The sequence below is a fragment of the Desulfomonile tiedjei genome (assembly GCA_016212925.1).
Lineage (GTDB): Bacteria > Desulfobacterota > Desulfomonilia > Desulfomonilales > Desulfomonilaceae > JACRDF01.
Genome location: JACRDF010000013.1, coordinates 1 through 57671, shown reverse-complemented (window position 1 = coordinate 57671; position 57671 = coordinate 1). Strand labels below are relative to the sequence as shown.

General features: G+C 54.3%; 48 protein-coding genes (1 of these 48 running past the window's edge). 11 read left to right on the top strand and 37 right to left on the bottom strand.

Annotated features, from left to right (window positions below):
- The 11 genes from nagZ to HY913_06770 all read right to left on the bottom strand — a co-directional run.
- Positions 1-250, bottom strand: the 5' end (the start) of a protein-coding gene (gene nagZ, locus HY913_06820; GenBank protein ID MBI4962968.1) for a beta-N-acetylhexosaminidase. Its footprint begins 806 nt before the window's first position; 250 of the gene's 1056 nt are visible here — the first part of the coding sequence; the start codon lies at positions 248-250; its stop codon lies off the left edge, out of view.
- A 147-nt stretch (positions 251-397) separates the two neighbouring features.
- The gene (gene ccsB, locus HY913_06815; protein ID MBI4962967.1) at positions 398-1216 is read right to left on the bottom strand and encodes a c-type cytochrome biogenesis protein CcsB; all 819 of its coding nucleotides are present in this window, start codon (positions 1214-1216) and stop codon (positions 398-400) included.
- Between the two features lie 46 nt (positions 1217-1262).
- Complete coding sequence (locus HY913_06810; protein MBI4962966.1) at positions 1263-2612, bottom strand: cytochrome c biogenesis protein ResB; 1350 nt, start codon at positions 2610-2612, stop codon at positions 1263-1265.
- A 288-nt stretch (positions 2613-2900) separates the two neighbouring features.
- Positions 2901-3347: a hypothetical protein gene (locus tag HY913_06805; GenBank protein ID MBI4962965.1), complete on the bottom strand. Its 447-nt coding sequence runs from the start codon at positions 3345-3347 to the stop codon at positions 2901-2903.
- 116 nt (positions 3348-3463) lie between these two features.
- The gene (locus tag HY913_06800) at positions 3464-5125 is read right to left on the bottom strand and encodes a methylmalonyl-CoA mutase family protein (protein MBI4962964.1); all 1662 of its coding nucleotides are present in this window, start codon (positions 5123-5125) and stop codon (positions 3464-3466) included.
- A 351-nt stretch (positions 5126-5476) separates the two neighbouring features.
- Positions 5477-6625: an NADH:flavin oxidoreductase gene (locus tag HY913_06795; GenBank protein ID MBI4962963.1), complete on the bottom strand. Its 1149-nt coding sequence runs from the start codon at positions 6623-6625 to the stop codon at positions 5477-5479.
- 267 nt (positions 6626-6892) lie between these two features.
- Entirely contained in the window at positions 6893-7105 is a 213-nt protein-coding gene (locus HY913_06790; protein ID MBI4962962.1) for an acetyl-CoA carboxylase biotin carboxyl carrier protein subunit, read from the bottom strand.
- Between the two features lie 347 nt (positions 7106-7452).
- The gene (mce, locus tag HY913_06785) at positions 7453-7863 is read right to left on the bottom strand and encodes a methylmalonyl-CoA epimerase (protein ID MBI4962961.1); all 411 of its coding nucleotides are present in this window, start codon (positions 7861-7863) and stop codon (positions 7453-7455) included.
- Between the two features lie 30 nt (positions 7864-7893).
- On the bottom strand, positions 7894-8181 hold the full coding sequence (locus HY913_06780) for a zinc ribbon domain-containing protein (protein ID MBI4962960.1): 288 nt from the start codon (positions 8179-8181) through the stop codon (positions 7894-7896).
- A 31-nt stretch (positions 8182-8212) separates the two neighbouring features.
- Entirely contained in the window at positions 8213-8731 is a 519-nt protein-coding gene (locus HY913_06775; protein ID MBI4962959.1) for a hypothetical protein, read from the bottom strand.
- 10 nt (positions 8732-8741) lie between these two features.
- Positions 8742-8831, bottom strand: coding sequence for an AURKAIP1/COX24 domain-containing protein (locus HY913_06770; GenBank protein MBI4962958.1), 90 nt, complete (start codon positions 8829-8831; stop codon positions 8742-8744).
- 630 nt (positions 8832-9461) lie between these two features.
- Between HY913_06770 and HY913_06765 the strand changes: the two genes are divergently transcribed.
- The 3 genes from HY913_06765 (at position 9462) to HY913_06755 (ending at position 12535) form a co-directional block, all read left to right on the top strand.
- Positions 9462-9929 (top strand): RrF2 family transcriptional regulator, encoded by a 468-nt coding sequence (locus HY913_06765; GenBank protein MBI4962957.1) that lies wholly within the window; start codon positions 9462-9464, stop codon positions 9927-9929.
- Positions 9930-9949: 20 nt separating this feature from the next.
- The gene (gene cysK / locus HY913_06760; protein ID MBI4962956.1) at positions 9950-10861 is read left to right on the top strand and encodes a cysteine synthase A; all 912 of its coding nucleotides are present in this window, start codon (positions 9950-9952) and stop codon (positions 10859-10861) included.
- A gap of 315 nt (positions 10862-11176) precedes the next feature.
- Positions 11177-12535, top strand: a complete 1359-nt coding sequence (locus HY913_06755) for a VCBS repeat-containing protein (protein MBI4962955.1) — start codon at positions 11177-11179, stop codon at positions 12533-12535.
- 16 nt (positions 12536-12551) lie between these two features.
- Here the strand turns inward: HY913_06755 and HY913_06750 are convergent, their stop codons facing one another.
- From HY913_06750 to HY913_06740, 3 genes are all read right to left on the bottom strand, one after another.
- A complete protein-coding gene (locus HY913_06750; protein MBI4962954.1) occupies positions 12552-13184 on the bottom strand; it encodes a flavodoxin family protein in 633 nt (210 codons plus the stop codon).
- Between the two features lie 160 nt (positions 13185-13344).
- A complete protein-coding gene (locus HY913_06745; GenBank protein ID MBI4962953.1) occupies positions 13345-14400 on the bottom strand; it encodes a polysaccharide biosynthesis/export family protein in 1056 nt (351 codons plus the stop codon).
- 443 nt (positions 14401-14843) lie between these two features.
- On the bottom strand, positions 14844-16247 hold the full coding sequence (locus HY913_06740; protein ID MBI4962952.1) for a hypothetical protein: 1404 nt from the start codon (positions 16245-16247) through the stop codon (positions 14844-14846).
- 397 nt (positions 16248-16644) lie between these two features.
- Between HY913_06740 and HY913_06735 the strand changes: the two genes are divergently transcribed.
- The gene (locus tag HY913_06735) at positions 16645-16884 is read left to right on the top strand and encodes a hypothetical protein (GenBank protein ID MBI4962951.1); all 240 of its coding nucleotides are present in this window, start codon (positions 16645-16647) and stop codon (positions 16882-16884) included.
- A 202-nt stretch (positions 16885-17086) separates the two neighbouring features.
- Here HY913_06735 and HY913_06730 read toward each other — a convergent pair whose 3' ends face one another.
- The 6 genes from HY913_06730 to HY913_06705 all read right to left on the bottom strand — a co-directional run bounded on the left by HY913_06730 (position 17087) and on the right by HY913_06705 (position 25664).
- The gene (locus HY913_06730) at positions 17087-17536 is read right to left on the bottom strand and encodes a transposase (GenBank protein ID MBI4962950.1); all 450 of its coding nucleotides are present in this window, start codon (positions 17534-17536) and stop codon (positions 17087-17089) included.
- A 144-nt stretch (positions 17537-17680) separates the two neighbouring features.
- Positions 17681-19522 carry a GAF domain-containing protein gene (locus HY913_06725; protein ID MBI4962949.1) on the bottom strand — a complete coding sequence of 614 codons (1842 nt, stop codon included), beginning with the start codon at positions 19520-19522 and terminating at the stop codon, positions 17681-17683.
- A gap of 359 nt (positions 19523-19881) precedes the next feature.
- Positions 19882-20337: a transposase gene (locus tag HY913_06720; GenBank protein MBI4962948.1), complete on the bottom strand. Its 456-nt coding sequence runs from the start codon at positions 20335-20337 to the stop codon at positions 19882-19884.
- A gap of 349 nt (positions 20338-20686) precedes the next feature.
- Positions 20687-23755, bottom strand: a complete 3069-nt coding sequence (locus tag HY913_06715; protein ID MBI4962947.1) for a PAS domain-containing protein — start codon at positions 23753-23755, stop codon at positions 20687-20689.
- Positions 23756-24459: 704 nt separating this feature from the next.
- Complete coding sequence (locus HY913_06710) at positions 24460-24900, bottom strand: response regulator (protein ID MBI4962946.1); 441 nt, start codon at positions 24898-24900, stop codon at positions 24460-24462.
- A 101-nt stretch (positions 24901-25001) separates the two neighbouring features.
- Positions 25002-25664, bottom strand: a complete 663-nt coding sequence (locus tag HY913_06705; GenBank protein ID MBI4962945.1) for a PAS domain-containing protein — start codon at positions 25662-25664, stop codon at positions 25002-25004.
- Between the two features lie 862 nt (positions 25665-26526).
- Here HY913_06705 and HY913_06700 point away from each other — a divergent pair.
- Together HY913_06700 and HY913_06695 are read left to right on the top strand one after the other, a co-directional pair.
- Positions 26527-27462 carry a 2-dehydropantoate 2-reductase gene (locus HY913_06700; GenBank protein ID MBI4962944.1) on the top strand — a complete coding sequence of 312 codons (936 nt, stop codon included), beginning with the start codon at positions 26527-26529 and terminating at the stop codon, positions 27460-27462.
- A gap of 359 nt (positions 27463-27821) precedes the next feature.
- Complete coding sequence (locus HY913_06695) at positions 27822-28328, top strand: transposase (GenBank protein ID MBI4962943.1); 507 nt, start codon at positions 27822-27824, stop codon at positions 28326-28328.
- A 466-nt stretch (positions 28329-28794) separates the two neighbouring features.
- On the opposite strand, the gene glnE is transcribed toward HY913_06695, so the two are convergent.
- The 5 genes from glnE to HY913_06670 all read right to left on the bottom strand — a co-directional run bounded on the left by glnE (position 28795) and on the right by HY913_06670 (position 35764).
- On the bottom strand, positions 28795-31824 hold the full coding sequence (glnE, locus tag HY913_06690) for a bifunctional [glutamate--ammonia ligase]-adenylyl-L-tyrosine phosphorylase/[glutamate--ammonia-ligase] adenylyltransferase (GenBank protein ID MBI4962942.1): 3030 nt from the start codon (positions 31822-31824) through the stop codon (positions 28795-28797).
- Positions 31825-31875: 51 nt separating this feature from the next.
- Complete coding sequence (locus tag HY913_06685) at positions 31876-32349, bottom strand: DUF523 domain-containing protein (protein MBI4962941.1); 474 nt, start codon at positions 32347-32349, stop codon at positions 31876-31878.
- A gap of 55 nt (positions 32350-32404) precedes the next feature.
- Positions 32405-33448 (bottom strand): phosphoribosylformylglycinamidine cyclo-ligase, encoded by a 1044-nt coding sequence (locus HY913_06680; protein ID MBI4962940.1) that lies wholly within the window; start codon positions 33446-33448, stop codon positions 32405-32407.
- Positions 33441-34802, bottom strand: a complete 1362-nt coding sequence (locus HY913_06675; GenBank protein ID MBI4962939.1) for an amidohydrolase — start codon at positions 34800-34802, stop codon at positions 33441-33443. The genes HY913_06680 and HY913_06675 overlap by 8 nt, the downstream gene beginning before the upstream one ends.
- A gap of 125 nt (positions 34803-34927) precedes the next feature.
- Positions 34928-35764 (bottom strand): purine-nucleoside phosphorylase, encoded by an 837-nt coding sequence (locus HY913_06670; GenBank protein MBI4962938.1) that lies wholly within the window; start codon positions 35762-35764, stop codon positions 34928-34930.
- 212 nt (positions 35765-35976) lie between these two features.
- Between HY913_06670 and HY913_06665 the strand changes: the two genes are divergently transcribed.
- The gene (locus tag HY913_06665; GenBank protein ID MBI4962937.1) at positions 35977-37644 is read left to right on the top strand and encodes a fatty acid--CoA ligase; all 1668 of its coding nucleotides are present in this window, start codon (positions 35977-35979) and stop codon (positions 37642-37644) included.
- Positions 37645-37978: 334 nt separating this feature from the next.
- Positions 37979-38512 (top strand): transposase, encoded by a 534-nt coding sequence (locus HY913_06660; protein ID MBI4962936.1) that lies wholly within the window; start codon positions 37979-37981, stop codon positions 38510-38512.
- Positions 38513-39000: 488 nt separating this feature from the next.
- On the opposite strand, the gene HY913_06655 is transcribed toward HY913_06660, so the two are convergent.
- The 5 genes from HY913_06655 to HY913_06635 all read right to left on the bottom strand — a co-directional run bounded on the left by HY913_06655 (position 39001) and on the right by HY913_06635 (position 45444).
- Positions 39001-39978 carry an electron transfer flavoprotein subunit alpha/FixB family protein gene (locus HY913_06655; protein MBI4962935.1) on the bottom strand — a complete coding sequence of 326 codons (978 nt, stop codon included), beginning with the start codon at positions 39976-39978 and terminating at the stop codon, positions 39001-39003.
- Positions 39978-40769: an electron transfer flavoprotein subunit beta/FixA family protein gene (locus HY913_06650; GenBank protein MBI4962934.1), complete on the bottom strand. Its 792-nt coding sequence runs from the start codon at positions 40767-40769 to the stop codon at positions 39978-39980. The genes HY913_06655 and HY913_06650 overlap by 1 nt, the downstream gene beginning before the upstream one ends.
- Positions 40770-41288: 519 nt before the next feature.
- Complete coding sequence (locus tag HY913_06645) at positions 41289-43325, bottom strand: (Fe-S)-binding protein (GenBank protein ID MBI4962933.1); 2037 nt, start codon at positions 43323-43325, stop codon at positions 41289-41291.
- A gap of 206 nt (positions 43326-43531) precedes the next feature.
- A complete protein-coding gene (locus HY913_06640) occupies positions 43532-44218 on the bottom strand; it encodes a helix-turn-helix transcriptional regulator (protein ID MBI4962932.1) in 687 nt (228 codons plus the stop codon).
- Between the two features lie 62 nt (positions 44219-44280).
- Positions 44281-45444, bottom strand: a complete 1164-nt coding sequence (locus HY913_06635) for an acyl-CoA dehydrogenase family protein (protein MBI4962931.1) — start codon at positions 45442-45444, stop codon at positions 44281-44283.
- Positions 45445-46341: 897 nt separating this feature from the next.
- On the opposite strand from HY913_06635, the gene HY913_06630 reads away from it, so the two are divergent.
- The gene (locus tag HY913_06630) at positions 46342-47394 is read left to right on the top strand and encodes a hypothetical protein (GenBank protein MBI4962930.1); all 1053 of its coding nucleotides are present in this window, start codon (positions 46342-46344) and stop codon (positions 47392-47394) included.
- Between the two features lie 268 nt (positions 47395-47662).
- Here the strand turns inward: HY913_06630 and HY913_06625 are convergent, their stop codons facing one another.
- The 7 genes from HY913_06625 to rho all read right to left on the bottom strand — a co-directional run bounded on the left by HY913_06625 (position 47663) and on the right by rho (position 54587).
- Positions 47663-48178 carry a transposase gene (locus HY913_06625; GenBank protein MBI4962929.1) on the bottom strand — a complete coding sequence of 172 codons (516 nt, stop codon included), beginning with the start codon at positions 48176-48178 and terminating at the stop codon, positions 47663-47665.
- A 208-nt stretch (positions 48179-48386) separates the two neighbouring features.
- Positions 48387-48575 (bottom strand): hypothetical protein, encoded by a 189-nt coding sequence (locus HY913_06620; protein MBI4962928.1) that lies wholly within the window; start codon positions 48573-48575, stop codon positions 48387-48389.
- A 594-nt stretch (positions 48576-49169) separates the two neighbouring features.
- Positions 49170-50600: a radical SAM protein gene (locus HY913_06615; GenBank protein MBI4962927.1), complete on the bottom strand. Its 1431-nt coding sequence runs from the start codon at positions 50598-50600 to the stop codon at positions 49170-49172.
- Between the two features lie 12 nt (positions 50601-50612).
- Positions 50613-51692: a peptide chain release factor 1 gene (gene prfA, locus HY913_06610; GenBank protein MBI4962926.1), complete on the bottom strand. Its 1080-nt coding sequence runs from the start codon at positions 51690-51692 to the stop codon at positions 50613-50615.
- A gap of 14 nt (positions 51693-51706) precedes the next feature.
- Entirely contained in the window at positions 51707-52681 is a 975-nt protein-coding gene (locus HY913_06605; GenBank protein ID MBI4962925.1) for a DUF1385 domain-containing protein, read from the bottom strand.
- Between the two features lie 124 nt (positions 52682-52805).
- Positions 52806-53111 carry a 50S ribosomal protein L31 gene (rpmE, locus tag HY913_06600; protein MBI4962924.1) on the bottom strand — a complete coding sequence of 102 codons (306 nt, stop codon included), beginning with the start codon at positions 53109-53111 and terminating at the stop codon, positions 52806-52808.
- 222 nt (positions 53112-53333) lie between these two features.
- Positions 53334-54587: a transcription termination factor Rho gene (rho, locus tag HY913_06595; GenBank protein ID MBI4962923.1), complete on the bottom strand. Its 1254-nt coding sequence runs from the start codon at positions 54585-54587 to the stop codon at positions 53334-53336.
- A gap of 441 nt (positions 54588-55028) precedes the next feature.
- On the opposite strand from rho, the gene HY913_06590 reads away from it, so the two are divergent.
- A complete protein-coding gene (locus HY913_06590) occupies positions 55029-55799 on the top strand; it encodes a hypothetical protein (GenBank protein ID MBI4962922.1) in 771 nt (256 codons plus the stop codon).
- Positions 55800-55995: 196 nt separating this feature from the next.
- Positions 55996-57261 carry a PAS domain S-box protein gene (locus HY913_06585; GenBank protein ID MBI4962921.1) on the top strand — a complete coding sequence of 422 codons (1266 nt, stop codon included), beginning with the start codon at positions 55996-55998 and terminating at the stop codon, positions 57259-57261.
- The last annotated feature ends 410 nt before the right edge of the window (positions 57262-57671 follow it).

The following is a 57671-nucleotide window of genomic DNA, read 5'->3' as shown; positions in this document are numbered from 1 at the left end:
GGTCTTTCAGCCGACACACTCGCCCGCCCTCCTGGTCTACTCCGATAAGAAGTCCACCCAGTCCTTGATTTATATGATGACGCTGAAGATCGCGGTTGAGGTTGGCAAGTTGAACAGGATCTTCGATGTTTCTCGAAAAAAGAATGATGCCGTTGGGATTGAGATCATCAATCAGCTCGCGGAGTTCAGGGGTGAAGCGAGTGCCCTGGAATCCGATCATGAAGAGACTGCCTATGTCTCGTGAGTCCACTGCTTCCTCATATTCAGCGCATTTGGCGGGTGCAATCCTCCCGGCCTATTTTGGAGCAATCTTTCTTGTAGTGGAGGCTGTGCCCCGCCAAATAATCGAGGTTTAGTCCTAGGGCGGGCTTTGCCCGCCAAGGGATCGGCATCCGCGCTAAAAGTAACTGTGAAGCCCAGGGAGGTAGTTCACGCCGAAATAAGTAAACAGAACCGCGGCGAAGCCCAGCACGGAGAGCAGAGCAGATCTGCGGCCTGACCAGCCTCGCGCCAATCTTGCATGTAGAAATGCGGAATACACCAACCATGTGACCAGCGACCAGGTTTCCTTGGGGTCCCACGACCAATAGGTGCCCCAGGCGTAGTCAGCCCACGCGGCGCCTGTGATTATGCCGACCGTCAGGAGGGGGAAACCCACGAGAACGGAACGATAGACGATTTCGTCGAGAATTTGGACGCGTGGCAGGTGATCTCCCAAGTAGTCCGACCCTCGGGCCAGAAGTAACAACAATGCGGCCACGAACGAGACGGCAAATCCCGCGTAACCCAAGAAGCACGTTATGACGTGGGCAACCAGCCAGTTGGACTGCAGCGCCGGGATCAGAGGCTTGATTGTATGGTCGAGAAGAAAGGTGGACGCCATGGTCAGAAACACTAGAGGTAGGCCCAGCAATACCACAAGGTCGGTTCCGAACCTGAGCCGCACTATGATGAGTGCCAGCGCCATGGTCCATGCAAAAAAGATCAATGATTCGTATAAGTTGGACAGAGGAGCGTGACCGATGCCCATCCAATACGATTCGGCCCATCGCAGCCCTATGGCAGTTGTGTGCAGGACCCAAACCAGTACCAGCAGCCCCAAAGCCAATTTAGGAACAGACGAATCTTTGGATGCTACGACGTAGGTTATAAGGTACACCACCACGCACGCCAGGTACCCGAAAGTCACATAAGTGTTCAGATCTGTGCTTGTCATCGGAAACGTCCAAGGAATTCGCTAGTTGCCTCAAAAGCGCGCACGGCTATTTGCCCTTCTCTTTCACGATACCATAAATCTGTTGTTCCACACTCTTGCGGAATTCCCCGCGAAGACGCCGGCTGCGTCCTGAGATCCGGATTTGCGTCGATCCGGCCTTGGTCTTCATCTCAATCGTCAGGCGCCTGTGATTCGTGAACAAGGTCAGGAAGAACCCCAGAATCAGCGAACCGCATCCTACCCAAACGACTATCGAACCGGGATCGTGTGCGACCTGAAGCCCGGTTGCATACAACGGGGTATAATCGACAAACTGCAGTTCGGAGTCACCCAGCTTTGCCGGTTCATTGCGAAACACACTGAAGGTTTTCGTCTCGTCACCCGGGCCTTCCACACTGATCTCCGCGCCTTGGCCTTTTTTTGTGGTGCCGGGATCGAGACTGACCAGCCTTACTTTGTAGGGAGTGCCGGTAACCTCGGAGGTTTCCCGCGGACGGACCCTAACATCAGCTTTTTGATCTCCGGGTCCCACTAAGGCGAAGCTGACCTCTTTGATCCCCAGAAGCCGGTAGTCGGATTGATAAAGGGACAGGCCTTCGAAAGTCATTGGGGAATTCACCACAATGGAGCCTTTGAGCACTTCCTTGTCGTCTCTTATAAGTCTGACGTCGCTGCGAAATTCCTTGGGCTGGCCGGTCGGGTAACGGGTGAGCGTAAATTGGTCCACGGCTATTTGAAATGGGAGTGCCCGCTTCTCACCGGAGGGAAACAGACGGAACTCCTTCCCTGTACCACCTTCCTCGATCTGGATGTTGCCTTTGAAACCGTAGAAAAGGCCTATGAGGCCTCCGAGCAGAATCACTACGATCCCCGCGTGAATGAAAGGGAAGCCGAGCAAGTACACTCGGTGTTTTGTCCACACAAGGTCGTGACCTTCTTGGCCGGTTACCACGACGGCTTTGGCGCCCATGACCTTCCTGAAGGCCTGCTGGAACATACCTTTCAAGTCACTGGCCGACCTGGCATCGGAAACGGTAAAACTGAAGCTATTCCCTTGAGAATCGCCTTTCCATTCATCCGGAATTGCCGACAGCCTTCGAACAAGACACGCCAGGAGATTTAGCGCAAGCAAGACGAGCAGGAGTATAAACCACCAACTCCGGTACACGGTACCGAGGTCCAAAATGATCATAATCCTGTAGACCAACGGTGCCACCGTCTGTTTTAGCTGATCCAGACCCGTGTCTTGAGGGATCACGGTGCCGATGATGGAGGCCGAGGCAAGGACAAAAAGCAGTGTTATGGTAGTTTTGACGGACGTGAAAAACGTCGTAATGTCTGAGAATATCGAGGACCGTTCAGGTGAGACGGGTTCCGTTTTTGGGGTGCCGGCCATTTATCGCTTTCTCTGAGGCTTTCTCTAATAGGTTTTTAACGACGATGCCATTTGCTTGGTGTTCAATTTCATTACCATCCAAGAGAATGGCGTCGCTCAAGAACAATCGCAAATTAAGCCGCCTCTGCCGACGCGACAGTGCGCCACTCTATAATATTTCCGAGCCCATTTCAACTGCGTCTGGTGGATATTGGTAACCATTCAGTCTTCATTGGGGGCAATGCTTTTGTGGGGCCTGGGTGTCACTTTTGGAATGCTCATCGGCAATACTTTTCCTCCGGAAACACCTCACCCCAAATCTTGGTTAACAGCCGTATAATCGGTGATGAAATTATCAAGATACCCGCTCACCGAGTCCCGAATCTTCGGTGGAAGGCTCTCAGTTTGGACATACCCGACGGATCCGACCTCCCAGGTAGCTGAGCTTGTTACGATGGATGGCTGGCGAGGCAGACTCACATCCTGTTTCAACTGCACGTCTATGGAGAAGAAATAGCTCCCCAGATGCTTAATAGTGTTTACGCTTACATAAAGCCAAGGGCGGCCGGGAGTGACCTGCCATTCGTCATGCGCCAAAACTCTTATTCCGGCCCGGACCAGCTTGAGTTCCACATCCGTCTGAAGGTCGGTGACCTTCAGGCCCGCCAGTTCCGCATCGTCTTTTATGTTCTCGATTACAACCAATACGCCGGGCAAGCCGCGAAGAGTTTCTCGGGTGTAGTCCGTAAAGTCCATTATCCGGTCCTCCTACCTATTACGACTTCTGCAGCAGGCCTCTCATCCGGTTCCAAAAAAACGAAACCCGGGGCCAGGCCCGGGCGGTTAAGAGTTGTTTCACACCTCGAAGCGTCCTAACACTGGGAAGCGTGGGTGTACTCGCCAAAGACCTCTCTCAAAACGCCGCAAATTTCGCCCAACGTAACTCGTTTCTTCACCGCATCCAGGATCGGAGGCATCAAGTTGTCAGTGCCCTCGGCACATTGCTTCAACCGGGCCAACGCGGACGCCACTGCCGAGGAATCGCGCTTGGACCGCAATTCTTTCAGCCGTTGAATCTGAGTTTCGCGCACGCTAGGGTCTACTCTCAAGAGGTTGGAGGGGAGTTTCTCCTCCGTTTGGAATCTATTCATCCCTACGATGACCCGGTCTCCTGATTCCACGGCCTTCTGGAAGCGGTATGCGGAATCCTGAATTTCACTTTCAATGAACCCGCATTCCACGGCCCTCACGGCGCCGCCCATTTCATCAATTTTTCTAATGTATTCCTTGGCTCCGTGCTCGATTTCGTTGGTCAGGGCCTCGACAAAATACGAGCCGGCGAGCGGGTCTACTGTGTCGGCGGCTCCTGTTTCGTGGGCGATAATCTGCTGAGTGCGCAAGGCTATCTGGACGGACTCCTGGCTGGGAAGCGCCAGGGCCTCGTCTCTGGAGTTGGTGTGCAGGGATTGTGTGCCCCCTAAGACCGCTGCCAAAGCCTGGAAAGCAACCCTCACCACGTTGTTGTCCGGCTGTTGAGCAGTCAGAGTGCATCCTGCTGTCTGAGTGTGGAACCTCAACATCATGGCTCGAGGATTTGTAGCTTGAAAGCGTTCTTTCATCAGCCGCGCCCACAAACGGCGGGCAGCCCTGAACTTTGCTATCTCTTCCAAAAAGTCCTGATGGGAATTGAAAAAAAAGCTCAGTCTTTCCCCGAAGCTGTTCACATCCAGGCCCGCATCTATCGCGGCCTGCACGTACGCTATACCGTTCGCCAGGGTAAAAGCCACCTCTTGAACCGCGGTGGAACCGGCTTCCCGGATATGATATCCACTGATGCTTATAGTGTTCCACAGAGGGACACGCTCGTTGCAGAAAGCGAATATGTCGGTGATTATCCGCATGGACGGCGAGGGCGGGAAGATGTACGTTCCGCGTGCCGGGTACTCCTTGAGTATGTCGTTCTGGATCGTTCCCCTGATTTTGGAGATGTCCGCGCCCTGTTCTTCGGCTACAGCCAGATACATGGCCAGAAGGACTGCTGCCGGAGCATTGATGGTCATGGACGTACTCACCGCCGCGAGGTCGATGCCGGCGAAGAGCCGCCCCAGATCTTCCACGCTGTCTATGGCGACGCCGACCTTGCCGACCTCACCCGCGGCCAGCTCGTGGTCGGAATCGTAACCTATCTGCGTTGGGAGGTCGAACGCCACAGAGAGCCCTGTCTGCCCCTGTTCGATCAGGTACTTGAAACGCTTGTTAGTCTCGTCTGCGCTTCCAAAACCGGCATACTGGCGCATTGTCCAGAAGCGGCCACGATACATGTTGGGCTGAACTCCGCGAGTGAAAGGATAGGCCCCGGGAGAACCGAGGTCCGTCTCGGGATCCAAGTCACCCGCATCCCACGGCCAGTAAACGGTCTTGACCGGCAGTTCCGACACCGTAGTAAATGCGGCCCTTCGTTCAGGCCTTTTGACCACGGTCTCTCGGAGCTTTTCCTCCCATTTCAAAGTTTTGTCCTTGAAATCGTCTGCCACGGCAACCTCCAAAAACTACTCGGGGAGCGCAAACGCGAAACCGGAAAGCGAACCTGCATTCTGTGGGGAGACCTCTTTTGCGAGGCCGGCCCTGCTACAAGGCAAGATTGTGGACTTAAGCAGTCAGCGTCCGATGTGGCCTCTCTCGCCGTCATTCCGGCGAAGCCCTAGTTTACCCCGGTGAAAACCGGGGCCGGACTCCCGCCCTTCATTATTTCCTGGACCCCGGCGCCTGCCCCGGACCCCGATCCGGGGTTCGCCGGGGTGACGATCACGCCTGTGCGTGACCAACGGGATTCTCCTCAAGTCAACAGCATTGCCGCGACCGGTACCCTATTTTCACTTATGGCTTTACTCTTTTTCTTGTTTCTTCTTAAGGTCTTGCTTTTCCCTGCGCTCTCTTTCGACTTTGCAACTGATTCCAAGCCCTTTCAGGCCGGTCTCAAAGCACCCATTGCATGATATACAGGACGCCCTTTTGGTATCCCCACTTTTCCAGCGACGGATGAGGTGCGGTTCTCGAATGAACGGCCTCGACATCGCGACGTAGTCGGCTTTGCGCTCAGAAAGGATGTCGTTGATCTTTTTGAGAGATCTTATTCCCCCGACGGTCATCACCGGAACACCGGCCACCTCTCTGATTCTCGTCGCGAAGTCACAGAAGTAGGCCTCGTCCTCTTCCTTGCGGATATTTTCGCGAGAAGGGGTCAGTCCTTTCGGAGCATATGGCGAACCTCCACTGACCTCGATAGCGTCTATTCCGTCATCTGCCAGATAACGGGCTATTTCCAAGGCCTCTTCAGGGACCAGCCCGCCCTCGATAAAGTCGTGGGCGTTGAGTTTTATCATAACGGGGAATTCGTCTCCCACGGCCCCGCGGACCGCCTCAAGCGCTTCCGCCAGAATCCGGTACCTGTTCTTGACGCTTCCGCCGTAAGCATCACCACGCTTGTTCCAGACGGCCGAAAGGAATTGGTTCATGCCGTAACCGTGAGCCCCGTGAAGTTGCACCCCGTCGAATCCCGCGGCTTTGGACCTGGCCGCGGCAGCGGCATACGCCTCCACGAGCTGTCCAATATCTTGGCGAGTGGCTTCTTTAGCAGTGTGTCCGGTCACCGGGTCCGAAATCGCCGACGGCCCCCAAGCTTCGAGTCCCGGCGGGAAAAGCTTCGGGTTGGCGCGTATTCCGGCGTGTACGATCTGAGAGACAATCTTGCCACCTTCCTCATGAACAACCGCGGCCAAACGGCTCAAACCCTCAAGGTGCTCATCTTGGGAATTGCCGATCATGTAGGCGATTGCAATTCCGTTGGGCATAACGTACTGGAAGCCGGTAATGATGAGGCCAATTCCGCCGCGACCCAGCTCTCTGTAGAACTCCAACGCTTTGTCGGTTACATGACCCTTTAGGTCACCTACGCCGCTCCAGGTAGCTGAGCGTACTGCTCGATTATCCAGTTCCAGCGATTTTATCCAGGTTTTTTCGAAAAGTTCAGGCATCAGGATGACCCCGACGAGGTGAGATGAAGAGAGTTATTTTGGAGCAACAAAACCAGCCGAGTCTCTTGAAAACACTTTGAGATCTTCCGGCTGGTTTACGCTCATGATCACGGTAAACCGAGTAGGCTCAAACCGGGGACTCCGGCAGCTCGCGCATTCGGAATAAATGACCCCTTTCCGAGCCTGTCCGGCAGACCAAAGAGTTCGCGCGAAACAAGGCCTTTGCGAGGTCTCCGACACCCCGTACAAAGGCCGTTCGTCCAATTTTCACCCGATGACAGCCAGTACGTCGCCAACCTGATAAGATTCGCCTACCTTGGCTTTCATCTCTTTCACGGTTCCGTTGGCCGTGGCAACCACGGGCAATTCCATTTTCATGGCTTCAATAATGACCATTTCGTCATCTTCAGCAACATTCTGGCCTACTTCAACCTTTACGGCGATTACTTTGCCGTTCATGGGCATAGTCACTTCCGCCATCTCCAAAACCTCCTCGAAGTTTCGCATGTTATAAATACAACAGGCGCCGGCAGGCGCTGCGTAAGAGCACCTCGTGGAGCCTGAGTTGCATTCGTATCGGGCGGTTTCCGGTCCGGCCCGCCTTAAGTGCGCATTACATGAATGTGAAGCCTCTGCCGTGACACCACACGAGAGAGTCCTACCTCGGACCGATGACAGGGCAGGGTTGCGATGCAACGGAGGGGACTACGGCCGGTTAGAGTCTGGCCTGGAGGTCCCTCGCCTGCATTGCCGCTTCCGGCATTCCGCCGCTGGAGAGTCCTTGACCCGTGATCTTGTCGAGCCGGCCGGGAATCTCCAAGGCCTTCTCAGTGAGAGTCCTCCGCGGGCTGAACCAGTTCCATCAGAATCCCATGAGTCCCTTTCGGGTGCATGAAAGCTATGGCCATGCCGTGGGCGCCGGGCCGTGGGGTCTCGTCTATCAGTTTGATTCCACGTTCTTTGAGTTCCGCAACGGCCTGGTGAATGTCCTCCACTTCGAACGCGATATGATGAATGCCCTCGCCGTTCTTATCCAGGAACTTCCTTATAGCCGAGGACCCTGATACATCCTGTAAGAGTTCGATGGAGCTGTCCCCCACAGGGAGGAACCCTATTTTCATGCCCTGATAGTCCTCGGTGTGCGTCACTTCAAGAGGGAGTCCCTGGGTGAAAAATTTTACCGCTGCATCCAGATCGTTCACCGCGACTCCCAGGTGGGCGATTCTCTTAATTTTCATCTGAGGCTGCTCCTTCGCCGAGGCAGGATCTCACGAGTCGGTGGACGTGGTGGACGAGCCGGAGTCGGTTGTCTTGCTCTCTGCACAAGTCGTCGTGTCGGTTTTACTCTTGGCGGGCTTTTTGCCCGAAGCAGTATCTTTTCGGCCGTAATCGGTTACGTACCAGCCGGTGCCTTTGAGATGGAACGAGGACTGGGAGATCAGACGATGCGTCTGGCCGCCGCATTTATGGCATTTCTCAACCGGAGCGTCGGAAAACTTTTGCCATTCCTCGAATTCTCGACCGCATTTCTGGCACTGGTACTCGTAAATCGGCATTTGTAAAAACCTCCAGCCTGTCTGGTTGAACCTAAGCGTTGTGTAACAACTCAGCCTGCTTTTCGTACAGGCTGAGCACATGATCTGTGTTAGCCACGCCTGCAAGGATTTCTTTGGTCACGCTGTGCACGAATTTCTCCTCTTTGTCACGAGAATCCGCGCCTGCAAAAAAATCCACGTTGTATTTTGTGAATCGAACGATGTGAGTCAATTCGTGAGTCAGGATAAATAGCCCCAATGTCCACAGATCATGGCTGCCGGAGCGCAATAGGGCCAGCAGGATATTGGGGTCCTGCAACACAATGCCGTGCCGGTATCGCTGCTGATCGCCACCGACCTCAGTTCTGGGCCGGTATCGGATGACATGTGCGAAAACGTCCGGCTCGTAGAATCGTGCGCCGCCTTCCTTACAGGTGAAAATGCCGTATGGACTTCGCTCCCACTCACGCTGGGAAACACCAAAGTATTGTTGCGTCAGTTTCTCGGCCAAAGTAGCCGCTTTACTGATAGTGGAGCGATCGGAACTTGTAAAAGTTCCAGCGAATACCATGGAACACCGTCTACTTGTTCTTGTGGCGCTGCTTCGCGCGAAGTTTCTTGTGCTTATGCTTTCGCATTTTTTTCCGTCGTTTCTTTATTATGCTCCCCATTAACACCTCTCAGGCCTTTGTGAAGTATTCACCTGTATCATGTCCAGCCTGCTGTGTCAATTCTTTCAAAGTAACCCAAAAGCACACGGCTTGCCCGTGCCGCGCTCCATTCAGCTCGACGGGCAAATCGGAAATGAAACGTTAGTGCATTCGTTTCTTTAAGAAAGAATCACGCCAAACGAGCAATTATAATGTCGTGTGCCGTTGTTCCAGTATAACTCTCGGGAATAGTCCCGCAAAAGCCTTTAAAATATTGTTAACTACGGAGCGCCTCTTGTCAAGTGGCCCATGCCTGAAATCCGGTCCTGGAACCGGCAAACCCGGCATCGAATTCCAATCCGAGTTCCCCGCGGCAATGTGTAAACGGCTAACTGAGACCCGCTGAATGCCTCCGAGCACAGGTCAAGCTTGCCGTCGGCAGTGGGGGAATTGTGCCGCCGGATACGGCGAAGCCGCTTGTTCGCAGGGGCATTGGCATAAGCCGGAACGGCTTGACAGTCCCAGGGCGCTGTCCATGAGACGGACCGGCAATTTTCTTGACATTGATAGTAAAGTTAAATATAAAATAACTCAGATATTCTTCACACCCGAAACGTCTTTTTATAGAATCGCCGTTTACGAGGAAACGAGATGCGTATTACTACCACAAGCAGATATGGAGTCAGGGCGCTTTTCGATGTCGCCTACCACGGGGGAGGGCAACCAACCCAGATCAAAGACATTTCCAGACGACAAAAAATCTCCCAAAGATACTTAGAGCAGATATTCAACAAGCTCCTCAAGGCGGGCCTCCTCAAGAGCAGGAGAGGACCGCGTGGTGGATACATGTTGTCCAGGGACCCGGCCGAAATAAGCATCGGAGATATTATCGGAGCGGCTCAGGGGCCTATTATTCCTGTCAAGTGCCTGTCGGAAAACAATTGTCGTGGCAAAACCTGCGAGATTTTACCCGGGTGCATCACAAGGCACGTCTGGAAAGAGACGCAAAGACTTCTCGTGGATTACTACAAATCCGTCTCGATTGCCGACCTTTGCGCTCTGGCCCGCAAAAAGGGTGTTTCAAGGGACCTGGACCACAAGTACATGTATTTCATCTGATGGCATATCGGAAACCTTTTATGAGCCGCAAGGAAGGGTTACTTTCGTGCATAGGGGGAACTCCGCTCGTTCGACTGAGATTACCGGCAACGGACGGAGGCGCACAGGTTTGGTGCAAACTGGAGTTCATGAATCCAGGCGGTTCTTGCAAGGACCGAATGTGCTTGGCCATCGTGGAGGACATGGAGGCCAAGAGAATCATCAAGCCCGGAGACTGTCTGGTGGAGGCCTCGGCAGGGAACACCGCCATCAGCCTGGCCATGATCGCTGCAGCAAAAGGCTATTCCTTGGTATTGGTCATGCCGGAGACCGTTCCGGTTGAGCGCAGAAATCTTCTTGCCGCTTATGGGGCCCGGATAGTCCTTACTACTCCTTCGAACGGTATGAAAGGATCCATTTCTCGCGCTACGGAGATCCTTGATTCGAAGAGGCGCACCGTCATGATCAACCAGTTTGAGAATCCGCTCAATCCCGAGGCTCACCGACGCACCACCGCTGTGGAGATCTTGAATGACCTCGGGAGAGTCCCGGACGTGTTCGTCGCCGGTGTTGGAACGGGAGGGACATTTACCGGAGTGGGAGAGACCTTGAAAAAGGCGAACCCCGCCGTCAAATTGGTTGCAGTGGAGCCGGCGGAATCCTCCATCCTGTCGGGAGGAAACCCTGGACCCCACAGGATCTCGGGCATAGGCGCCGGGTTCATCCCCCGGAATCTGAACACGGATATTATTGACGAGGTGGCTGCCGTGAGCTACGAAGAAGCCGCCGCGACCGTCAAGATAATGGCGGAACAGGCCGGAGTCTACGCGGGACTTTCTTCAGGGGCTGCCGTCCATGAAGCTCTTCGCCGGGCTGAACGACTGAGTCCGGATAAGGTTGTCCTAACCATCTGTTGTGATACCGGAGAGAGATACGCCTGCTTCGGTCAATGACCGGCTGTTTACCATCAACAGTGCGTGGAGAGCCGGCTCGCGCGAGTCACCCCTTCCGACCGGTTCCTTTCTCACCAATACCACCGTTCCTTTGTCGATCCTTATGCACCGAGTTTTGTAGGGGCGCATGGCCGTGCGGCCCTGCCGGTGCAGCCTCTTGCGCGGTGAAACGGCAGACCGTGCCGGAAGGCCCAACTCCGGAATCCCCCTTGGATTTCGCGGCGTCTTGTGTCATACATCACAAAGGTGGCACGAGATCCAAAAGATGGGGTCCGGAAATCCTCGTATTCGTATCCTTTTGGTAAGGAATTTGGGATGAATCGTTTGAGAAAGATCTGCGTCATAACGTGCGCGATGAGTTGCCTGCTTTTGTCAGGCCCCATCATTGTGAGTCGAGGTCTCGCGGAAGATCGTGCGACTGCTGTCCGCGACGGCGCAGTAGGTTCCGTGAGCCGGTTCCTCGCTGCAAAAGTGACAAACAATGGTGAATCGCCGGCTGGCCGGCGGTCTTCAGACCCAGCGTTTTCGGCCGAACGAGAAGTAAGTCAGGCCCGAGTAATTCTTGCACAGAGGACCGAGCAACCAGATTCCAAAAAGAAACGCGGCGAACCTCAAACAACCTGGAAAAGCGGAGAATTGAAGATACTCGGTATCGGGATGGCAATCGGCGATGTTGACGGTGACGGAAAAAACGAAATAGTGGTCATCGATCCATCCAGAGTCTACTTGTATCGTCTGGAAGACGACAAGCTGAAACTGGTTACCGAGTATTCCGCAGGCAGTATGGAGCTGAAAACCGTTGATGTTGCGAAAATCCGCAAGCAAGGTCCGGCCAGGATCTACGTGAGCGCCCAAAACCGGGGATCCGTGGCGTCGTTCGTTTTGGAGTACCGAAACGGAGCTTTGGTCCCGGTTACGCAAGACTTCGGTTATTTCTTGCGAGTAATCAACTATCCCACCAAAGGACCAATCCTTCTCGGCCAACAGAAAGGGCCCAGGCGAATGTACGACGGCCCGATTTATCAGTTGACGGACAAAGGGGACGCCCTGGAGGTCCAAGGACGATTCGGGGTTCCGCTGAAGATACCGATCTTCGGTTTTGCGGTAGGCGATTTTGAGGGCAACCGAACACCCCTCATAGCTGTGTACGACAAGAGTGATCACCTTCGCATTTATGACCATTCCGGAAAGAGGCGCTATCTATCTAAGGAGTACTACGGAGGGTCGGACCTAATTCTGAGGTGGGGTGGTCCCGAGAGCAAGCGCGATGTGGATGAGGCCTTGCAGGAAGAGGACCTAGTTTTCTTGCGGCCCCGTATAATGGCGTTTGCTCCGACCGGAAGTTCAGTGTATCAAATTCTTGCAATCAACCACCACTCGAAAACCATGAGGCTTCTAGGCAGGACAAAGATGCTCGAAGAAGGGCAAGTAGTGGGGCTGGTCTGGAATGGCGACGCAGTAGAGGACAAATGGACCACCCCCAAGATTCAGGGAATGATCACGGATTTTGCCGTTGACACTCTGCCGGGTCTTCCTGGCGAGAGGCTGATAACGTTGGAACGCATGAAGACGGATTGGCTTGCGTTCTTGAGTTCCAGAAGCCAAATCCGAGCCTACGACCTGCAATCCCTTGTCCGAGAGGGAAGGAGATCCACATCATCCGGCACCGATTGACAGCGGAGGCCGCCCCCTAGTGGTCCGGCTGAAGGCCTTTCCTGATTTCCTCGCACAGGTTACGGCCTGTCTGACGAGCTTGCTCCAGGTACTCCGGGTGCTGCAGGACATCGCCTTCAAAATCCAGCCCTCTGTACAAGAGTGCCTGCCAGAGTTCCATGTCCAAAGGATCAAGAAAGTATTTCACCGTGAGGAGCGCCCCTTCGAAGAGCCTGCTTCCCTTAGTGGCGCCCACGGAAATAAACATCCCCTTGCGCTTTGGTGCGGATTTTTCCGACAATCGCTTTTCAATCCAATATTTTTTGACCCACAAAGACTGGCATCGATCCATCAAGATCTTGGTCTGTGCGCTCACGGTATAGAAGAAAATCGGTGACGCCAAAATGAGTCCGTGACAGGCCAGGAGTTGGTCGTAAACCTTCTGAAAGTCGTCTCTTATTACGCAGCGGCCGGATTCCTTGCAGCCATAGATTTCCAAGCAAGGCGAAATCTTCAGGTCGCGAAGAACCACCTCTTCTACTATTGCGCCGGCGTCTCTTGCTCCTCGGACAGCTTGTTCCAGGAGCAAGGAGGTGTTTCCCCTGCGCCGTGGACTCCCATAGATGGCCACGACCCGGATCGGTTCTTTCTCCTCATCGGCTTCTGACATGAAGAGCCACCCTTTCCGGAAAATGGAGGAATTCCTGCTTTGTCGGGGAATTAAGGAGAAGGATGTTTTACCAATTCGCCTTCATACAAGTGAGCATTGCGGGCATCCCGCGTCCCTGCCGGCCTTCATCAATGTTACATGATTGACCGCGAAATTGGCATTACCGCGGCCTCAACGTGTCGCCCAGGGAGACGAAGTCTCTTACAACCGAAAGGTACTGATCCATGAAGATTCGCAGGTCGCGGATGTACGTCTTGGGAACGAAAATCACGTCATAAGGCTTGACCAAAATCGCCTGGCCCATGTCACCCACATCAAGAATTCTTTTCAGGTCCACCCGGCGCCCAATAGGCTTGCCGTGGATGTCCTTGGAAACGAGAATTACGCTTGTCAGATCGGCAGTATCTGGCCTGGGGCCCCCGGCCATGGCCAGCGCGTGAAGAATCGTGATGGGCTGAGTAATGTCGAATGCCCCCTGAGATCCAACTTCACCCAAAACGTAAAACTTTCGGGATCTGGCTGCCGAGAGCTTCATGGATGCCACTACATGCTCAAGGGTGCCGTTCCTGTAAAGCCTGTTGACGGTTCTCTCCACATCCGGGACAGTGTGTCCTGCGCAGAGTATCCTTTCTTTCAAAAGAGGCAAATCAATGGTGCCGTCAGGCTTCACTATGAAAGAGGTTTGGCTGCCGCCCGTTAGAGTGGTCAGACCGCCAACCAGCTTGTTGATCTTTTCATAGAAATTGAGCACGTGGACCGTTACGAGCCTATAGTTTTTCAAGTCTCCGCGCGATTCGTCTTTGCTAAAGATCTTGGCCTCCACGAACCGCTGCTCTATCCTCTTGGCCAGCTCTTGCGGAGTGAGACCTGCTGCCTGGATTTCACCGATAGCCTGAAGGGTTATCATGCCGTCCGGACGAATGGTCACATCTTCATTCAACTGAGGGTCAAGGATGAACTTGATCGAGATCTTGTCCAAAGTGTCGAGCTTGTAGGTGCCGGTAGGTATGTTCCATTCAGTCAGAAACAGAAGGGTGAGTTCGTCACCGGGTCCCAGGCGGTAGTTCCGGCAAACGATATCAAACGCCTCTGCCAGGTCGTTGAGCTGAGGACTCTTCTGCGGCCCGGGCGATGGATTGAAAGGAGACGGTATCAGTCCGATACAGCCTGGGACGAGCAGGAGGGCGCAGAGGCAGGCCGTTGCGGCCAGGGTCATCCGTTTTGTAATATATTTGAACGACATCAAGTAGTTATCTCAATTATTTCCAAGATGAGATCTAAAACTTTGCATATCTTACCATAAATATAGGCTAAATGTAAATCTATTAATTTGCCGGACCGTGATCTTTCAGTTATCCGGGGCAACTGGTCTTTGTCCCGCTCAAAACGCGGGACTGGCTTAAGGAGAGTCCCATCAGTCACGCCGCAGGGTGATCGTCACCGGCGAACGCCGGGGACCATCCCGCGTTCATCGCGGGACTGGATTCCGGCTTTCGCCGGAATGACGGCAGCTTCTACCGAATCAAGGGAGGGCACCTGAATTCAACCACACTGCCCCCTATGGGGGCCGACGGCAAAGCCCTGTGCTATGCGGCTGGATGTTTACAAATAGGTATGATGCGGTGAGATTAGGCGGGTGGTCTCAACGGCACCCGAACATCAGTTCTCGCAATCCTTGTGTTCCTGACGCGCAGCATGAAAGACGGATTCCAAAATAATATCTGCGAACGTGTCGCACTCTTCCTTAGTTAACAGGTCGGCGGCTGAGGAAAGCACCAGGTGTAGTTGTCTGCAATAGATGAAGGCATACAGATTTATGTACGCATTTCCCGCAAGTTTGTATCCTGTGCCATAAACGTCGAAAACGTTTGCATCGCCGAGTTTTTTCAAGCAGGAATCCGGGCCCATTTTTTCATCCTTGAATTCCGGCCAGACAACCCCCAGGAATCCAACAGCGACGGAATATCGTTGAAATTCCATAAAGGTGCGGGCTACCGTGCGCCGAATTCCGAGAGGAAACAGCGAAAAGAACTTGGCGCCCCTTGCTATGGACTTCCGCAAGCTCAAATCGGCCTGCCTGCCGAGCTGTCTGAGGCGGGCTTGAGCCACCGAGCGCACAAATTCCGGATAATCGCTTCTCTGCTCAGGCGGAGAGTTAAAGAAGATGGCGGAACTGTAGTTTTTTTCCTCTGCTCCACCAAACCGTTCCCGCATATTGACAGTCATGACACTCGAAGCAAAGCCCGGTGCAACCTGCCGCGCCGCGTTCCATTTGTCCAAGGAAATATTGGCACATGCCACCAGATGGTCCACTACGTGAAGCCCGCTTGTTGAAAGGCCCTTGAGAATTCGGTCGGTGTCCTCCGTAGACACAAGCCTTTGCACCTGCCATTCTCTCGGATCGCCCTTCCTGCCGTTCCCCTGGGGTTTTTGGGGCTTTCTTTTGCGGTAGGCCAAGTCTCGCTTTAGCTGCGACCAAAGGCCTTTCCAGCCCGCTTTCCTGGGGCTTGATGCTTTTTTCCTCGACGTTGAAAGCACGTAACGAGGTGTGGCCCAGGAAGGGGTCTCGCCAGTGGTCATGTTATGGTACTGCCCCAAAATCTCGCTGACGACCTTGACCACCATAGCCGCATCACCGGCCACATGATGCGCTAGGAACGTCAGAACGCGATGGTTGTGACCAATATTCAGGATATGAACTTCCAGGGGAGGCACGTTCCAATGGTCCCACTGCTTGTCGAGGGCCGGGGTCAGGTGTGACACAACATCGTCGAAGGTTGTAGGCGAATCAGTTGAAACCCTAAGGGGGGTCGAGAAAATAGGGATGTCCAGGTCCTGTTTGTAATCGCGGGTAAGGTAGAACGCCCGCCCTTCGTGTATTTCACGCAGGACGCTCTTATAATTGCGACAAATCGAGGCCCCTTTATTCACGGCCAATTTGAAGGCAGCTTCATCAAACGGGCCTCCCGTTTCCACGGCCATCAGCATTATGTTCTTTGTGTTGCCATAGCTCGTCAAGGCCATAATATCTGTTATGATGTCCACTGGTTCTTTTTGCTGCATAAAACCTCGCACCCTGGTTGAATTGTCTGAATCCTATTAGTTTTACCCGGACATGGCAGCAAGTCAACGAGAAGTGTCCTCGGCCGTAAGAATTCAGTATGGGATGGATAAGTATCCTCCGTGGTGATGTCAATGATTCGTGGGTCAGGCTTTCCAGCCTGCCATCATTGGGATCTCAGAACAGGCAGGCTGGAAAGCCTGGCCCACAAAAGCAGTGTCTCACCCTAAAGAAAATATATGTCGCGCCCCAGCCTTGAAACTTTCCGCCGCGATACGCATCACATTCAATAACGCGTAGACTCCATTAAGAAAGGGATACGCAATTATTGCGGGTATACGTTTCACTTATTGGTTTTCAAGGGAATTGCATTTGTTTACCCCTTGAGGGGGGATTATCATGGGCAGGAGAAAAATTGATTTGAGGGACTTTCTCGCCGACCTCAGGTGCGGATCGAGCGCTCAGCATCTCATGGCCAAGTACAATCTCGACGCCATAATGATTGAAGGCATCTGCCGGAAACTTAACCGGCCGGACTTGACCGCCGCTCTTGAACTTTGGGAGTCCGGGAAGCTCACGGAAGCAGAGTTTAGTAGGGCTTTCTCAGAAGTGCAGGCTTGTTTCGATGGGGATGAATGATCCGATCACTCAGGATCATTGGTTTAGAGTGACCTACCAATTCTTTGTCGCTGCCTCATGCTGATTCGCTTTCGAACAAGTGGCGCCAAGGTCCCGGTGGGACAGGCATCTTGCCTGTCTCTTGCAGGCAGGCGGGCCGCACGCCCCATCATTCCTTGTCTAGTTTTGTCAACTGTTTGATGCCGCGTTGGTATCAGACTTTCTACGATCCAAACCACGACCAGGGATATTCTTCAATGTCGGGCCATCGTTTCAACGGGTTGCCAAGAATATATTCTGCTTTCTCCATCAGATCTGCATCATCTCTAACGATCCGGTCAAAGTATTCATCCTGCCAAACTGGAGTAGGTCTTTTCCGAAGTCTTCGCAGTCCCTTGGCAGTAAACGACTTCCACGAATGAAGTATCTGGTGCAGGGCATGTGTGGACAACGGAAGCACCAGCACATGCACATGATCATCCATGACGACATAGGCAAGCAGTTCGTACCGCAGGCCATCGAAATGTCTGATCGTGTCGACCACTAAAGTCTTTTCGTCGGGATGGAGAGGAGGCTGGGGCTTTGCAAGACGCCAGGTAACAAAGTAAACACAACCTTGCATTCGCCAATGCGGGAGTTTCCGCCGGCAAGTTGTGAATTCAGGTGTCTCCATATGGGAAGAGCCCCTTTTTTAAGACGTGACAGGCAAGATGCCTGTCCCACCATAATACCTCTCGAACCGGCAAGCCCTCAAAAACGCAGTCGAAGGGCTAACACCGGCGGGACAGGTCCTGGTGGGACAGGCCCTCCCGGCCGACTATTGGTCGATGGCTTGAGCCGGTATGGTGAAGTAAAAGGTGGAGCCCTTACCGTATTCGGATTCGACCCAGATCCGCCCTCCGTGACGTTGCACAATCTTCTTGGCGATAGCCAATCCGATTCCGGTTCCCTCGTATTCCGTTCGTGTGTGCAAGCGCTGGAAGATACTGAAAATGCGATCCGCATATTCCTTCTCGAATCCGATGCCGTTGTCTTCGATGGAAAACACCCATTCGCCTTCATGTTCGGCCGCGGACACATGGATTTTCGGCGGCTTATCAGCCCGGAATTTGATGGCATTGCCGAGCAGGTTCTGAAATAGTTGGGTCAATTGCATCTCGTCGGCCGTTAATCTTGGTAGCGGATCATAGGTTACGACGGCCTGACTCTCGGAGATCGCGGTACGGAGATTCGCGAGGCTTGATTCGATGACTTTTTGGCAATCTACGAGCTTGAAAGGCTTGGCAAGGGTCCCTATACGCGAGTAGGCCAGCAATGCCTCTATAAGGGCCTGCATCCTTGCAGCGGAATCCACCGCGTACCCAATGTACTTATCGGCCTCGGATCCGAGCCGATCTTTGAATTTCTTGTCCAGCAGTTGAACGCAACTGATGAGGTTGCGCAAAGGCTCCTGGAGGTCATGTGAAGCCACGTACGCGAATTGTTTCAACTCTAGATTTGACCGTGCCAACTCCTCGGCCTGAAGTGCCAGGGCTTCCTCGGTCTCTTCCCTTTTGGCTCGCGACCTCAAAGCCCCAATCCCGAAACTCAAATCCTCGGCCAATTGTTCCAGAAGATCTACTTCTTCCCCGTCAAAAGCATCCGGATTCGTCGACCAGACGGCCAGCCCTCCTATGACCTGGCCCTCCACGAACAGAGGCAACGCCATAAGCGACACATAACCTCGTTTGGATGTCTCAGGCCAGTACGCCGCGAGGGGAGGGCATTCTGACAAGTCCCTCAAAATACTGCTTTTACCGGTTCGTATCGCCTGTCCCATAGGTCCTTGGCCGCTTGGCTTGTTTTCATCCCATGTCACTCCGGCTGCCCGCAAATATCCATTCTCAAATCCTGCATGCGCGACCGGCTGCACGGTCTTGGCCCGGTCATCTACCGCAAACCCTGCCCAGGCCATGCGATAGCCGCCGGCCTGAACAATGACGCGACAGGCTGCGTCCAACAGGGATGATTCGTCTGTGGCGCGTGCGAGGGCTCGACCGAACTCGCTCAGAGTTCTCAGGGCCCTGGTGGTACGGAGCAGCGTCTCCTCCCCGCGTTTGCGATCCGTTATGTCCGACGCCGCAATTCGAACTTCGCTGGTACGGCCCTCAAGAGTCTTGACGGCCAGGGAGTCCAGGTGGGCATCGAAAACCGATCCGCTGAGGCTGACAAACCTGAGGTCGCAACTCTCGGCGTCTACGTCCTCGGCCATCCTCTTAAAACACATGAAATACGCGTTGCGGTCGTCTTCGTGGACAAAGCGCGACAACGGCTGTTTTATCAGAGAGCTTGCATCCGCCCCCAAGAGGCCGGCTCCGACGATGTTGGCCTCCATTATCAGGCCCTTAGGATCGAGAGTAAAGTATCCGACAGGCGCAGAGTCGAAGAGATCCCGGTACTTGTCCCGTGCCTCCGCAAGTTCCAACTCTGCCCGAAGAAGCTCCTCGTTTTGCATCCGGAGTTCGATCTCATGGACCTGCAACTCGTGGATCACCTCTCGCATGTGCTCTGGGGATAAGTTCGATGGATCTACGTCTAGCGCGGAAGTTTGATGTAGTTTATTCTCTGCGTATTCCCTGAGAGTCGCGGGCTTCTTCTCTGGATCGTCACGATGTTTCATTATTCACCGGTCGGCTTCTAACACTAATTCTTGTGGCATTCGCTTTAGTCCTGCCGGAATCAAACGGAAACTGGGTCGGCTCCTAATAAGTCGAGCTAAACAGGAAATTAATAATTTAAACTAGTATATACAATAAATTATAGCTCCTCGCAAGATCAATGTAAAGGCGAAAGGGCGGTTGTCCCTGCCGGCCTAGCTCGAAGCCAGGTTGGTTTGTTTGCTCAGGCTACCGGCACGGAGGCCGGTAGCTACGAATATGGAGGATTCTTCATAGTCGGGCATTGGTTTTAGCGCTTGCCATGGTGTGGATGCGCGGCTTCCCAATTCCTATCGTAGGGCCGGCGTCCCTGCCGGCCTCCTCACCACGAGACATCACACCAGGCCCACTCGTATTCCTCAAGTTCAGGCCACCTTCTTGCAGGGTTCTGCGAAATATAATTGACCTTGGCTGTAAGTTCTTCTTCGTCTCTAACAATCCTATCAAAGTACTCGTTCTGCCAAATCCTTCCGGTTCTCCCAAAATTTCTTTGCAGTCTATTGGCTGTAAAGGATTTCCAGGTGTGGACAATTTCCTCCAATGAGAATTTCTCGATGGGCGCCGCCAGAACATGCATGTGGTCATCCATCACAACGTATGCCAACAAATCGTATCGCACCCCGGCGAAGTCCTTTACCGCATCTGCTACAAGGTTTCTTTCCTCGGGTTGGAGCGGGGGCTGCGAAGCGGCCAAACGCCAAGTGATAAAATAAATGGAACCGTCCAATCGCCAGTGCGGAAGCCTTCTCTTGTATATAGTCAGGATCGGGGTCTTCATGAAATGCCGATGGTCCTTATTGATTGGTTTGTTTGTTCATAGACTACCGGCACGGAGGCCGGTAGCTACGAATATTTAAGATTGTTGGTCGAAATCAAGCGATGGTTTGAGCAATTCTCCTCGTAGGGCCGGCGTCCCTGCCGGCCATGCCCGAAGGCAGGTTGGGATGTTTTTTTCATACTACCGGCACGGAGGCCGGTAGCTACGACGGAGGCCGGTAGCTACGACGGAGGCCGGTAGCTACGAATATTTAAGATTGCCGGTCGGAATCAAGTTAGTGATTTGAGCAATGGTCCTCGTAGGGCTGGCGTCCCTGCCGGTCCATCTAGAACAGATACCCAATTTACCGTCATTCAGATGCGGCATTAGATTTCTTCTCGGAAATATCTTCCAGAGCCATCAGGATCATTTGCGGGAACTCAGGGGAGATTTCGAGACACCTGGCGTTAACCAGCATTACCCGTTTCCCTATTGTCTCAAACTCGTGCTCCACTCTGAAGTCCTCTACTACGGTCTTCTTAGGAAGGATTTTTTCCAGCAAATCTCGCAACGCCGGAATGTCCCATTGACGGTTGCCCAAATCGTAAAGCCGCTTTCCTTCCGTTTCTTTCGCTGTTACCTGAAAGCTCCGGTAAAACCAATGGTTGGCTGAAATAACCCTCAAGTCTTCATCCAGGACCAGCAGAGGCTCATGCACAGTGTTGACAATGGCTTCGGACATTTCGCGCCCGCACTGCGCGGCCTGCTCCATTTCCTTGAGCGCGGTGATATCCGTAAAAGTAACCACAATGCCGTCTATCACGTCGTCCAGGGTGCGGTAAGGCATGATTCGCATCAGATGCCATTTACCGTCCTTTGCTTTGACTTGCGCTTCTTTGGGGACAAGGGTGTTGAGGACATTTTCCGCATCCTCGACAAGATCGCCATAATTTAGATTGGAGGCAATGTGGCTGACCGGGCGGCCAACGTCTGTCGGGATCAGGTTGATAATCTTCTTTATGGTAGGGGTGAAACGTCGAATATTAAAGTTGATGTCCAAAAATATGGTGCCTATTCCCGTGCTCGCCAAGAGGTTGGCCATATCGCCGCTGGCCTCTGACAGCTCATCTATCTTCTGCTGCAATTCCGCGTTTACCGTCACCAGCTCTTCGTTTAGGGATTGCAGCTCTTCCTTGGAGGTCTCCAACTCTTCGTTGGTGCTCTGAAGCTCCTCATTGGAAGACTGAAGCTCTTCGTTCGTTGACTTGAGTTCCTCGTTTGAGGATTCCAGCTCTTCGATAGTCGTCTGAAGATATTCTCTGGTGGACCTGAGTTCGTGCTCCAGCTCCTGGATCCGTTTCCGGCCGCGACCTCGCAAGGCCGCGCCCGTTTTGCCGCCCTCTTCTTCGGTTGTTTCGGGTCTCAGATCTTCAAAGACCACCATCAATAGCCCTTTCATGGGAGGAGGCTCTTCGATACGCTTCACCACCAAATTGATCAATTGCTGTACGCCGTTTGTTTTTACCCGCAAACCTGCGCAGCGCACCTCATTTCCTTCAGACGCGGCTTTTCGCATAGCATGGGCAAGCTCCAATTTCAGGCCTTCACGGGCCATGTCGACCACGTTGCCGCGGAATTGCCCGGAGGCCGGTTCCAGATATTTTCCCGTCCTGCCGTGGACATATACGATGTCGCTCTTCTCGTCGACGATCACTCCCGCTGGGGAGTAGTTTTCCAGCATCGTCTTTTCCACCCACTCGCGATAGCTGATCTTCTCGACAACCTGAGCGGGTGCCTCCTCCCGCGACGACCGGGCAACTCCAATCACGGGGGGGACCTCAAACTCAATCATTACCCGGCGTGACGGTGAGTAACTGTGCCGGAAGATCTTTGACTTTCTATCCACGGCAGGAAATACGTTCACCAACCCGTCGACGGATTCCGAACCGCCAAGAAAAAGAAGGCCTTCTTGTATCAGGGAGTAATGAAACCGCCAGAGGACTTTTTTCTGCAGCTCCTGCTCAAAGTATATCAGGAGGTTTCTACAGCTTATAAGATCTATTTTGGAAAAGGGCGGGTCTTTGGTCACGTCTTGCACGGCAAACACGATCATGTCGCGAATATCTTTGCTCACTCGATACGAATTGTCCTCCATCACAAAAAACCGCTTCAGGCGCTCGGGCGGGACATCAATACTAATATTGCCCAGATACATGGCTCTACGAGCTGTTTCTACGGCTGTCGCACTGATGTCGGTGGCGAAAATCTGGACCGCGAAGTTCTTCTTGAGCTTGTCCATGACCTCCCGAAGGATCATGGCAATTGAATAGGCCTCCTCGCCTGTAGCGCACCCCGGAACCCAAATTCTCACCGGCTGGCCGCTCCCACGTTTCTTAAGCAAAGAAGTCAGGGGGTTCTTGAGGACTTCAAATGCGTCCGGGTCTCGGAAGAAATTTGTCACCCCGATGAGAAACTCTCTGAAGAGAGTTTCTGATTCCTGGGGGTTATTCTGTACGTAAGAGAGGTAGTCCTTCAGATTGTCAAGTTGATGGACAGCCAGCCTTCTCTGAATGCGTCGGAGCACAGCGCTGCGCTTGTAGTCCGAGAAGTCATGCCCTGTGCGAGTTCTGACGGCAATGAATATTTTTTCGAGCAAGTCCGGTGCGTGTGGAAGACGAATGACGCGCTTTCGGCGGCCCGGGCCGAACGCGTGTTCGACGTACGCGGCGAGCTGCCTGGGCATCTTGTCCGGCGGCAGTATGTAGTCTACCATGCCCGTGGATATGGCGCTTCTGGGCATCCCGTCGTACTTGGCCGATTCCGGTTCCTGAACCATGCACATACCGCCCTCGCCTTTGACGGCCCGCAACCCGAGGGTCCCTTCGGTTCCCGTTCCGGACAGCACCACGCAAATCGCCCGCTCCTTCTGATCCTCCGCGAGGGACCGGAAAAAGAAGTCTATCGGCATTCGGTGGCCAGTGGGAGCCGGGGGTTCAAAGAGATGGAGCTTCCCATTCAATGTTGCCATGTACGAGTTGGGAGGAATGACGAAGACAGTGTCAGGCGTCACCTTCATACCATCTTCGACCTCGACCACCTTCATGCGGGTATAGCGTCTTATCAGCTCCACCAGGATACTCTTCCGCGTTGGGTCCAAATGCTGAACCAGGACAAAGGCCATGCCGGTGTCCGGCGGCATGTTGTTGAACAACAGTTGGAAGGCCTCCAAGCCACCCGCGGAAGCTCCGACGCCGACGATGGGGAAGTTGGCGGCGCTTTCTGCAACCGCCGCGTTCCGCAGCTTCTTGGGCCGCTTCGCAGCCGGTCGTACCACGGGAAGATTAGCCTTCGCTGCCTTCTTCTTGGGAGAGGCGGCCGTTTTGGTTTTCTTTGCAGCGGATTGCGCTTTGGGGGGAGGGCTAGTCGCGCGCTTAGCCATGTCGGCCTCCGTGGTTTGTCCCGAGGGATCTTGGTGGCTCACGTTCCGGCTGTTCACCTGGACCGATTCTACTCCGATAGACGGGAATTGTCCTAAGAAAGAATGTGGTGGAGTGGTTCGGTTGGTAAGAATGAGCCTCCACCAGTCTGGCGTCCCGCAATTAGTTTTCAAATCCCTGATTTGGCCAGTACGCGAGTCAATGTCATTGCTAGTAGCGAAGTCCCGCGTTCCGCGGGAAAGCAATCTCCCGCCCTTGTTCTACAATTCCTTGGAATTGCTGCGCTGCGCTCGCAATTGACACAAAGCCGGTCCTCCTCCGCCTCGTCAGAGTTCACAGAGAGGCTCGAATGGCCGGTTATAGCAGTTTTCAAAAGTAATGACGCTTTGAATTGTGGGTGCCACTGCTGGCTCGTCCAGCAGTGCGATCCCGGTGAGAAATACCTTCTGAGACTCACTATATGTAAGTTATTTGCGGGTCCGTCTCGTTCCCAGGCTCCAGCCTGCGAATGCGTGTCGTCCGGGCTCTTGCCCGGACATCCTCCGGCCCGCGTAGGATGCGGTGATCGCCCGGAACGGTCTCGCGAAACGCGGGATTCGCCTTGTCCAACTCTGTTTCCCCGAGCGGTGCGGTTCCCCCGGCTTCCGCACGGGGTCGCCACATCCAACTCCGACTTATGCCCTCGTAGGGCGGGCGCCAGGCGCCATCATTTCGGCGGGAGTTTTACGATCTCGAACCAAAAGCCCTCGATTGTCTTTATCACCTTGGTAAACTGATCGAGATCTACCGGCTTCGTAATGAAACAGTTCGCGTGCAACTGATAGCTGTCCAGAACGTCTTCCTCCGCTTTTGAAGTGGTCAGTACGATTACGGGTATGTCCTGTAGCGCGGGGTCGTTCTTGATTTCCGAGAGGACCTCACGGCCGCCTTTTCTCGGCAAGTTCAGGTCCAGGAGAATCACATCGGGCCGCGGCGCATCGGCATAGTCCCCTTTGCGGCGGAGAAACTCGATCGCTTCTTCGCCGTCTTGTACCACGCTCAAATTGTTGCAGACCTTTCCTTCTTTTAGGGCCTCGCGAGTAACTATTACGTCCATAGGATTGTCTTCGACCAATAAGATCTCCACCGGTTTGGGGTTCAAACGCATGTTGTAGGCTCGCTCCTTTCAGGATTTTGCAGAATAAGAAGTTGAACCTTTACTCTGTTACGATCTCAACCAAATCCCCCGTCAGCTTGATTCACAGCATCCTACCCAGGCTCTCCGGCTCTGGGAGCCGCCAAGTCTATGGCGGACACCAGAACCATCTTCAATGACTCTTCGTGGCCCGGGACAGCACACCACCTGAGCCACGCGTAGACTTCGCCGCCATCCAGCGCGTGGAGCATTACTTGTCGCTGCCCTGAAACCTTGCCGTCTGCTATTCCTGTGAGGAATTGCACCAAGCAGTTACGGGCCCTCTCGCCGAAAACCCGGGCGAAATCCGCGAAAAACGTTTCCTTGCTCTGGGCCCTGAATAGTTTCAAAGCAGCGGCATTTGCGTCGACGAACCGTATCTTCCGGGCGGATTGGGCTAAACCTTCCGGATGATCCTTGAAGTACGCCCGCAAATCCGCAATCCCGGAAACCTTCAATGCATCCACGTACGCCTTTAACTCTGAGGAGTCGTGACACCACAAGGCGACGGGTGAGTGCTCAAAGAAGGACCGGTACATTTCCAGGCTTTTGGGGGCGTCCGGGGATGGGCCAACGCTGTCGGCAGGTATTCCGCCCAGTTGTTCCCCTCCACTGGAGAACTCATCGCTCGGTTCCTCAGCGAAACCTCCGAGTTGGTCCTGGATCTCCGACACACTCCTGCGGAGGGCCGTCAGCTCATCGATCAGCCATCTTTTGGAATCTTCCCCGTCGGCCATGGCGAGGACCTTCCTGTTATCTTGGTATTCGATCGGTAATGGGGTAGTTTAAGTCCAAGGCAACCTTTCAGCACGGCCATCGCGGTAGCAACGGGAAATTCCGAACTACGCGCAAATGGGGTACGGCGCATCACGCGGAACGTGATGTCCTCCTGAGGCGCGGCACGCCTCACACCGTACAAGAAGACCGAAGATGGCTTCCTTTCGCTGAACGGTTACATCTCAAGGCAATGGGGTGAAACAGTTGTAAACAAATTGGGACTGGAAATCAACGTAAGAATGATTTGGATCTGCAAATGCACGCGGAATGCCACGGTCCGATAATAACAATTCCCAAACGAACGTGGCTCGGGGCAAGCTCGGTGACTTGTGTGGACAAGCGGAGCTGCTGGGCTTCGGCGATGCCCCAACTGTAGGGGCAGGCCCCCGGAAACTGTCTCAAAATTAGTGACCGGAGGATTTCTTATGTAGGGGCGCTTCGAGAAGCGCCCTGATGTCGGGCGGTTCACGAACCGCCCCTACCGGTGCCATCGCAGAATCCTCGATTCTGAGACGGTTTCCCCGTGCCTGCCCAGGGCGGGCGTGGGAGCCCGCCCCTACCGAACCTGGCGTCATCGGTCACGAATGCAATTCTGGTGTCACCATAGTCGGGAATTTGAGTAATAGGAAACGGAATCATGCACTTGGCAAATAAGAGGCTGCTAGCTGGTCATCATCCAGAGCTGCATCTCTAATTCCTGTACGGCGCGCATGGCGTGCGCCCGTATTAGGGCGACCACCGGTCGCCCCTACTATGATTTCCGCGAAAGTGGGCATTATTTGCAAAGTGAACAATTCTGATAAGAAATAGAGGGAGAAAAGCATGCGAATCGCAATGTACGGAGTTGGCGGTGTGGGGGGATACTTCGGCTGGCGACTGGCTCAGGCTGGAGAAGATGTGGTGTTTGTAGCGCGCGGAGACCAGTTGAAAGCCCTGAAAAGCACTGGGCTCAGGGTGGACACGCCCGATGGGAATTCTTCGATGCTGCCGGTCAAGGCGGAGGAAGACCCTGCCGGGATAGGGCAAGTAGATGCTGTGATCCTAGGAGTCAAGGCCTGGCAGGTCAGTGATGCCGCTCATGCGATACGTCCTATGATCGGCCCCGACACCTTTGTGGTACCGCTGCAAAACGGAGTGGACGCTCCGGCTGAGTTGGCCAAGGTGCTGGGACCGGAGCATGTTTTCGGCGGCCTGTGCTATATCGTGGCGCTTAGAGTAGGTCTCGGGCACATTCGCCACGCGGGTATGGAACCTCAAGTAATCTTCGGTGAATTGGACAACAGCTTGACCGAACGAGCGAAACGGCTCCGAACTGCATTCTCAAATGCTGGAGTAAAGGCCGAAATCCCGCCGGACATCCGTATGGCCATGTGGCAGAAGTTTCTGTTTATAGCCACATTGAGCGGCGTGGCCGCGGTGACCCGCGCCCCCGCCGGCATCGTACGAAGCGTTCCTGAAACGAGGCGCATGCTGGAACGCGTAGCAAAAGAAGTTACCGCGGTTGCCAAAGGGCTCAGCGTGGAACTGAGTCCAGACGCGGTGGCACTGACAATGACCTTGATCGACAACCTGCCTGCGGGGGGAACAGCCTCCATGCAGAGAGACATTATGGAAGGCCGACCCTCCGAGCTTGCGTCCCAAAGCGGCGCTGTAGCCCGCCTCGGCTTGGAAGCGGGAGTCCCCACGCCCATGAATTCCTTCATTTACAGTGCATTACTCCCTCTGGAGATGCGCGCCAGGGGAGAGATTGAGTTTTGATGCTGATTTCGCGGGACCGCGGCCACGGGCCGCCCTACGGGACAAGAGTGCTTGAAAGAGGCGGATTTGTAGGGCGGGCCGTGCCCGCCGCAAAGGTGTACGCCCTGTCGGGGCCAAGACGGCGGCCACGGGCCGCCCTACGGGAAAAGAGTGCTTGAAGGAGGCGGATTTGTAGGGCGGGCCGTGCCCGCCGCAAAGGTGCACGCCCTGTTTGGGCGAAGATGGCGGCCACGGGCCGCCCTACGGGAAAAGATGCTTGAAAGAGGCGGATTCGTAGGGCGGGCCGTGCCCGCCGCAAAGGTGCACGCCCTGTTTGGGCGAAGATGGCGGCCATAGGCCGCTCCACGAGTGAGAACCCAATGCCAAACTATAGACGACAATATTTTGGTACCGCCTGGTTTTTCACGGTCGTCACTTTCAGGCGAAGTCCCCTCTTTGGTAATGAGACGGCGCGTGCTTGCCTGCTCGAAGCTGTTGATTACTGCCGGGAAAGATACCCATTTGTCATCGGGGGCTGGGTGTTGTTGCCGGATCATATGCACTGCATCTGGCACCTCGAAGATCGGGATACTGATTTCTCGCGGCGGTGGAGCATTATCAAACGCAAGTTCACGAAGGCTTTTCGTGAGCGAGGTAACCAGGAACCACCCTTTTGGCAAAAGCGTTTTTGGGAGCATTGCATCCGTGATGAGCGAGATTACGAGAACCATTTGAATTACATTCACTTCAACCCGGTAAAGCACGGATATGTGCGGTGCCCTAATGAATGGCAATGGACGTCTTTTCACAGTTATGTCGAGAAAGGCGTATATCTCGCGGATTGGGGCTCGTGCGTCGAGATTCCCCTCGATATTGGCAATGAGTAGCGCCATGCCCGCCGCAAAGGTGTGAGGCCTGTTGGGGCCAAGACGGCGGCCACGGGCCGCCCTACGGGAAAAGATGCTTGAAGGAGGCGGATTTGTAGGGCGGGCCGTGCCCGCCGCAAAGGTGTGAGGCCTGTTGAGGCGCAGAGGGCGGCCACGGGCCGCCCTACGGGAAAAGATGCTTGAAAGAGGCGGATTTGTAGGGCGGGCCGTGCCCGCCGCAAAGGTGTGAGGCCTGTTTGGGAGCAGATGGCGGCCACGGGCCGCCCTACGGGAAAAGAGTGCTCGAAGGAAGCGGATTTGCAGGGAGGGCCGTGCCCGCCGCAAAGGTGTAAGCCCTGCTGAGGCGAAGATGGCGGCCACAGGCCGCCCTACGGGAAGAGAGTGCTTGAAGGAAGCGGATTTGTAGGGCGGGCCGTGCCCGCCGCAAAGGTGTACGCCCTGTTTGGGCGAAGATGGCGGCCACGGGCTACGATTGAAGGTGGTCCGCGTCTTCCCCGAAAAACGAATCATATATCTTCCGAATTGAGTCGGTGACCTCGAAGTAGTCCTGCAAAAATAGGCCTTCCCCATTCTCTCCGTACCCGAGCCGTCGGGCCAGCCCTTTGAGCTTTTCGCCTCTCAGCGGCAGACTGTTCACGCTGCGTTGTTCCATGATGCGCAGGCGATCTTCCAGGTTGCTCAGGAAGCGGTAACCTGAATCGAGTGTTCGGAAAGTCCCGCGGTCTATCAAGCCGGCGGCATAGAACTCGGCCAAGGCCTCCAGAGTGTTGTTGACGAGAATCGAGGGACTGACGCAAGCATGCTTCAATATGTTAGCTTGAACGAAAAACTCCACGTCCACCAATCCGCCGTGGCCTGTTTTCAGATCCACGCGCAGTTCATCCTCGACGGCCAGTTCGCTTTGCATCCTTTTTCGCAACCGATCGATCTCCCGAATGTCCTCGGAGGAGATCCGTGTGCGCATTATGCAATCCCGGATAATTTGTTCTACCTCTCCGGCGAGTTCAACCGGTCCGGTCACGGGACGAGCCTTTGTCAGGGCCTGCTTCTCCCACAGTTCCGATGTGGTCTTGTGATAATCCCTGAAGGAGGACAATGAGGAAACCAGAGGTCCTTTGTTTCCGGAGGGTCTCAGCCTGGTGTCTATGGCAAAGACGGTCCCTTCCGCCGTGGGCACGGTGAGGATGGAAATTATGCGGCTGGCAAGCCTGGTAAACCATTCATGAGCCGAGAAGCGCCCGATCTGCGCAGAGGGGAAGTCGTACACGAAAATGACATCCAGGTCCGAAAGGTATGTCATTTCCATTCCGCCAAGCTTGCCCATACCAATGATTACGAACGGAAGTGACTCGACCGCATCGAATCCGCCGAATTTCCGAGTCATCTCCTCGAACGCGATCCGCACTGCGGCCTCCAGGCAGGCTTCAGCAAGCTCGGTCACCAGCCATCGAGCCGCCGGAGATTCGATTTCCCCTGATAAGTGCCGAACGCCTATATTGAGCATCTGTTCGTGTTTGAACCGGCGCAGAACATCCAGCGCGGATTCAAGGTCTTCACAATATGCAAGCCGTTCGGACAGCTCCGCCTCCAGATCTGCCTTTTCCAGGGGATGCTTTTGTGCCCCGCGAGCGATGAGGGAATCAAGGGCCTGGGGATGATGGATAAGAAGCTCCGTAAAGAACTTGCTCTCTCCCAGAATGTTTATCAGAAACCCGACCGTCGGCGGGTTTTCCAGCAAGGTCGAAAAATAGGCCGCGTGTGCGGTTAGGGAATCTATGAAACTATCGAGAGCGATCAAGGCCTGTCTTGGTTCGGGCATTTTTGCAATTTCTTCGAGGAAGAGGGGGGCGAGGCGCTCAAGGAGCCTGCGTCCCTTTTCGGACGGGATCTTGCTTTCCGGAGGAACGATCAGATTCCTGAGGATGGGATAAGATCCGGCCAGTCCTTCCAGCCCGTACTCGGCCAGCATGGCCTCAGTTGCTTTCTCGTCCTCAATATTTTCCGCTATGGCCTTTGTTCTGGCCGACACCTGCTGGAATGTTTCATCGCCTGCATGATAGAACAGCGTGGAAAATAACTCCTCCACGATTTTCCGATGCCTGTCCAGGTCGGATAGAAACGTCTCCAGCGCCCCATCTTTGTAACCCATTCTCCTGGCCAACTCTTCCTGATCTTCCCGAGTTCTGGGCAGTTCATGGGTCTGGAGCTGATGGTTGATCTGGATGCAGTGTTCGGTCTTGCGAAAAAAGAGATATGCGGCCTTCAGATTCGCGACGGTTTGCTCTTCGAGAAGGTCGGTCTCCTCGAGCAGATCAAGGGCCTTGAGCGTGCTCGGTGAGCGCACGCGGCCGGTCCTTCCGGCATTAATCAACTGCAACGTCTGGACAAAGAATTCGATCTCCCTGATACCACCTTGTCCAAGCTTGATGTTGACCACGGGTTTTCTTCGGAGTTGGCTCTCTATGCCCAGCTTCATCACCCGCATATCCTCGAGGGTCGAATAATCCAGGTACTTTCGGTAAAGGAACGGCTCCAGCTCAGCAATGAACTCCTGTCCCAAGTCCACGTCCCCCGCGATCGGGACCGCCTTCATAAGAGCAGCCCTTTCCCAGGTCCTGCCCCAACCCAGATAGTAATCCAAGGCGTTGTTGACCGATGGGACAAGTTCCCCCTTTTCACCTTCAGGCCTCAACCGCAAATCCACTCGGAAAACGAATCCGTCCTCCGTGACTTCAGATAGCGATCGGCTGACAGACTGGGCCAGCGTCTCATAGTACTTTGCAACGGTTACGCTCGCCGGCCCCTGGGTCTGGCCTTCCTCAGGTCCTCGCAGGTACATGATGTCCACGTCTGACGAGAAATTCAGCTCTTTGCCGGAGACCTTTCCCAGGCCCATGACCACGAAGCCGGTGTCCTCCTCGACACCGGGTGGCAGTCCGTGCTTGGCATTCAGTCTCCGCTGATGGAAAGACACCGCGGCCTGAATGGACGCGGCCGCGAGGTCTGAAAGCTCTTCCATCACTTCCACGACGCCTGCCAGCCCGGCCAAATCCCTACAGCCTGTGCGAAGATAGTCCTCCTCCTTGTATAGCCGCAGGACCCTATCCAGACCGTCTGTCTCACTAATTCCGCCCAGGCGTTCTCGAAGTTCTCGATCCTTGTTGCCGCGGCTTTTCCGCAACTCGTATCCCCGGGAAAGGAACAGCGATTCCAGCAAGTGTGGATTGCGAAGAAGTATGGAAAAAAGAAACCTCGATCCTCCCACCACCGCCAGGAACGGCATTCTCATCTCTGAATCGCAAAGGATTGTGGTCACCAGTCCTGTCGAGGGCGCTCGAAGCAGATCATCCATGCGGCCGGCTGTGGCTTTGGCATTGGGGCTATCAAGGATCTCGGCAGTCAGTTGTGTTCTTGTTTCAGAAGCAAGCCGGGACATGAAATCCGCGAGCGCGGGAAGATTGAGCGTTATGTCGGTGAGTTGAGGTTCAGCGGCCATGCCGATCATTTTCCGACAAAAGGCGGGTCAATTCAACCTCCAGAGGGCATACTATTTCTCCGCACGACCAAACCTTGCGGGCATCGGGTCCTCTTCGGTAATTATGGGCGTGGTCAAGGATTCCAGCATTGCTGTCGTGACGCCGCATCCTTCCTGCTTCGTTCCCTCTATATCCACCCTTCGGACACCGCAGGATGGGCTCCCTTCCTTAAAGATTACAAAGTCGGGCTGGACCAGTTTGCACACTCGCAGGACTTCTTCGGCCCCGCGGAGAAAAGCATCGGTCCTGTCATTTCCCGCGGTGTCGATGATTCGCGCGGCCTCTTTTAGTACAGTCCTACCGTCTCCACCTACAAACCGGCAAGGGGACCTAGGCACACCCAGTCCGCCGAGAATCTCCGGGCAACAAGGGACCAGCACCGCGTTCCTCGCTAGCTCTTCCAGGAGAGGATGAGGCCGGGGGTTCCCATCGTATCGGACCCGCAGACCTGCGAGGCAACCGCTTATGAGAATTCTGGGGTTCATGCTCCCTTAACAGTCACCGTTTGCATCCAAACGGAGAAATCGGTGTGACGGCATATCATCGGAATGAAACGGCCTGCTCGCCCGCGGTCCGCTTCCGAACTTCGCCTATTACCCGTGCTTCGAGCCCGTTGCCTATCAGACTCGCCAGCGCGGCATCCGACCGATCGCCAGGCACCACCACCACCATTCCGATGCCCATGTTGAAGGTTCGAAACATCTCATCGTCGTTCAGATGAGCCTCAGACGCGATAATTCGGAAGATTGCCGGCACTTCCCATGAGCCTTTGTTTATACCGACCATGCAGGATTCCGGCACCACGCGGGGAATGTTCCCGATGAAGCCGCCCCCTGTGATATGCGCCATCGCAGATACATTGACCTTGCCGCATAAATCCAGGATCGGCTTAACATAGATTTTGGTCGGCGTAAGCAGTTCCTCTCCGAGAGTCTTGCCCAGATCGGCCCAGTAGGATTCCAAAGGGTACCCTCTCAACTCCAGGAGCGCTTTTCTGACAAGACTGAAGCCATTGCTGTGCAGGCCTGACGAACCCACACCCAGTACCACGTCACCAGGTGCGACCTTGGCGCCGTCAATCGCTTTCGGCTGGTCTACGATACCCACGCAGAAACCTGCCAGGTCGTATTCTCCCGCGGGGTAGAAATCAGGCATCTCCGCTGTTTCGCCGCCTATGAGCGCACAACCTGCCTGTTCGCAGCCGCGAGCGATTCCGGATATCACGGATCGGGTCGTATCAGGATCGATCGCTCCGGTGGCGAAGTAATCCAGAAAGAAAAGTGGCTCTGCGCCGGTGACCAAAATATCGTTCACATTCATGGCCACAAGATCTATGCCGACCGTATCATGAACACCAGTCATGAATGCGATCTTTAACTTTGTCCCAACTCCGTCGGTCGCGGAGACCAGCACAGGGTCATTGAAATTGCGCCATTTCGGCCGAAACATCGCGGCGAATCCGCCCATCTTACCCATTACTTCCGGTCTGAACGTTGACCTGATCCTATCGGCTAGAGAACCGATGACCTTATCAGCCAATTCCACGTCTACCCCGGCGTCCTTGTAGGTTACCTTTTCAGACATCGCTTATACAAACTCCGTGAGTCCTTATGTTCAAATCAGAAGCTATTTTCCCGGCCATCTCTCGAACCTTGGCTTTCAGTTCCTCTTCATCCACGGTGGTGGCCTTTCCTTGCCTGACCACGAATTTCCCGTTGACCATAACATCACGAACATCCGATCCGCGTGCAGAGTATATCAAGTGTGAGACCACGTCATAGGCCGGAGTCAAATGGGGCCGATCCAAATCTATTACTATAAGATCGGCAAGCTTGCCCGACTCCAGTGAACCTATCCGATCGTTCATTCCCAGGATTGCCGCTGCGTGGCTGGTCGCCATTTGAATGACCGTGCACGCGCTCAACGCTTCCGGGCTATTGTTGGCCAGTTTGGCGAGGAACGAAGCGGAACGCATCTCTTCAAACATGTCCAGGTTATTATTACTGGCCGGTCCGTCCGTCCCGAGCGCCACACGGCTGCCCCTTGCCAGCAGATCCATCACCGGAGCCGCACCGGAAGCTAGTTTCATATTGCTCTCAGGGCAATGTACCACGCCGGTCCCGGTTTTGAACAACATATCTTTTTCCTGCTCAGAAAGGTGCACGCAATGAACCGCGACAAAGTCCGTGCCGAGAATGCCGTTTCTTGCCAGAAGGTCCACCGGGGTGGTTCCGTAAACCCGTTGGATTTCCGCAACTTCCCACGAAGTTTCCGCGACGTGGGAAAACAACAGGGTATTGTGCTTGGCGGCCAGTTCCTTGGCGGCATGAAAAGTCTGCGGGCTGCAAAGATAAGGCGAGTGACAAAACAGTGCAGGTGTAATCAGAGAGTCTTGGGGACACGAGGCAAGAAAGTCCTGAGCACGGCCTTTCCACGAGCCGGGTGCTGCCGCGTCCGGAGTAGGAACGTCCAGGATCCCCTGAGCGATGACCGCGCGAAGCCCCACTTCCATAGTGGCTTCCGCTGCTTGCTCCATGAAAAAGTACCCGTCCGCGAAGGTCGTCACACCGGACAGGGCCATCTCCACAGCAGAGAGCATGGTTCCCAAACGCACGAATTCCGGAGCCACATGCTTGCCCTCAGAAGGAAAGATGTACTGGTTAAGCCATTGGTCCAGTGGCAGATCGTCTGCTACGCCACGGAGGATGCTCATAGCCGCGTGATTGTGGGCATTGATCAGCCCCGGCATTATGAGGCAGTTGGAGCAATCCACCACTTCAGCCGCAGAGGGTTCCAAGCTGTCCTCAGGCAAATTTACCTGCCCGAGGCGATTGCCCGTGACGATCGTCACACCGTGAGGCACCGGTTCCGACAGGCCGGGATGCGGCAGGATCAGACCGTTTTTCAGGAGTATTGTTTTGGCCACTGCTGGCTCCATGCCTTCAATTCCTCAGGTAGGACCGGCATCATGCCGGTCCCCGGCACCGACCGGCGAGACGCCGGCTCTACGAAAGCCGGCCTGCTCTACGCGCGGCGAACATACGCCGGATAAGGAGCGCATGACTATGCACTCTCGAACCCACACCGTTCGAGTACCCCTTCCAATATGGCAGCAATCTTGGGCGCGCAGACCTCGGCATTTGCTATAACCTGCTGAACAGAGACAGGTTCCATTTTGTCCGGTATGTTCACATTAGTAATAGCGGCCAACGCAAGGGTCCTGAATCCCACTTGATTGGCCACGATAACTTCCGGGACTGTGCTCATTCCGACTGCGTCGGCGCCCAGTATTCTTAGCATCCGCGTTTCTGCAGGGGTCTCCAGGTTCGGTCCTGCCACCGCGGCGTATACACCGTGCCTGACGGGAATTCCAAGATCTGTCGCGGCTTCACCGGCTACTCTTGTCAACTCGCGATCGTACGGGTTGCTCATGTCGGGGAATCGCTCTCCTAGCCTTTCATCAGCAACGCCCCGCAGCGGTGTGTCACCCATCAGATTGATGTGATCCGTAACCACCATGACATCCCCCGCGTGATAATGAGGGTCCAGTCCCCCGGCCGCACTGTTTATCAGCAGCAGTTGTGCACCCAATTCTCTCAAAATGCGGACGGGCAGGGTGGTCTGTTGCAGAGTGTATCCCTCGTAATAATGGAGACGGCCTTCCATTACCGCGACATTTCGCCCGCCCAACGTGCCGAATACGAGGTCTCCCTTGTGACCTTCAACCGTAGATTCCAAGAAGTGCGGGATATCAGGGTACGGAATCCTGGCCATTGCCTGCACTCGGTCGGCAACGCGTCCCAAACCTGTGCCCAAAATAATGGCTGCGTCAAGCTGCGAAGGTGCTCTTGCGCGGAGAAACCGAACAGCGTCCCGGACCGATTGATATAGCGTTTCCATATGAGCTTTTCCCGGCGGTATTGAATCCCGAGTATCGTGGATGCCGCGGGCCAAAGTCAAGCAGCGTTTCCCGGTCAATCGAGGAAGGGTAGGGTGGTTCGCTTTTTCTTGACAATGTTTGGCTTTATTAGCAAGGGTAAGGAGATTGCGGCCCTGTCTTTCCCGAGTAGAGGCAGGAGCTTGTCGGGATCATGCTTTAGGAGAAACCACCGATGATCGAAGGTATTCGCACCATTCCCAGGACCCCGTCAGCCTACTCATACCCTTTGCTGATAAAACAACTGCTGCATACGCCCATCCTTTATGCGCCCGACCAGCAGATAGTCTATCAGGACAAGGCTCGCATCACATACCGGGAATTCTATGACCGAATCCACCGCCTCGCGGCAGGGCTCTCGTCGCTCGGGATCGGTCCGGGAGACACCGTGGCTGTCCTGGATTGGGACTCCCACCGATATCTGGAGTGCTTCTTTGCCGTTCCCATGATGGGAGCCATATTGCACACGGTCAATGTTCGCCTCTCGCCCGAACAGATCCTTTACACGATGAATCACGCCGAAGACGCGGCGGTTCTGGTTCATGAGGATTTTGTGCCTATGCTGGAAGGCATTGCCGACCAACTCAAGACTGTGCGCACTTTCGTCCTGCTCAAGGACGGGAAAGAAAGACCGGCCACTTCTCTGCGTATTTCCGCGGAATACGAAGAGATGCTCCAAAGTTCCCGCAATACTTTCGACTTCCCCGATTTTGACGAGAACGCCCAGGCTACGACTTTCTATACCACGGGGACTACCGGCGATCCTAAGGGCGTCTATTTCAGCCATCGCCAGTTGGTGCTGCACACGCTTGCGGCTAGTGTGGCGCTTGCCGGTTTCACCGCGCCGGGCCGCTTCCAATCCGGAGATGTGTACATGCCCATCACCCCCATGTTTCATGTCCACGCGTGGGGGTTCCCGTATGTGGCTACCATGCTGGGCGCCAAGCAGGTTTACCCCGGAAGGTACGTGCCCGAAACGATCCTCAGGCTGATAAAGAACGAGAAGGTGACCTTTTCACATTGCGTTCCCACGATTCTTCACATGCTGATAAACGACCCCGTGGCTCGGGAAGTCAATTTCCGAGGATGGAAGGTCAACACCGGCGGCATGGCCCTGCCCAGGGGACTGGCCACACAGCTCCTTGAAATGGGTATCGACGTTTTCCACGGATTCGGCATGTCCGAAACCTGTCCATTGCTCACCCTGGCAAACCTGAAGCCTCACATGATGGAATGGGACATTGAGAGGCAGCTCGACTATCGCACCAAAACCGGATTCCCTTTGCCATTGGTTGATATGCGAATCGTTGACGAATCAGGCAATCCTGTTCCGCGTGACGGTAAAACTCCGGGAGAAATTGTCGTTCGGACTCCGTGGTGCACCCAGGGTTACTTCAAGGCGCCGGAGCGTTCCGAAGAGCTGTGGGAAGGCGGACGACTACACTCGGGAGATGTCGCTGTAATGGACCCCGAAGGCTACGTCCAAATCACGGACCGCCTGAAAGACGCCATCAAAACAGGAGGAGAATGGATCTCGTCCCTGGCCCTGGAAAGCCTCCTCAGCCGGCACGAAGCGGTTTCGGAATCCGCTGTGGTCGGAGTGCCCGACGAAAAATGGGGCGAAAGGCCCGTGGCCCTCGTGGTCCTCAAACCGACTTACAACGACAAAATCACCGGCGAAGATCTGCGCTCCTTCCTCCTCCAATTCGTGGACCAAGGCACCATATCCAAATGGGCCGTCCCCGACGACTTCCAAATAGTCGACCAAATCCCCAAAACCAGCGTCGGGAAAATTAACAAGAAGATGATCCGGGAACAAATGGAGAGCCGTAGGATGCGGTGAACGAAGTGAACCGCATCAATCGAGAAAAGACCACGGAGAATGTGGTTCGCACCGGTCGCCACATCTGACGCGGGCTGACACTGTGCTGGAGGAAGTCCGGGCAAGAGCCCGGACGACAAGCATTCCCAGGCTGGAGCCTGGGAACGAGAAAAACTGGCAAATGCCGATCTGTAGGAGCATCTCTTGTGGGTGCCCGGTGACGATCAGTGTCCGCGCCGATCATTCCGAGCAGGGCAGGCACAAGACCTGCCCCAACAGTGGATTATTTCTCGTTCCCAGGCTCCAGCCTGGGAACGCATAACGGGAGGCTCCTGCCTCCCAAAAAGTGGCTGCCATGGGCCGAAGTCGATACAAACAGGTAGAGGGACACCAGACATACTTTGCGACCTGCACCGTAATTGGTTGGCTCCCTCTGTTCACAAAGCCCGAATTAGCCGAAGTTGTACTTAGTGCATTGAAGTTCCTTCACGAGGAAGATCGCCTCGCTCTGCATGCTTACGTCCTCATGGAGAATCACCTTCATTTAATTGGGACTGCGAATGACTTCTCCAATGAACTGAGAAACTTTAAATCATTCACCGCGAAAAAGATTGTCGAATTGCTGAGGGTTTCTGGGAGTTCATTCTATTTAACGCAAATGCATTTTTTGAAGAAACACCATAAAACAAACCAGACTTATCAGGTATGGCAAGAAGGCTCTCATCTCATAGCCATCGTAAATGAAGAAGCACTCAGGCAGAAGACAGAGTACATTCACTTCAACCCGGTAAGAAGGGGCTACGTGAACTATCCGGAGCATTGGAGGTACTCCAGTGCTCAGGACTATTGCGGCCAAACAGGCCTGGTCCCGGTTGAGGTAATATTCTGAGGCTTTGCCGGCGGATGTCCGGGCAAGAGCCCGGACGACAGGCATTCCCAGGCTGGAGCCTGGGAACGAGACACAACGCTGTGCTGTAGAATGTCCGGGCTGGAGCCTGGGAACGAGCAAAAATGGCAAATGCCGATCTGTAGGGGCACCTCTTGTGGGTGCCCGGTGGCGATCAGTGTCCGCTCCGATCATTCCGAGAAGGGCAGGCACAAGACCTGCCCCTACAGTGGATTTTCTTGTTCCAAGGGTCCAGCCTGGGGACGCATGTCCGAGAGACTCCCGACTCCCTGAAGGTGTTGAAACCGTCCGAGTCACCGCATCCTACGGGAACTAGGGCTTTTTTCAGGCGCAGCCTGGAAAAAAGATTGATAAAGTTTTTGGGAAGGGGGTGCGGGGGAAGCCCTTTTTACAAAAAGGGCTTCTCCCGCAATTCTTTTCTTCTTCCTTCCTCTTCCTCTTCCTCTTCTTCCTTCTTTTCCCCCTCTTCTCTACTTCTTCAGCTCTTTTATCTTCGCTTCCAGGGCGGGGACGACCTGGTGGAGGTCGCCGACTATGCCGTATTGGGCCACGCGAAAGATCGGAGCGCGGGGGTCTTTGTTGATGGCTATGATGAGGGGAGAGCCTTTGATTCCGCCGATATGTTGGAATGCGCCGCTGATCCCGAGAGCGAGGTACACCTTGGGTTTGACTTCCACGCCGGAAGTGCCCACCTGGTGGTATTTGGGCAGGATACTCTTGTCTACGATGGGACGGGAACAGGCCAGCACGCCTCCCATGGTTTCGGCCAGGGACTCGAACGCTTCCATTTCAGGCTCGTCGCCGATGCCGCGGCCCAGAGAGACAATTATATCTGCGGATGCGATGTCCACATCGCCCTTTTCGGCTTCCACGTAGTTAAGGAATCGCTTGCGCAGAGGCTCAGCGCCCAGGGGAGAAGCGATCTTTTCCACAGCGCCGGTCTGTCCCGCGACAGGAGTGAAGGGGAAGGAGCCGGCACGGAGTGTCACAACCACTCTTTCCGCGTCTTTGAAAGAGACTACGGAATTGACTTTGTAGCTGTATATCTGACGCAGGGCCTGGAGTTTGCCGTCCTGAACTTCCAGCCCGAAACAATCCGTCGCCAGGGCCGCGTCCAGAGCTACAGAGAGGCCGGGAGCCAAATCGATGACCGAGTTGGAATTGCCCATAATGAGCATGAATGGTCCGCGATCCTTCAGAATGGGCGTCAGCGCCTTGATGAACGAGTCGGAGTTGAAGGTCTCGAACTTGGGATCATCCACCACAAGGACTTTCGGGCATTCTTTAGCCAACTGGTCTGCCATACCGTCAGGATTGCTTGCCAGCAAAATGCAGGAAAGCTCCGCTCCGAATTCTCCTGCAACCTTTCGGCCCGCTGCAATGGCTTCCCAAGTGGTATCTCTTAACTGCTGCTTCCGATGCTCAGCCAGGACGAATATCTGTTTCATCAACCGATACCTCCCTTCTCTTTCAGGATCTCGGCAACCCGCGCAGCAGCTTCCTCCGGGCTGCCCTTGATTATTTCCGCGCCTTCGCCTTCAGGCGGCAGAAAGACCTTTTCGACCTGAATCCTGGAGCCCTGAGATCCTACTTGAGCTTCGTTAAGGCCTACTTCACCCAGATCCAGCATTGGGATGTCCATACCAGCGACTTTGCGCACCGCACGGATCGAGACGAATCGCGGCTCATTCAGTCCGGTGGCGACAGCCAGCACAGCCGGGAGGTCCATTTCAACCGCCTCGTACAAGCCCCCTTCAAGTTCACGGTTGAACGTGACCTTGCTGTCCTGAATTACAATCTTGGAAACCAGTGCGGAGCTGGGAAGGCCCAGCATTGCCGCCAGCATTCCGCCGACCTGCGCTCCGCCGTCATCCTCCGCGAGAGTGCCGGTCAGAATCAGATCATGGGGACGCCCCTTAATGAACTGTGCGAGGATCCGTGACACCGCGTATCCGTCAGACCCCTCGAACGTGTCGTCCCACAGATGATAAGCCTCGTCGGCCCCTCGTGCGAGGCTTTCTCGAAGCATCTCTTCTGCATCCTCCGGTGCGACGCTCACGACCGTGACCTTGCCGCCTACCTTTTCTTTGATACGGACGGCCTCTTCGATGGCAAACCGGTCCCAATCGTTGATGTCATAGTCGAGGTTGTCCTTCTTGATGTCCTTCCCTCCACTGTCAACGGCCAGTTCGGCCTCGGAGGTGTCCGGTATCCATTTCATGCAGACAACGATATCCATTGCTCCTCCCCTAGAGTTGGTTGCAGAACCTATGAGTTCTTGGAAGAGTGGCCGGGGAGGCCCTTTTTGCAAAAAGGGCCTCCCCGGACCCCACCCCAAAAACTCCTATGACTTGCAGCCATTGCCTCTGAGGAGGCAACGGCTGAGGCTGAAGACCGGCAAGCCGGCGGTGTTTCTTTAGGTTGCGCGTGAAGCTTCCCCTTGGCCGAGAGGTTCTGTAATGCCTGAGCCCTAAAGCGGGTGCCAAAAAATACCCGTGTGGTTTTGCGGCCACTTCTAACCAATCGCTCGCCTATGTCACTGTTCTCAGTTCATAGTAACGGTTTTTCCGGTGGGACTTCTCGACGAAAGTCATTTTATGTAAAGGTTTCCTCCTGCCTCCTTCAGAAACTTCATATTCTATTCGCTGAATGTATTCCGCCGCCGGCGGAAGACACACATCGAGCAGGATATGAAAGTTTTTGGGGAGGGGCGTGGGTAGGCCCTTTTACAAAAAGGGCCTACCCACAATTCCCTTTTTCACGCCATTGACCGGTCTACCAGTTCGACCAGGTCGATCACTTCCATTTTGCCTTCATTGCCGGTGGTCTTGATAGCGTCTTCGAGGTTTATCAGGCAGAAGGGGCATGCTGTGACAATAACTTGGGCGCCGACTTCTTCAGCCATGTGGACCCTTCGCTCGCCCATTCTTTCCTTTTCTTCTTCGTTTTCGTACCACAGCAACAGCCCGCCGCCGCTGCAGCAGAAGCTCCGAGACCTTGAGCGCTCCATCTCGTGCAATCGGATACCCGGTATTTGGCCGAGAACGTACCGGGGGTCTTCGTAGATGTTGTTGTGGCGGCCCAGGTAGCACGGATCGTGATATGTCACGGTCTTACCGGCCAGATAGTCGCCCGAAAGCTTTATTTCTCCCTGTCTGAGGAATCGAGCTATCAATTGGCCGGCATGAACGATCGGCAAATGGCCGGGGTATTCGTTCTTTATGGTATTGAACGCGTGAGGGTCAAATGCCACTATTTCCTTGAATTCCCTCGCCTCGAAGGCCTCGATGTTCTTCTGCGAGACCTGCTCGAAGAGGCCTTCTTCACCCAGCCTTCTTATTTCGTTACCGGAGTCTGTTTCATCCTGCCCGAGTATGCCGAAATCCACGTCTGCTCTGCTCAGGATGCGCGCGAACGCTTTTGATATTTCCTGTATCCTCGGGTCAAACGATCCGCAGCTATCCACAAAAAAGAGCAGATCAGTCGCATCGCCTTTCTTCAGCTCTTTGACTTCGATGCCTTCAAGCTCTTTTGCCCACGCGGCTCTTTTTTGCTTGCTGCCTCCGTAAGCATTGCCCTTCTTCTTGATCTGCTGCATGGGCTTTTGCAGGGATTGAGGCACATCGCCCTGGTCGAGGAGATAGCGCCTCATATCAACAATCTTGTCTATGTATTGGATAAAAATGGGGCATTCCCGCTCGCAGGCCCCGCAAGTGGTGCAGGCCCATATTTCCTTATCGGTGATGATGTCACCGATAAGCTTGATTTCACCCGGATCGGGAGCGGACCCGAATACCGGGAAGTACTTGTAAGCATAATCCCGAGCTTTAATGCTGATCATCTTAGGCGAGAGGGCACGTCCCACCGTGGTGGCCGGGCAATTGTCGCTGCACCTGCCGCAGTCCGCGCACGAATAGAAATCCAGGACGTGCTTCCAAGTGAACCCCTCAAAGCTTCCGGTCCCGCACTCGGGCAGGTCCATCCAGTCATTCACTCCGCACTGGACAGGTTTGATGGCGCCTTTGTTCAGGTTGGCAAAAAATACGTTCGGTATGGCCGTGATCACGTGAAAATGTTTCGAGATAGGCAAATAGTTCAACAGGCCGAAGAAAACCAAGATGTGCGCCCAGTAGCCGCCTATGTGGAGAAAATCCAGGGCCGTAGACCCGGCCGCCGGCATGATGGAAGCGGCAAGAGTGGCCGCGGGGAACAAACCGGCCTGACCGGCCGTCCCGGCAGCTTTCAGGGCACTGCCGTCATAAACCATGTCGGTAACCATCAGAGCCGCGACCAGGCCCAGAATGATAAACGCCTCGTTCTCGTGGCCCGCGATTCCGGGGTGTTCGTATCTGGCCGGCCGGAACACCGCGCGGCGGATGATCGCAATAATGCAGACGGCCAGCACCATGAGCACCACGTAGTCTTTGAGCACTTCGTAGGAAAAACCCGCGGTCCCGGACAGCAGGGGAAGGTGGAATTCGGAAGAAAAGCCTAGCCCGATCATAGTGAGAGAACGGAGCGAAAGGATCATGAATCCGGCGAAGAGCAAGATGTGCAGGATGCCTGCGCCCAGGTATCGGGGCTGACGTAGCTGCCCGAACCCGTAAGCAATCATCATCCATATTCGCTCGCCTATGTTCGAGAACCTGGGATCGGGCTTCCCTTTTCTGAGAAGCTCAATTCGGCGGAACATGATGAACGAAAACAAACACAACGCTGCGGCAAGAACCACGAGAATTAGAACAGGGGCGGGAACTCCGGCGATGGGAAAATCTGCCGGCTCAACTATTGCCATTGATAAAGACCTCAATGAAGAAGATTGCGGGGAGAACCTTTTTGTAAAAAGGCTTCTCCCCGCACCCCTCTCCAAAAACTTCTGTATCTCGTCTCGCTGGGCAACTTCCGCTTGCAGCGGAAGCTGCCCAGCGAGCATGATATGGAGTTTTTTGAAGGGGGCACGGGGGAAAGCTTTTTTGCAGAAAAAAGTTTCCCCCGTAATTCTTAACTTATAAGAACCGCCAGGATTTTCGCGGGACGGTCCCCGTGAGCTTTCACCAGGTGCATGCTGGTGGAATCGTAGTAGATCGCATCGCCAGGTCCCAGCACGTCACGAGTGTTGTCTACCAGCACCTCCATCTCACCCTCGAGGACGTAAATGAACTCCTGGCCGTCATGTGAAGAAGGTTCGTCAGCCACAGCCGGATGAAGAGTGACGATGAACGGCTCCATAAGCCTGTCTTTCTTGTTCGGGGCCAATGATTCGTATTCGTAACCGTGGCTGGCCTGTTTTGCTTTACCGAATCGGCTAAAGCTCTGACGGTTGCCCGCGCGAACTATGGTAAAAGCTTCCTCGCCTTTCGAGATCACGTCCGCCATTTTGAGGGAAAGCGCCTTGCTCAACTTGATCAACTGACCGAGCGGCAGAATGGCTTCGCCGGCTTCCATCTGAGCCAGTGTAGCCTGGTCTATTCCTGACCTGGCCGCAAGCTCTTCCAGCGAAAAGCCTCTCTGCTTTCTGGCCGCTTGAAGTCTTTGCCCATGATGGACCGCTTCATCGCTTTCGACCCTTTCCTTGGCCGCGGCTTCGGCATCGGGATCGGTGAGGAAATCGTGCCCTTTGGCTTCTCCGTATTGGTCTACCGTCTCCCGAAAACGCTCGTAGGAAGCATGTTTCTTTTCGTCTTCCATGATTGGTCCTTTCAACATCCCAACAATACCGGCCGACACGCTGCAAACAAACGGATACAGGGCTACATGGACCTGCCGGGCACTCCAATGCTTCTGGCGATCACGATTCGCTGAACCTCCGAAGTGCCTTCGCCAATGTCGAGCAGTTTCTGGTTCCTGTAGTGCCGCTCCGCTGCATAGTCTTTCATGAGACCATATCCGCCGTGCAGTTGAACCGCGTGATTTGCCGCGCGGTAATAGGTCTCGGAGCACACGAGCTTGGCCATGGCTGCGATCTTGGGGATCAATTTATTATTATCCATCAGCCAGCAAGCCTTGTAAAGGAGCAGTCGGGCCATCTCTATCTCGGTGGCCATGTCTGCCAGCTTGAACGCGTTCACCTGAAAAGATCCGATAGGCCTCCCGAACTGGGTCCTTTTCTTTGAGTAATCCAGGGCTAATTCAAACGCTCCCTGGGCCCCGCCGAGCCCCATCGCTCCAATGGACAGGCGGCCACCGTCCAGAGTTTTCAGCATTTGATGAAAACCTTCACCGCGCTTGCCGAGCAGGTTATCTTTCGGCACCCGGCAATCCTGGAACGTAAGCTGTCCCGTGTTGGAAGACCTCCAGCACATCTTGCCGTGCATGGGTTCCGCGATGAAGCCTTTGGTCCCATTTTCCACCAGAATGCAGCTTATCTCCGGCTTCTCGGACTCGAAACTGTCAGTCACGCATTGGACTACGCAAACCGCGCTCATGTCGGTAGCCGAGTTCGTTATGAAGATTTTGCTGCCATTGATTACCCACTCGTTGCCGTCCAGGACCGCCGAGGTCCTTGAAGCGCCTGCATCCGATCCTGCATCAGGCTCCGTGAGTCCGAATGAAGCCAGGATCTTGCCTTTGCACAGGTCCGGGAGCCACTTCCGCTTCTGGTCTTCATTTCCGAAATAGTAAATCGGGGCTATTCCGAGAGAGTTGCCGGCCGCTATGGTGGCCGCATGGGACCCGTCGATCCGTGCGATCTCCTCGACAGTGATGATATAGTTGAGGTATCCGACCTCGCTGCCGCCGTATTCCTCGGACACAAACGGTCCGAAAAAATCCAGTTCGCCCATCTTGCGGGTCAGGTCGTACGAGAATTCTTCCTTGTCATCCAACTCCTGTGCGACAGGAGCTATCTCCTTTTCCGCGAACTCTCTAACAACCTTTCTCGTCAGTTCCGCATCCTTGGGAAGATCAAAGTTCAAGGACATACTCACAACCCCCTTGTGCCAGCTAGGTAAAGACGAGCATACACGTACCGGAGCTGTTCAGGTCGGGTTCTCGATCGTTGCTCGACGTTTTCAGTCGGTTGACGATTGGACCCGCCAGAGCCGGTAGCACAGGCGCAAAATCACCAGATATTTGGTTTCACATCCGTTAGCAGCGTCGATGAGGAACGAACAATGTTCGACGCAACTCGTACTCAATAACAGATGGGACGTCTCATTGTCAAGGCGAACACAGCATAACGAACAGGAGCGAAAGCAGGTTGGCCGAATTACAGGGAGGGCATGGGGGCTGAGGTTCTGAGGTGTGAACTTCGGGTCGTTTGAGCGATTGTAAAAGGAATTATTGGGAATCGAGTAATCATTCACTTACGTGCGGGAGCGTCTCGCATGCCCCGAAGGGGCAGCCCGACGGTAGCCACGGGCGTAAGCCCGTGGAGAATGGCCCACACAATCATTTGGATTACCGACCCTGGAGGGGTCGACCCCTTCAGGGTCGGTGATTCAGGGCTGTGGCAGTGCTTCCGGTCCACGGGTTACATCCCGCGTCCCGCGAGACTACCATTGGTACGCCCCTTCTGGGCTAAGAATCCCTTCCACCCCCGCAAGACTGAATGGTTACGAAATCGAGGTCTCGGGACGGCTGGGTTGTCACAACAGCGGCTCAGCATCGCGCTGTTAATCATCAACGATGTCATTCCTCCCTGTTCTCAGGAAGGTGAAATAAAAAGAGACAATGGAGTGAACATTGATGGCATATTCACTGGTTTTTCTTGACAAAAACCTGAATATTAACTTATAATTCAATCGACTTAGACTGACCTTATCCCCGGCTGCATTTCATCGAGCGGGCCCACGAAAAGGAGAACTCCTTCTATGAACCTTGTGCGTTACGGTGTGATCCTCCTCAGCGGTCTGGCACTAATCTTTCTTCAGGGCTGTGGTGGGCCTGCCCCGCAGAAGCAGGAAGCCGAAAAAGACCAAGGCCAGTCAGTGGTTTCCACCCTCCAGTCCCAACTCGCCCGCGCTCACGACGATATTCAACGGGAGCAGGCACGGAACGAAGAGCTTATAGCCCAGGTTCAAACCCTAACAGAAAAACTGAAGCAACCCCAAAGCGAGCCTGCAAAGCCGACGAGAGCTGAACGCAAAGCCGCCCAGCCCGCACGAGAGGTGCCCGGCAAGGCCGCTGCAGATGAGACCAAGATTCAACTTATGGGAGAAAAGGCCATAGCCGAACACAGGGCAGCTCAGTTGAGCCGGCGCCTGGACGAACTGAGCAAAAATCTGGACCAGAAAGAATCGGAAATGGCGGCCATTCGCCAAAAGGCCGGGTCCAAGGAAGCCGAAGTCGAGCAACTGAGACAGCAGATTGAAAAACTCCAGACAGCGGAAAGAACTCGAACGGGAGAACTCAATTCCAGGCTTGAACAAATAACGCGGGAGTTGGAAAATCGTTCAGCCGAAGCTAAGAAACTCAAGCAAGAGGTAGACGAAAAGGCGGACCTTCTGGCTGCTCTAAAGAACGCAGTCTCTGACTCGGGCAAACTGAAATCTACCGCAGAAAATGAGGTCAATCGACTTCGCAGTGAATTGGCCGAGACGTCCAAGCAACTGGAAGTAGCACGGAACGTTGCAGAACAAAATAAGAATGTAGCCGAACAATGGAAGGAATACGCTGAGCAATACCAAGCTAGGGCCGAGGCGTCTGAAAAGGAACTTCAAAGCCAGAGAGAGCGAGCCGTGGCCTCCGAAAAAGAGCTTGAAGACCTGAAAGCCCAAGCCGAAGACCTAACGTCCCGGCTGCAAGCCCTGGAAGCCGAACCCGGCGAAGCCGAAACCGAAGAGCCGGCACCATCCAGAATTGACCGCCTCCTCCGAGGACCACAAGCGCAGGGGACACCTGAAGGGGGCGCCAGCCTGTACTAATCTTTATCAGTCTCACACGAAGCGTCAGGGATTGAAAACATAGATTGCTCGCTTAGCACGGGTGGCCCGGACGCCACTGCGTCCGGGTTCCGAAGGAACAAGAGGGGCTGTTTCGTGGACACTGCCCTGTCCAACAGGTGCTGGTCTACAAGATCACAGGTTGAAAATCACCTCTTGTCGCTGCGCGACCCGGACGCAGTGGCGTCCGGGCCACCCATGCATCCGGCTGAGGCGTGGTTCCTCCTAGTGAAGCAAGCAAAGTTCCAATTTACAATTCGTTCCAAGACCTGATCGGCACCCCAACTAACTCGCCTGTTGCGTAAAACCTGGCTGAGCTGAACTCCCAATCACACGGGACGTCCACGAAACCCGCCTTGACTGGATTGGAATGCATATATTCCAGCTTTTCGAGCAACTTCTCCTCAGAGTAGACGTTGAAGTCGTAATAACGAGGTTGCCAGACTGGATCTCGCAGGTCAATCGCGTCGGCATAGCGCTGGGTACGCCCTTCCAACAATTGCTTGATCTCGAAGGAGCTGCGTTGCTTCCACCACTTTATGAGGTCACTCAGAACGCCATTACTAGGGAACCACAAAAGTGCGTGGACATGATCCGGCATCACCACGAAACCGAAACACCGGCTTTCACGCTTTGCTAGTTGGCGTGCGAGATTCCCTGTCACTATGCTCTTGGCATGGTCATCATCGAGCAGGCGCCTCCTCTTGAAGCAAGAAAAGGTGACAAAGTGGACATGACCCGGTTCGTCGTAGATGCGGCGTGACATATTGAATCTTTATCTTGTCGCGCCCGAGTATTCAATCTGAATCCATTGTAATCGCGAAGAAAGTGCAGGGGCTCCACGGAGAGGTAGACGACGCGTCGCCAAGTTCGGGGCAAACTGCCCCTCTTGTCGCTTCGCGACCCGGACGCGGTGGCGTCCGGGCCACCCACGAATGGTCTGCATTGAGTCACACAACGAAAGCCAGTTCCCACTAGTCAGGAATAAGCCATCCCGCCAACAGTTTTCCGCCCACATCTACCTGTTCAATTCTAATTGCCGTCTGCAAGTGATCATGGATCTGTTTGGCCTCAAAGCATGCCGGGTGTTCATATGATTCGGATTTTCTGCACGGACCACATGCTCTCATTCTGGCCCATTCTGCCATTTCCTTGAGTGTCATGACATCCCCCCTGATAGACGTAGTGTTGTTGAACAGAAAGAGATTGGCAATGTCAATTAGGTTTAGACCCATTCTCTAATTTGTCAACGGAGATTCTCTAGTCTCAGGGCAGTAAGAAGCTGAATTCCACTGGGTGGCCCGGACGCCACTGCGTCCGGGTTCCGAAGGAACAAGAGGGGCTGTTCCGCGAAGTCTACCTTATCCCACGACAGCCGGGGCAACTTCTTAGGTTGAAAATCACCTCTTGTCGCTACGCGACCCGGACGCAGTGGCGTCCGGGCCACCCATCGAGAAGGCGTGCGCAATCAAGCACAATCTCGTTGGTGCATCTTGCTGGATTACTGTTTTCTAAGTAATGACGAGATGTTGTCATAGGAAACTCGGCAAAGATCTTGGCAATGTTCATATTTGATCAAGATGTGGGAGTTTTTGCGGAGAGGTGCGGGGGCCACTAGGCGTGGGGCCATATATGTCTTCGATGGACCCGTCGATTCGCTAAGGCCTCAGCGGCATAAAGGCTGGTTATCGCCCTGCGCGCAGCAGTTTTTGCAAAAACGCCCTCCCCGGAAATGCTCTTTACTCTTCAGGTCCCCTTCACTTCGCGTGGGGTTGTTTCATGAGGAGGTATTGGCCGATGTATTTGACGCCGTGGACGAAGCGCTTGGCATCTTCGATGTTTGTGAGCGCGGAAACAGCCCCTTGGAAGATGGTTGAAGGTCGGAGATAGTAGGATTTCCACGCGCTGTAGTTGAATTGGTTGATCTCTTCCGCGGACAAATCAGGGTAATCGTATCGGGCACTCAAATGCCCTGTCTTGGTGATACCGTCTTCTTGTCTCAGGAATCCCATTTCTTTCAAATAACTGTTGAACACGGTCCCTTCGTAAGCGGCTGCTATTGCGAACTGGACGGTATTGGGACGCAACTCCAGAGCGTAGTCAAGGGTCTGACGCATGGTGTCACGAGTTTCACCCGGGAGACCGAAAACGAAACATCCGTGAACCCGCAAGCCTACTTTCCGGCAGTTCTCCATGAACGTTTTGGCCTGGCCGGTATTGACACCTTTTTTGACCCTTTTGAGTATCTCGTCGTTTCCGGATTCGAAGCCCACCACAAGATTACGCGCGCCGGCTTGTTTCATCCGGGCCAAAACTTCCACGGGCAGGTCGTGGCGGCTGCAACAGGACCACGTGATACCCTTGCCTTGCAAATCGTCGCACAGCTCCAACACGCGGTCGCGTTCGCACGTAAACGTGTCGTCCTCGATCTGGATTTCTTTGATCTGGGGTAGGGCGCTGTGAATCCAAATCATCTCCGCTGCCACATCGGATATGCTCCGCTTGCGGTACCGATGGCCCGCTACCGTTTGCGGCCAGAGGCAGTACGTGCAATGACTCGGACAGCCGCGACCTGAGAAAATCGAAATATAGGGATAATTAAGGTATGGGATGCGATATCGTAACAGAGGCAGGTCGCGGCGGATGATCCGAGAAGCCCATGGTAGCGAATCCAGGTCCTCCAACTTGTCAGCGTCGGGGTTGGAGATGATTTCGTCGCCGTCCTTCCATGTCAGGCCTCTGATTTCGGCAATCGGCAAACCGCGGCACAACTCCCGCAGCGGCAACTCCACTTCCCCCCGAATCACCGCAGCCACTCCTGGCGCTGAAACGACCTTCTCAGGCACCACCGTAGCATACGGTCCCGCGAACACTATTAGAGAGTTTTTCTTGGTTTGTTGGAGCAGCCGGGCAGTCTCATGATCGTACGCCACGGTCTCCTGGTTGGCGTAGAAAACGTAGATGTCGTAATCCGGGACGGTTTCCAGGAACTGCTCTCTGGAGCTTCCTTCCACATTGCAGTCCATGGCTCGGCCTGTGGGGACCGCTCCCGCTGCGTAGCATATCCACAGGGGAATCCAGTGGCTCGCTGCGCTCCCGTCGGCATTGTAAGTAGCCTGGAAACGCCCTCCCGCGGCGGAGTCCATGCTGGCAATGTTTGGAGGGACCAGCACGAGAGCGCTTTTCATGATAGACCTGTCTTAGTGGGCAAGATTTTCTTTTATGGCTTCGGTCTGGAAATGAATTGCAAGAGGCTCGATCAGTTCATCCAGCTTGCCGTCCATAACCATGTCCAACTTATACAGCGTCAGACCAATTCGGTGATCGCTGACACGGTTTTGAGGGAAGTTATAAGTCCTGATACGCTCCGATCGATCTCCTGATCCTACCTGGCTCTTTCTCTCCTTGCTGATTTCGGATTGCCTTTCCTGTTCCATGCGGTCCAGGATTCTGGCCTTCAGGATCTTCAGAGCCTTTGCCTTATTCTTATGCTGCGATTTCTCGTCCTGGCAGGTAACCACAATGCCGGTAGGCAAGTGCGTGACTCTCACGGCCGAATCCGTGGTATTCACGCTCTGGCCGCCAGGACCGGAGGATCGGTACACGTCGATTTTCAATTCCTTTGGATCGATGGCCACTTCCACATCGTCCGCCTCAGGGAGCACCGCAACTGTAACCGCTGAAGTGTGGATTCGGCCCTGAGACTCAGTGGTAGGTATCCTCTGGACTCTATGGACCCCGCTTTCGTATTTTAGCTGCGAATAAGCGCCGGAGCCGTGTATTAGGGCGATTACTTCCTTTATGCCGCCCGCGGCCGCCATGGAAGAGGACATTACCTCCACTCGCCAACCCCGGATTTCAGCGTAACGGCCATAGGCCCGGAACAGATCGGCAGCGAACAGGGCGGCTTCCTCGCCCCCTGTGCCCGCCCGGATTTCCAGGAAAGTGTTCTTCGCGTCGTTCGGATCTTTGGGCAGCAGGAGAAGATTAAGCTCCGCCTCGATTTGAGACTGCCGGTCCTTCAGTACGGCCAGGTCCTCCCTGGCCATGCTGACCATTTCAGGATCGTCTTCGTTGCGGACCAGCTCTTCCAGATCGTCGATTTCTCGGATTACGCCAGTAAGAGACCTGTACGCCACGATAATATCGTCCAGATCGGCTTGTTCCTTTGCCGCCTTCTTAAGCTTCTCGGGATCGGAGACAACTTCAGGCCTGGCAAGCTCATCATTGAGTTCGTCGTAGCGTCGGCTCAGTTCTTCCAGTTTCGAGAGTACTTGCATTGTAAACGGCTATATCAGGCGGAGGCTTCGCTCTTCGCCCGCATCTCCTCTTTTTCAAGAGTTGTCCTAAGGGCCACCAGGGCCACTTCGATTTGGTCGTCGCTCGGTTCCCTGGTGGTTAGTTTTTGCAGCCACATGCCGGGAAGGAGCAACGCATTTAGAATCGGATTATTTAACCTTTCTGCCATTCTAATAATCTCGTAAGAGCATCCTGCAATAGGGAGCAAGAGAAAAATCTTCACAACAATGTAGAAAGCATTGGTTGCGATTTTACTCCCGAACAGGTCCTTTGGCAGGAAAGGGAATACCGCTGTGAAAAGAAAAATGCTGAAAACGAGAACCAGCAGTAAAAAAGCTGTGCCGCAGCGTGCGTGCAGGCAAGGATATTTTCGAGCATTCTCGACTGTCAGCTCGTCGCCTTTCTCGTACGCATGAATCGACTTGTGCTCAGCGCCGTGGTACTGAAATACCCGTCGTATTTCTTTCAATAGCGAAATCAGAACTATATAGCCCACGAAAATGCTGACTTTGATCACGCCGTCAATGACGTGGAACCAGATGCTCCTTACGCCCAGATCGGCCCCGGTAAGGACTCCTATCCCCAGCGTTGCCAGGTGAGGCACCACAACAAACAAGAGCATTGCAGCGCCAAGCGCCAGAGCTATGGTCCCGGTCAATGCCCAAGGTCCAAGCTTTTCCTCTTCTTCGCCCAGCGCTTCCTGAGCGGAGTATGTAAGCGCCTGAATCCCGTTGAAAAGGGCTTCGTACAAGACTATACAGCCCCTCAACAGAGGCTTCTTCAGCGTCGGCCACTTTTCCATCGGGGAGTACCAGCGATCCTCACGAATCGCCAGTTCTCCATCCGGCTTGCGGACCACCACGGTGAACGTTTTCGGGGCCCGCATCATAATTCCTTCTATGACGGCCTGCCCCCCGACTTTGATTTGACTGGTACTGCCTTCGCCTGAGGAGTGGTTGCTAATTAACATGTGGCTCCGTTCAGCCGGTGAAAGTGCAGGCTTTTAAGGATCGGGTCCACGCCTCCTGCATCCCGGCTAAATTAGACTTCCCGTCGTGGGTACTTGATTTTGGGGCTACTTGTCAATAGACGGGCTATTTCTTGGCAGGCGCAGCCTTTTCTTTTTTGATTCGCAGCTTTTTGGCGGCCGGTTCGACTTTCTTGCGAGTTGTCTTAGCGGGCTTTTTCCCCGTGGAGACTTTCGCGTCTGCATATTTCTTCATAAACCGCTCGACTCTTCCAGCGCTGTCCACAAGTTTCTGCTTCCCGGTGAAAAATGGGTGGCAGGCCGAACAAATTTCAACTTTGTACTCGGGCTTCGAGGAGACCGTATGGACCTCAGCGCCGCAAGCGCACTTGAAAACTGATTCGCTATATTCGGGATGAATTCCCTCTTTCATTGCTCGCCTCCGTTCATGATTGAAGCTTTCCAGATTACCATAAGATACGTGTCGAGAAAATAGAAAAAGTTCGCCGAGACACCATGTGTCCCTAAAGCATGTTACACCCTGCAACAATTCGGTTCAAGCCGCGGTTGGAAACCAGCGCCTGGTGGTGTCTGCCGAATAGTCATGGGGGTGCACAGAAAGCACGCGCTGCCGCGGTAAAACCGGTCCGGCCTTTTATCTATTCATAATTTCAAGGAATTCTCTGTTGGAATCGGTTTGCATTATCTTGTCTAACAGAAATTCCATTGCATCCACAGAGTTCATGTCCGCCAGGAGCTTTCGTAGCAACCAGATCCTCTGGAGATCCTGTTGGGACACCAGCAACTCCTCTTTTCGGGTGCCGGAACGATTGATGTCGATGCACGGGAAGATTCGGCGCTCCAGCAGGCGGCGATCCAAGTGAATCTCCATGTTGCCCGTTCCCTTGAACTCTTCGTAGATAACCTCGTCCATCTTGCTGCCGGTGTCGATCAAGGCAGTTGCGATGATGGTGAGGCTACCGCCCTCTTCGATGTTACGAGCCGCCCCGAAGAATCTTTTCGGGCGGTGCAGTGCGTTGGAATCAACGCCACCGGAAAGGATTTTCCCACTTGGGGGGACCACGGTGTTGTGAGCACGGGCAAGTCGCGTGATGCTATCCAGCAGGATGACTACATTCCTTTTGTGCTCTACCAGCCGCTTGGCCTTTTCTATGACCATGTCGGCCACCTGCACATGCCTTTGCGCGGGTTCGTCAAAAGTGGAAGAAATAACCTCACCTTTGACCGACCTTTGCATGTCGGTGACTTCCTCCGGACGCTCGTCGATCAGCAGCACGATCAAATAAACTTCCGGATGATTATGCGTCACGCTGTTGGCGATTTGCTGCAACAGCACAGTTTTGCCGGCCTTGGGCGGGGAGACTATTAACCCGCGCTGTCCTTTACCGATAGGGGTCAGGAGATCCATGACTCGCATCGAATACTGTGTCGAAGCTATCTCCAGATTTAGTTTCTCCTCCGGATAAAGCGGGGTGAGGTTGTCAAAGAGCACCTTGTCTCGAACCAACTCCGGATCTTCGCTGTTCATGGTCTCGACTTTAAGAAGGGCGAAGTAGCGCTCCGTGTCTTTCGGGGGCCGGATATATCCGGAAATGGTGTCGCCGGTCCGCATGTTGAAGCGCCTTATCTGGCTGGGAGAAACATAAATGTCATCAGGTCCGGGCAGATAATTGTAGTCAGGCGCTCGAAGGAATCCGAATCCGTCGGGGAGGATTTCCAAAACTCCCTCGCCCCTGATGGGCGCTTCTTTCTCGCTTGCTTGATGAGCCTGAAGTATTGCGAAGATCAGCTCCTGTTTGCGCATGCTGCTTGCGCCTTCAACGGCAAGTGAATTGGCTATGGCCAAAAGTTCGCTGACCTTCTTTTCTTTCAATTGTGCAACGTCCATGAGATCTCCTGCGTCTCTTTCTGTTTTGGTAGGGACAAAGCTGTTGGTTTTGGAGTTCCGCCTGAAGTTTTTTTCGAGCAGGGTCGCTAAACACACGCCACAGCGCTTGACCTCAATGGCCCCGACCCGTTACGACATGATTTTCCTCGGCTGGAAGCGTGCTCCTGGAAGGGGGTTTCTAAAAAGTGGCTGTACTTTTTTTAATCAACCAGCCTTGTACTGTCAAGTGTTTTGTTTTTCAAGTTCGTGTCCTGCCGCTTTCGCGGACGGGCAGAGAGGTCTCGGAATGCCATTTCACAACCGAGAATGCTACGACTTCCCAGGGATTCATTGGTGCCCTCGTACCGGCCCGGCTTCTTGGTTGTAACCCCGCGCGAGAAGCAGGTTTCTTCCCGGCCGGAGCCTCTTCCATGTAAATGAATTGGCGGAGGCGATTCCCCATTGATCATTCTTGCGCTGCACTTTAGAATGGCGGACATGACCCAACTGCTCTTGCCATTTGCCACGCCCCCCCGGTTCACTTTGGACAATCTCGTGATCCATGAGGGGATCAGAGAAGCCTTATTGACTATCCGGTCAGTTTACGAATCAGGGGAATTACCACGCCCCTTTCTTTTTCTTCACGGCGCGGCCGGTACAGGCAAAACCCACATGATGAACGCTCTTGCATCTCACCTCAAGGAGCGGCTGGATCCTGAAAAGTGCCTCGTAAAACTGATTGTGCCAGTGGGGAGCCCTGCAAGCTTCCCGGACCTGGAGGAGCTGGTTACCTCGGTGGACGGTAACGACGAAGAAAAGTGCGCCGTGCTGGTTGACGACGTGCACCTGATGGACGATCACAATAAACATCATCTGTGGAACCTCTCCAACCAGCTGGTACGATCGGGGGCCCCGCTGATAATGAGTTCCCGCCTGCCCCCGGATGAGATCTTCGAGAATGACCCCCACATGAAATCGCGTATTACCGCGGGGCTGGTGCTGTGGCTCGAACCGCCTGAAGACAGCGTGCGGGTCTTGATACTCGACAAGATGGCGAGGGACAAACATGTGCGGATTTCTCCCGATGTAACGCATTATCTTGTCACCCGGAAGAGCAGAAACGTTAATGATCTTAGTATGATCCTTGACATTTTGGACCGGTCGTCGCTGGAACTTCAGCGCCGCATTACTCTCCCCCTAATAAAGTTGCTGGAGAAGCAAGGCGCGCTGTGACACCATAGGCGATCGAGCCGCTAGAAACCAAGGCCCTCTTTCCCCCGCGGAACTAAACGCGCGCGGGGATGACCACATGCGAAAGCAACCCGATTTGAGCAGATTCACGCCGGGTTGCGATCTCCATACGGCCTTGGTTACCCTAAAACCGATTTCAATTCCGCGACCTACCCGAGGTTCATAAGAGGTATCCGGAATGCCCGACAAAATTGACAAGTCAGCGCCGCTCCATTGTGTACCGCACGAAAGTCGGCAGCTCACGACCAGACTCGAACAAAGTGAGGTGGAGGCCAGGAAGACTCAAGAGCTTCTCCAGGGCATCCTGAATGCTATAGACTCCTCTGCCGACGCAATCGTCATTTACGATCTGAGCGGAAATGCAAAGTATGTCAGTGATTCATTCACCCGCCTGTTTGGATGGACAAAAGAAGAGGTTTTGGGCAAACGAATCCCTTTCGTGCCGGAATCGGAACAGGAGATTTCGCTTGCCCATATCGGTCGTCTGCTTCGGGGCGGCAAACCTATGAGCGGCTTTGAGACCAAGAGAACCACGAAGGACGGAATCGTCCTGGATGTGAACATCAGTGCCTCGCGATATCTCGACCACCAAGGGGAACCCGCCGGGATTCTCGTTATCATTCGAGACATAACCGCGTGGAAATCCATGCAGAGAGCCAGGCAACGAGCCGTGAACCATCTTTCGCATGAACTCACCACCCCACTGGCGATCATAGATGCTTCGCTCCCAATACTGGCGAGACAGAACCTGTCGCCTGAAGAGCGGGAAAAAAGCCTCAACAGGATAAGGAGGAACCTGAACCGGCTGATAGAGGTTCAGCGGATCGTCCAAGAAATCGTTGCTCCCAGAGAATACAAGCCGCGACCCTTTCCTGTGATTCCGTTTGTCCTTGACGTCCTGGATACGCTTCGGAAACGCAGCTCAAATCGATCGGTGGCGCTGCTCCACCGGCTCCAACCTGTTGATTCGTCAATGATAGATCCGGACGTGCTTCAGAGGGTTCTCCAGACATTGGTCAAGAACGCGATTGAGAATACTCCGGACGGAGGGACGGTAACCGTTGTACTGGAGGCAACCCCTTCAGGGCCTCTGTTGAAGGTCGAGGATCGCGGGGTGGGCATCCGCCGAGAAGATCAACCATTCATTTTTGATGCTTTCCATCATACGCAGGCTACGGAGCAGTACTCTACCAAGAAGCCGTTTGACTTCGACGCGGGCGGCAAAGGTTTGGAATTGATGCAACTGAAAATGCTCGCTGACGAAGGTTACATTGACATAAGTTTCTCCACCACCGGGTGTGTGCACCTTGCGGGCCAGCGAGATTACTGTCCGGGCGGCATTGCCATGTGCGAGCACGTGAACAGCGAGCGCGAATGCAGGGAATCAGGAGGCACCACTTTCTCCGTCCTGTTCAAAAGGCTAATCAGACAAGAGCACATTTAGTGAAATAGACGCTCGGACCTCAAGGACGAGAAGGTGGCAGTATCCGTGCGCCTGCCTGCCCGAACTAATGGGAGTTATCTACACATTCCACCGGCACGGAGGCTGGTGGCTACCAATCCGGACACATCGGGCTTCACAATCGGTCATTACCAGTGATACTGATTTGTGATCAAACTTGGAACACGGCAGAGAAGAAGCACAGACCTGCTTGGGCAGGTCTGTGGCACCCGACACCAGTTCGCCATAAAAAATATAACATCGCCGAAAGTTGTCATTGCGAGAAGCGAAGCGACGAAGCAATCTCTCGCCACTGAGATTGCTTCGGGCTCGACGCCCTCGCAATAACAACTTTCGGCGATGTTATATTTTTTATGGCGAACTGGTGTCGGGTGCCACAGACCTGCCCAAGC

What these genes read in the sequence shown, in the direction of transcription:
- ccsB (MBI4962967.1), bottom strand. Translation starts at nt 1,216, where the DNA reads ATGACAAGCACAGATCTGAACACTTATGTGACTTTCGGGTACCTGGCG.
- HY913_06810 (MBI4962966.1), bottom strand. Translation starts at nt 2,612, where the DNA reads ATGGCCGGCACCCCAAAAACGGAACCCGTCTCACCTGAACGGTCCTCG.
- HY913_06805 (MBI4962965.1), bottom strand. Translation starts at nt 3,347, where the DNA reads ATGGACTTTACGGACTACACCCGAGAAACTCTTCGCGGCTTGCCCGGC.
- HY913_06795 (MBI4962963.1), bottom strand. Translation starts at nt 6,625, where the DNA reads ATGCCTGAACTTTTCGAAAAAACCTGGATAAAATCGCTGGAACTGGAT.
- HY913_06790 (MBI4962962.1), bottom strand. Translation starts at nt 7,105, where the DNA reads ATGGCGGAAGTGACTATGCCCATGAACGGCAAAGTAATCGCCGTAAAG.
- mce (MBI4962961.1), bottom strand. Translation starts at nt 7,863, where the DNA reads ATGAAAATTAAGAGAATCGCCCACCTGGGAGTCGCGGTGAACGATCTG.
- HY913_06780 (MBI4962960.1), bottom strand. Translation starts at nt 8,181, where the DNA reads ATGCCGATTTACGAGTACCAGTGCCAGAAATGCGGTCGAGAATTCGAG.
- HY913_06775 (MBI4962959.1), bottom strand. Translation starts at nt 8,731, where the DNA reads ATGGTATTCGCTGGAACTTTTACAAGTTCCGATCGCTCCACTATCAGT.
- HY913_06770 (MBI4962958.1), bottom strand. Translation starts at nt 8,831, where the DNA reads ATGGGGAGCATAATAAAGAAACGACGGAAAAAAATGCGAAAGCATAAG.
- HY913_06765 (MBI4962957.1), top strand. Translation starts at nt 9,462, where the DNA reads ATGCGTATTACTACCACAAGCAGATATGGAGTCAGGGCGCTTTTCGAT.
- cysK (MBI4962956.1), top strand. Translation starts at nt 9,950, where the DNA reads ATGAGCCGCAAGGAAGGGTTACTTTCGTGCATAGGGGGAACTCCGCTC.
- HY913_06755 (MBI4962955.1), top strand. Translation starts at nt 11,177, where the DNA reads ATGAATCGTTTGAGAAAGATCTGCGTCATAACGTGCGCGATGAGTTGC.
- HY913_06750 (MBI4962954.1), bottom strand. Translation starts at nt 13,184, where the DNA reads ATGTCAGAAGCCGATGAGGAGAAAGAACCGATCCGGGTCGTGGCCATC.
- HY913_06745 (MBI4962953.1), bottom strand. Translation starts at nt 14,400, where the DNA reads ATGACCCTGGCCGCAACGGCCTGCCTCTGCGCCCTCCTGCTCGTCCCA.
- HY913_06740 (MBI4962952.1), bottom strand. Translation starts at nt 16,247, where the DNA reads ATGCAGCAAAAAGAACCAGTGGACATCATAACAGATATTATGGCCTTG.
- HY913_06735 (MBI4962951.1), top strand. Translation starts at nt 16,645, where the DNA reads ATGGGCAGGAGAAAAATTGATTTGAGGGACTTTCTCGCCGACCTCAGG.
- HY913_06730 (MBI4962950.1), bottom strand. Translation starts at nt 17,536, where the DNA reads ATGGAGACACCTGAATTCACAACTTGCCGGCGGAAACTCCCGCATTGG.
- HY913_06725 (MBI4962949.1), bottom strand. Translation starts at nt 19,522, where the DNA reads ATGAAACATCGTGACGATCCAGAGAAGAAGCCCGCGACTCTCAGGGAA.
- HY913_06720 (MBI4962948.1), bottom strand. Translation starts at nt 20,337, where the DNA reads ATGAAGACCCCGATCCTGACTATATACAAGAGAAGGCTTCCGCACTGG.
- HY913_06715 (MBI4962947.1), bottom strand. Translation starts at nt 23,755, where the DNA reads ATGGCTAAGCGCGCGACTAGCCCTCCCCCCAAAGCGCAATCCGCTGCA.
- HY913_06710 (MBI4962946.1), bottom strand. Translation starts at nt 24,900, where the DNA reads ATGCGTTTGAACCCCAAACCGGTGGAGATCTTATTGGTCGAAGACAAT.
- HY913_06705 (MBI4962945.1), bottom strand. Translation starts at nt 25,664, where the DNA reads ATGGCCGACGGGGAAGATTCCAAAAGATGGCTGATCGATGAGCTGACG.
- HY913_06700 (MBI4962944.1), top strand. Translation starts at nt 26,527, where the DNA reads ATGCGAATCGCAATGTACGGAGTTGGCGGTGTGGGGGGATACTTCGGC.
- HY913_06695 (MBI4962943.1), top strand. Translation starts at nt 27,822, where the DNA reads ATGCCAAACTATAGACGACAATATTTTGGTACCGCCTGGTTTTTCACG.
- glnE (MBI4962942.1), bottom strand. Translation starts at nt 31,824, where the DNA reads ATGGCCGCTGAACCTCAACTCACCGACATAACGCTCAATCTTCCCGCG.
- HY913_06685 (MBI4962941.1), bottom strand. Translation starts at nt 32,349, where the DNA reads ATGAACCCCAGAATTCTCATAAGCGGTTGCCTCGCAGGTCTGCGGGTC.
- HY913_06680 (MBI4962940.1), bottom strand. Translation starts at nt 33,448, where the DNA reads ATGTCTGAAAAGGTAACCTACAAGGACGCCGGGGTAGACGTGGAATTG.
- HY913_06675 (MBI4962939.1), bottom strand. Translation starts at nt 34,802, where the DNA reads ATGGAGCCAGCAGTGGCCAAAACAATACTCCTGAAAAACGGTCTGATC.
- HY913_06670 (MBI4962938.1), bottom strand. Translation starts at nt 35,764, where the DNA reads ATGGAAACGCTATATCAATCGGTCCGGGACGCTGTTCGGTTTCTCCGC.
- HY913_06665 (MBI4962937.1), top strand. Translation starts at nt 35,977, where the DNA reads ATGATCGAAGGTATTCGCACCATTCCCAGGACCCCGTCAGCCTACTCA.
- HY913_06660 (MBI4962936.1), top strand. Translation starts at nt 37,979, where the DNA reads ATGGGCCGAAGTCGATACAAACAGGTAGAGGGACACCAGACATACTTT.
- HY913_06655 (MBI4962935.1), bottom strand. Translation starts at nt 39,978, where the DNA reads ATGAAACAGATATTCGTCCTGGCTGAGCATCGGAAGCAGCAGTTAAGA.
- HY913_06650 (MBI4962934.1), bottom strand. Translation starts at nt 40,769, where the DNA reads ATGGATATCGTTGTCTGCATGAAATGGATACCGGACACCTCCGAGGCC.
- HY913_06645 (MBI4962933.1), bottom strand. Translation starts at nt 43,325, where the DNA reads ATGGCAATAGTTGAGCCGGCAGATTTTCCCATCGCCGGAGTTCCCGCC.
- HY913_06640 (MBI4962932.1), bottom strand. Translation starts at nt 44,218, where the DNA reads ATGGAAGACGAAAAGAAACATGCTTCCTACGAGCGTTTTCGGGAGACG.
- HY913_06630 (MBI4962930.1), top strand. Translation starts at nt 46,342, where the DNA reads ATGAACCTTGTGCGTTACGGTGTGATCCTCCTCAGCGGTCTGGCACTA.
- HY913_06625 (MBI4962929.1), bottom strand. Translation starts at nt 48,178, where the DNA reads ATGTCACGCCGCATCTACGACGAACCGGGTCATGTCCACTTTGTCACC.
- HY913_06620 (MBI4962928.1), bottom strand. Translation starts at nt 48,575, where the DNA reads ATGACACTCAAGGAAATGGCAGAATGGGCCAGAATGAGAGCATGTGGT.
- HY913_06615 (MBI4962927.1), bottom strand. Translation starts at nt 50,600, where the DNA reads ATGAAAAGCGCTCTCGTGCTGGTCCCTCCAAACATTGCCAGCATGGAC.
- prfA (MBI4962926.1), bottom strand. Translation starts at nt 51,692, where the DNA reads ATGCAAGTACTCTCGAAACTGGAAGAACTGAGCCGACGCTACGACGAA.
- HY913_06605 (MBI4962925.1), bottom strand. Translation starts at nt 52,681, where the DNA reads ATGTTAATTAGCAACCACTCCTCAGGCGAAGGCAGTACCAGTCAAATC.
- rpmE (MBI4962924.1), bottom strand. Translation starts at nt 53,111, where the DNA reads ATGAAAGAGGGAATTCATCCCGAATATAGCGAATCAGTTTTCAAGTGC.
- rho (MBI4962923.1), bottom strand. Translation starts at nt 54,587, where the DNA reads ATGGACGTTGCACAATTGAAAGAAAAGAAGGTCAGCGAACTTTTGGCC.
- HY913_06585 (MBI4962921.1), top strand. Translation starts at nt 55,996, where the DNA reads ATGCCCGACAAAATTGACAAGTCAGCGCCGCTCCATTGTGTACCGCAC.